Genomic DNA, 57,671 nt, shown 5'->3' with positions numbered 1-57,671 from the left:
CCGGGTCGACGCTCCCCGCCAGCATGAAGGGCAGCTGCTCGTAGAAGCGCCGGTGCTGCTCGGGCAGGTGGTCGCGCACGACGCGGCGGCCGATCTCGTCCATGCGCTGGGCCACGCCCAGGCGAGACTGCACGGCGACCTCGCCGGCATGGAAGGGCGCGCGGTCCATGGCCGGCCTCAGGCTGCGGCGCGCAGGCCGACCGCGCTCGTCGGAAACTGAACGAAGCCGGGCAGCGCCTCCACGCGCGCCAGCCATGCCCGCAGCGCGCCGTAGGGCGAAAGGTCGACATGGCCTTCCGGTGCGTTGGCGGTGTAGCTGTAGGCGGCGATGTCGGCCAGCGTCGGGCGCCCGCCCACCAGGAAGGGCCGCCGCGCGAGCTCGCCGTCCATCACCTTGAACAGGCCATGGGCGCGCGCGATGGCCTCGGTGGTGTCGGCCCCGGTGCGGAACAGCACCGCGACGCGCGCCGCCGCCGGGCCGTAGGCGATCAGGCTGGACGCCACCGACAGCCAGCCCTGCACCGCGGCGCGGCCGGCGGCGTCGCGCGGCAGCCAGGCGCCGTCCGCGTCGTATTTGCTGGCCAGGTAGACCAGGATGGCCGTGCTGTCCCAGACATGGTGCCCATCGTCGTCCAGCAGCGGCAGCTGGCCGAAGGGATGGCAGGCGAGGAACTCGGGCGTCTTGTGCTCGCGCGCGGCGAGGTCCACGTCGACGAGTTCGTGCGGCAGGCCCAGCAGCGAGAGCGCGAGCTCGGCGCGGTGGGCGTGTCCGGAGAGGCGGTGGCGGTACAAACGGAGGGTCATGGCGGCTCCTTGCTGAAGACGCAGTCACTGTGCCGGCCGGCTCGCCGCCGGGAAACGGCGTGCCCGGCAAGTCATTCTTTCCGGGCGCGGCGGGAATCCATCTCAACCCGCACCCAGGCCGGCGCTCAGGTGGTCGCCGAAGGCCTTGACCTTGCCCGACTGCCGCCGCTGCGGCGGGCTGACGAGCTGGATGGGCAGCGAGCGCCCCAGCCACCGCGGCATGGCCAGCTCCACCTCGCCCGAGGCCAGCTCGCGGTCGAACAGCCAGGTCGGTGCATACGCCAGGCCCATGCCTGACAACACCGCCTCGCGCACCGCCTCGCCGCTGTTGGTGCGCAGCCGCCCGCCCACGCGCACGCTCACCAGGCTGCCGGCGGCCACACCCGTCTCCGGGCCGGCCTCGAAGGTCCAGATCGGCCCCGTGCGCAGCTCGCTGTAGACCAGGCATTCGTGTTGCGCCAGATCGGCCGGTTCGCGCGGCGCCTCCACGCCCCGGGCCTCGAAATAGCCCCGGCAGGCCACGACGGCGCGGTGCGTGGTGCCGACGCGGCGGGCGACGAAGCTGGAGTCCGGCTGCTCGCCGATGCGCACGGCCAGGTCGATGCCCTGCTCGATGAGGTCGATGAAGCCATCGTCCAGCCGCAGGTCGACCTTCACGCCCGGGTGGGCTGCCAGGAAGCTGCGCACCAGCGGCATCAGCTTCATGCGGCCGAAGGTCACCGAGGCGGCGACCCGCAGCCAGCCCTGGAGCCGGTGCTCGCCCTCGCGCAGCTCGCCCTCGGCCTCGGCCACCTCCGCCACCAGGCGCCGCGCCTGCTCGACGTAGCGCCCGCCCGCCTCGGTCAGCTTCAAGGCCCGCGTGCTGCGCGCCAGCAGCTGGGCGCCGAGGGCCTTTTCGAGCGCCGCCACCTGCTTGCTGACGGCGCTCTGGGTGCTGCCCAGCTCGCGCGCCGCCGCCGAGAAGCTGCCCAGCTCCACGACCCGCACCAGGGTCTGCATCGCCTGCAATCGGTCCATCGCCATCCCATCCAGTCTCCACGGGAATAAATGTTAGGCAACCAGCCCGGCTTCCGGAGAAGGGCGGCGGCAATCACAGTGAGGCCACTCAACTTATCGGAGCTTCCGCCATGACCTCTCCCGTCGTCCTCGTCACCGGCGCCCTCGCCGGCATCGGCCGCGCCACCGCCCTCGCCTTCGCCCGCCGCGGCGCCACCGTCGTCGCCAGCGGCCGGCGCGATGCCGACGGCCAGGCCCTGGCCGCCGAACTCAAGGCCGCGGGCGCGGCCGAGGCCGCCTTCATCCGCGCCGACGTGCGCGACGAGGCCGAGGTGCGCGCCCTCGTCGAGCAGACCGTGACGCGCTTCGGCCGCCTGGACGTGGCCGTGAACAACGCCGGCGTCGAGGGCACCACCGGACCGATCACCGAACAGAGCGCCGAGAACTACGCGGCCATCTTCGACACCAACGTGCGCGGCGTGCTGTTCTCGCTCAAGCACGAGATGCGCGCCATGCTGGCCCAGGGCAGCGGCGCCATCGTCAACCTGTCCTCGGTCGCCGGCCTGGTCGGCTTCGCGGGCGCCTCGGTCTACGCGGCCAGCAAGCATGCCGTCGAGGGCCTGACCAAGAGCGCAGCCCTGGAAGGCGCCGCGGCGGGCGTGCGCGTCAATGCCGTCGCCCCCGGCCCGGTGCAGACCGAGATGATGGAGCGCTTCACCGGCGGCAACGCCGATGCCAAGGCTGCGCTGATCGCCGCCATGCCGGCCAAGCGAGCGGCCAGCCCCGAGGAGATCGCCAAGGCCATCGTCTTCCTGGCCGGCGACGGGGCGGGCTACGTGACGGGCCAGTCGCTCGGCATCGACGGTGGTTTCACGGCCGGGTGAACGCGGCCGTCGGCCGGTACTTTCGCCATCCGCTGCCGCCCTGCCTAGCATGCCGCCCGCGCCCCGGACAGGGGGCAGACAGGGAACATGATGACGAAGACGAAGAAGCTGGGGTGGCGGTGCTTGGCCGCCCTCGGAATGGCAGTGGGCCTGGCCGCGCTGGCGGCCTGCGGCGGAGGCGGCGGCTCCGGCGGCGGGACGGGCGGAGGCGATCCGCCTGCGCTGCAACTGGCCGTCACGGGCGAGGCCGTCGTGAAGGTGCGCAGCCAGGGCAGCCGCTGGGTCGCCCTGACCGAGAAGGCCCGCACATTGGAGATCCCGACCCAGCCCGAGCGGCGCCTCTGGGTCTCGCTGGCCGACGGCCGCGGGCGTGGCGCGGACTACCTCCCGCCGGCCGGCTGGTCGCTGCTGGACTTTGCCCTGCACCCCTCCGGCGAGATCAGCCTCGTCCTTGCCAGCAACCGCGAGCTGCGGCTGCTGCGCCTGTCGGCCACAGGCCAGCCGCTGCGCGACCAGGCCTTCACCGACGCGCAGGTCGCCGCCGACCCCTTCGTCGGCGACCCGGTGAGCGCGCGTGATCCGAGCTCGCTGCTGCCCTACTACACCCGCGACGCGGCCCGCCTGGCCGCCGTCGGTGAAGACCTGGCCCTGGCCTCGCGCTCCGGCTACCACGCCGTGCTGGTGCACCGCCTTGCCTACGCGGCGGGCAGCGGTTTCACGAAGCAATGGCGGCGCGTCGTCGAGCCGGGCGTCTTCATCGGCGCGCGCTTCCTGACTTCAGGCAGCTTCGACCCCTTCAAGAGCATGGACTTGCAGTGGCGGGTCGCGTTGGATGCCGATGCCCAGGGCCGCATCGCCGTGGCCGTGACGCTGGGCGACACCGACCTCGTCGAAGGCCACAGCCAGCACTTCGGCGAAGCCATCGACCCGCGCATCGCCAACGGCCTGCTGCTGACCCAGTTCGACGGCGGCGGCCAGCGCCTCGGAACGGCCGTCGTCGACACCCAGCAGCGCTCCGAGCTGCACGCGCTGCGCTGGGTCGGCGACCGCGTGGCCGCGGCCGGCCGCGTGCGCAGCCGCCAGACGGCCGATGGCTGGGACGCCTTCGTCGCCCTGGTGCCCGCCGGGGCCACCGCACCGTCGGCCTACCGCGTGCTCGACTTCGAGGCCGGCGACGTCATCTTCGACGTGGCCGCGCGGGCCGATGGCAGCCTGCTGGCCAGTGGCAGCGCCGGCTACACGCAGAACCCGACCGGCGCGAGCATCTCGGAAGAGGCCAAGCCCCTGCTGGCTCGGCTGGCGGCCGACGGCCAGCTTCAGCAGCGCCTCGACGTCGCGCCGGCGGCCCGGCACAACCAGCTCCGCGCCCTGGCCCCGCGGCCGGACGGCAGCTGGCTCATCGCCGGCATGGAGAACGGCCCGGGCACCCACTCGGCCGATGCCAACCCTGCGGCGCTGACGGCCGACGGCTACCTGCGGGAGCGCCGCTTCTGACGCCACCGTCCAGCGGCGTCTAGCCGTGCGCCGCGCCGAGGTAGGTCTCGATGACCCGCGGGTCGGCCGCGAGCTGGTCGGCTGGCCCGCTGAGGCCGAACTCGCCGGTCTCCAGCACATGGCCGTGGTCGGCCACGCGCAGGGCGGCGCGGGCGTTCTGCTCGACGAGCAGGATGCTGACGCCCGTGGCGCGCAGGTCCTCGACGATGGCGAAGATCTCCCGCACGATCAGCGGCGCCAGGCCCAGGCTGGGTTCGTCCAGCATCAGCAGCCTGGGCCGGCCCATCAGCGCCCGGCCCAGCGCCAGCATCTGCCGTTCGCCGCCCGAGAGGGTGCCGGCGGCCTGGCTGCGGCGCTCCTTGAGCCGCGGGAAGCGGGCGTAGACGTCGTCCAGCCCCGCGCGCCACTGGCGCTCGCCCAGCTTCTTGGGCCGCCAGCCGCCCAGCAGCAGGTTGTCCTCGACGCTCATGGTGCCGAAGAGCTCGCGCTTCTCGGGCACCAGGGCCAGGCCGGCCATGACGCGTTCTTCGAGCGTCAGCCGGGCGATGTCCTCGCCGGCGAAGCGCAGGCTGCCGCTGCGCGACGGGATCAGGCCCATCAACGCGCCCAGCAGCGTGCTCTTGCCCGCGCCGTTGGGGCCGATGACGGTGACGACGCTGCGCTCCGCGGCGGTGAAGCTCAGCCCGTGCAGCACCTCGGCGCGGCCGTAGCCGGCATGCAGGTCGACCACCTCCAGCAGCGCCGTCATGCCTCGGCTCCCAGGTAGGCCGCGCGCACCGCGGGGCTGGCCTGCACTTCGGCGGGTGTGCCCTCCATCAGGTGGCGGCCGAACTCCATGACGACGATGCGGTCGGTCAGCTTCATGACGAAGTCCATGTCGTGCTCCACCAGCAGCAGCGACAGGCCCTCGGCCTTGAGCTGCCTCAGCACCTCGGCCAGCGCCTGCTTCTCCTTGTGGCGCAGGCCGGCGGCAGGCTCGTCCAGCAGCAGCAGCGAGGGGTCGCTGGCCAGGGCGCGGGCGATCTCGACGAGGCGCTGCGGGCCGAGGGCCAGGTTGCCCGCCAGCTCGTGCGCCTGCTCGGCCAGGCCGATGCGGCGCAGCTGGCGCAGCGCCTCGGCCCGCGCCTGGGCCTCCTCGGCCTTGTCCAGGCGCAGCATGGCGCGAACGGTGCCGCTGCGCGTGCGCAGATAGGTGCCCAGGGCGACGTTGTCGAGCACCGTCATCTCCGGCACCAGCTTGACGTGCTGGAAGGTGCGCGACAGGCCGGCGCGCGCGATCTCGCGGCTGCCGCGGCCGTCTACGCGCTGGCCCAGCAGCTCCACCTCGCCGCTGGTCAGCGGCAACACGCCGGAGACGAGGTTGAAGGTGGTGCTCTTGCCGGCGCCATTGGGGCCGATGAGGCCGACGATGTCGCCGGCGCGGATCTCGAAGCTGATGTCGTTGACGGCGATGAGGCCGCCGAAGGCCTTGCGGATGGTGCGCACGGCCAGCAGCGGCGCGCCGGGCTGCGGATGCTCACGCGAGGCCAGCGGCGGCGCGGCTTCGTCCACGGACCGGGCGGCGCGTGCCGGCAGCCAGCGCGACAGGATGCGCGACGCCAGCGGCCACAGGCCGTCCGGCGCGAAGCGCAGCACCAGCACCAGCACGACCCCGAAGACGATGATCTCGTAGTTGCCCGAACCGCCGAAGAGGACGGGCAGCCAGACCTTGAGCTGGTCTTCGGCCAGCTTGACGAGGGCCGCGCCGGCAAAGGCGCCGCCGACCGTGCCGATGCCGCCCAGCACCGCCATGAAGAGGTATTCGATGCCGAACTTGATGCCGAAGGGCGACGGGTTGACGCTGCGCTGCATGTGGGCGTAGAGCCAGCCCGACACCGCGGCCAGCAGCGCGGCGATGACGAACATGACGAGCTTGTGGCGGAAGGTGGAGGCGCCCATGGCCTCGGGCATGGTGGAGCCGCCGCCGCGGTTGGTGTTGAGGGCGCGCATGATGCGCCCCGGCCGGGAGTCCAGCAGCCGCGTCACTGCCAGCGCCGCGAGCAGCGCGGCCAGCCAGATCAGCAGGTAGATGCGCCGCTCGCTCTGGAAGCTGAAGTCGCCCAGGGTCAGGGCCGGCAGGCCGAGCAGCCCGTCGTACTTGCCCAGCGACTCGAGGTTGCCGACGAGGTAGTACAGCGCCAGGCACCAGCAGATGGTGGCCAGCGGCAGGTAGTGGCCCGACATGCGCAGCGTCAGGGCCCCGATGACCAGGGCCAGCACCAGGGTGATGGCCAGGCCTGCGGCCAGCCCGAGCCAGGGCGACAGGCCCATCACCGTGGTCAGGTAACCCGTGGCGTAAGCCCCGACGCCGGCGAAGGCCGCCTGGCCGAACGACGTGAGGCCGCCGACGCCGGTCAGCAGCACCAGGCCCAGCACGACCAGCGAGAACAGGCCGATGTAGTTGAGCTGGGTGATCCAGAAGTCGGGCACGGGCGCGAAGGGGAACAACAGGATCAGTGCCGTGGCGACTGCTGCAACGGCGGGACGCTTGATGACACTCATGACGAGGCGACGACTTTGAACACAGCCACAGAGGCACAGAGACACAGAGACAGCGGGTTCACAGCGCAATCCTTTTCACACCATGCCGCAACTGCGCATGGTTGAAGTTGATCAGCAGGCCAGACCGAAGCTTCAGCAGCCGCAGATAGGTCAGCACCTGCGCGGTGTGCACGGGAGCCAGACACTCCACCGCCTTGAGTTCCACGACGAGTTCTCGGTCGACGACGAGATCGACCCGGTAGCTGGAACCAAGTGGCTGCCCCTTGTAGGTCATCGGCACTTCCAGTTGCCGCTCGACGGCCAGGCCACGGGATTTCAGCTCGATGTCCATCGCCGCTTCGTACGCGCTCTCGAACAGCCCCGGCCCCAATTCCTTGTGAACTTCGATGGCAGCCGCGATTACCGCGTCACTGACCCGATACCTCTGTGCCTCTGTGCCTCTGTGGCTGTGTTCTGCGGATGCCAATCAGTGCTCCTCGTGGTGCGGGTCCACGAAGGACCGCCACAGCAGCACCGGCAGGATGACCGTGAAGACGATGACCTCCTTGAAGGCGCTGGCCCAGAACGAGCCGAAGCTCTCGATGAGGCCCACGCCGACGGCGCCGGCCAGGGCCATGGGGAAGCTGGCCAGGCCACCGAACACCGCGGCCACGAAGCCCTTGAGGCCGATGAGGAAGCCGGTGTCGTAGTAGATGGTGGTCGATGGCGAGATCAGCAGGCCCGACAGCGCGCCGATGAAGGCTGCCATCGTGAAGCTCAGGGCCCCCGCCGCGTCCCCCGAGATGCCCATGAGCCGGGCGCCCGTGCGGTTGACCGAGGTGGCCCGCAGCGCCTTGCCGGTCAGCGTGCGCTCGAAGAACACCGCCATGGCCACGAGCAACGCGACGGAGGCGCCGAAGATGATCAACGTCTGCCCGGTCAGCGACAGTGGGCCGAGGTCGAAACGCGCATCCCAGAAGGCCGGCGTGCGATAGCCCTCGGCGCCGAAGAAGACCAGGCCGACGCCGGTCAGCGCGAAGTGCACCCCCACCGAGACGATGAGCAGGGTCAGCACGCTGGCCGACGACAGGGCGCGGTAGGCCAGGCGGTAGAGCAGCGGGCCCATGGCCGTGACCACCGCCAGTGTCAGCGCGACCTGCACGAGCAGCGAGGGCTGCTGGGGCGCCAGCCAGTGCGTGAGCCCCGAGGCCGCGAGCGGGAACCCCAGCGTCGCAAGCAGCCGCTGCGCCAGCCGTGCCGCATGCCAATGCTCACGCAGGCCCTGGGCCAGGTCCAGCACCGCCGCCGCCACCGCCATCATCAGCAGCAGCCACACCGTGCCCGGCACCTTGCCCGCCTGCAGCGAGGCCAGCGTCAGCGCGCCGAAGGCGACGAACTCGCCCTGGGGAATGAAGATGACGCGGGTGACCGAGAAGACCAGGACCAGGGCCAGGGCGACGAGGGCGTAGATGGCCCCGTTGGTCAGGCCGTCGAGACCGAGGATGGCGGCAATCGTGAGATCCATGGCGGCGCGCAGTGAAAGGCGCGCCCATGGTATCGGCGATACATCGACCGAACGGTCGGGAATTCACCCAGGAAAAAGGCGCCCACGCAGGGGCGCCTTTCCTGGCGGAGAAGCCAGGCTCAACTGTTCTTGTTGTCGACGATGAGCTGGTTGTTGACCTGCTTGACGCCATCCACCGCCGAGGCCAGCGTGCTCGCGCGCTCGCGGGACTGGCTGTCGGGCGCCTTGCCGGTCAGCGTGACCTGGCCTTCGCGCGTGTCCACGTTGATCTGCGTGGCCTTGAGCTTGTCGTCCGCCACCAGGGCGGCGTTGACCTTGGCGGTAATGGCCATGTCCGTGGACACGCGGGCCGTCGTGTCGGCGGCGCGCGAGGCCGACATCTCGGCATCGTTCATGGCCTGCTGGGCGTCCTTCTTGGTGTCGCGGGCGGCCTGCTTGGCGTCGGCGACGGCGTTGTCCAGCTTCTGGCCGGCGGTCAGTTCATCGTCATGCTGCCTGCCGCAGGCGGTCAGCGCCGTGGCCACGGCCAGGGCGGCCAGCAGAGGCAGTCGGGGGGCGAGGGTCGGCTGTTTCATAGGGCGTCCTTTCCAATCGATGAGGCCGTGCAGCGGCCGGTGTCTCCACTTTCGGCGCCGGCCGGGGCGGGCGGCTTAAGCCCAGGCGCCAATCGCCTGTCGGACCGGACCGACAGGGCGCCGCCCGTGCAGGCCGACCGGTTCCGTCCTACACGCGCGCCCGCGGGCGTCCCACGCGGGCCCGCGAAGGCGGCCACCAGCATCGCGGCATGAAACGCGTGGTCCTCCTTACCGGTGCCATCGTGCTGGGCAGCCTCGCCGTGGTGGCGGCGCTCGACTTCGCCGGCTGGCCCGGGCTGGCGCCATGGCTGGCCGCGCGCAGCGGCTTCGGCCTGGCGGTGGACGATGGCTCGCGCCTGCATCTGCTGTTCAGGCCCCGGCTGGAGGCGCCCCGCCTCACCGTGCAGGCGCCCCAGGGCCAGCCGCTGGCCGAGGCCCGGGCCGTGCGGCTGGACTGGCATTGGGGCGACATCTGGGACTGGCGCCACGGCGCGCCGCTGCGGCTGCGCCTGGTGCAGGCAGACACGCTCTGGCTGAACTGGCTGCGCGACGCCGCCGGCCGCACGCCCTGGCCGCTGCAGCCCGCCGGCGGCCAACACCAGCCGACGCCCGTGCCGCAGATCGACCACCTCGTCATCCGCCAGGGCAGTGCCCATCTGGATGACGCCCCGCTGCAGCTGGCCGGCGACGCCCGCTTCGCCACCCAGGCCGACGGCCACTGGCAGGCCGAACTCAAGGGCCGGCTGCGCGGCCAGGTGCTGGCCCTCGATGCCCAGGCCAGCGCCGGCCTGGCCCTGCTCTCGCCGCCCGAGGGCGGCGCGCCGCCGGTGCAGTTGCACGTCGAACTCAGCCAGGGCCCGCAGCACCTGTCCTTCCAGGGCACGGCGGCCTCGCTGCTGGACGCGCGGGCGCTGGACGGCCAGCTGCAGGTGCGGGGCAGTTCGCTGGCCGCCGTCGGCCGCCCCTTCGGCGTCACCCTGCCCCACACGCCACCCTTCGACCTGGCCGGTCGGCTGCGCCACGCCTCGGGCGTGTGGCAGCTGGACGACGTGCGCGCCCGCATCGGCCGCAGCCGCCTCGGCGGCGACTTCGCCTTCGACACCCGGCCGGCGCGCGCCAACCTCAGCGGCGTGCTGCGCGGCGGCCCGCTGCGCCTGGCCGACCTCGGCCCGGTCGTGGGCACCGACACGCCCCCCAGCCGCCCCGGCCGGCTCCTGCCCGACCGGCCCATCGACATCCCCTCGCTCAATGCCATGGACGCCCACGTCGGCATCGCGCTGAGCCAGCTCGACCTCGGCGCGGCCAGCCTGGCGCCGCTGTCGCCCGTCAATGCCAGCCTGGTGCTGGAAGGCGGCGTGCTCAACCTCACCCACATCAACGCCGGCATCGCCGGCGGCGAGGTGGCTGGCGACGTGAAGCTGGACGCCCGCGCCGCGCCGCCCTTGTGGCAGGCGCGCCTGGGCGTCGCCGGCATGGCCATCGAGCAGTGGTTCAAACCCCAGGTGCGCGGCCTCGCCGCCAGCCCGCTGACCGGCCGGCTGCGTGCCGACCTCGACGTGCAGGGCCGCGGCCGCAGCACCGCCGAGCTGCTCGGTCACCTCGACGGTCCCGTGCGGCTGCGGGTGGAGAACGGCAGCCTGTCGCATCTGCTGACCGAGGCCATGGGCCTGGACGTGGCCCAGGGCCTGGGCATGCTCATCAAGGGCGACGACAACCTCAAGCTCAACTGCGCGCGGCTGGACGGCCGCTTCGTCCAAGGCGTGCTGCGCCCGCGCACCGCCCTGCTCGACAACCGCGACAGCCGCATCGACCTCGATGGCCGCGTCAACCTCGCCGACGAGAGCCTGGACCTGCGCCTCGTCGCCAAGCCCAAGGACTTCTCGCCGCTGACGCTGCGCGCGCCGGTGCGGCTGCAGGGCACGCTGGCCGACCCGCGCTTCGCCCTGGAAGGCAGGCGCCTGGCTGGGCGCGGCATCGCCGCGCTGGCCCTCGGGGCGCTGACGCCCCCGGCCGCACTGCTGGCCTTCGTCGACCCCGGCGAGGACCTGCCGCCGGTGGATTGCAGCCTGCCACCCCGCGGCCCCGACGAGGCCAAGCGCTAACCGCGCCAGTCAGCGGCGCCTGTGGGGTTGGTCGTGGATGGCGTCGAGGAACTCGCTGAACGTCTCGGCGCAAGGGCCTTCGGGGCAGAGGAAGAGGCCCTCCGCCTCGGCCGGCACGTCCGCCGGGAAGCCCAGGGCGCTGAGCGAGTTCACCGCGTCGCCGCACAGGGCCACCGTGCGACCGCAGCGCCAGGCCATCTTCAGCAGGGCTTGCAGCCGGGCGCAGCCGGTGGGCGCCGCCCAGACGTCGGAATTCAGCACGACGAGGCCGTCGGCCCAGTCCGCCGCCGGCGGCGGCTCGCCGAACTCGTCGTCCAGGCGCCAGCGCAGCACGTCGGCGCCGCTGGCCGCCAGCTGCGCGAGCTGCTCCTGGTGGCGCTCCAGCACCTCGGAGGTGCCGACCACGCAGATCAACATGTCAGCGGCCGGCCGCTGGGCGGGGGCCGCCCCGGGCAGGCATTCCGTCGCGTTCATGGCGCGTCTCCGCACGAGCTGGGGGCTGGCTCGACTCTCACCCCGTCGCTGCCAGCCGCTTGTGAGCAGCCGGCGCGACACGGCGTAGGACGACGCCCATGCGACGGCGCGGCGGCCTGCTGCCAAGACTGGACGCCGCCTGGCCGACACTTCCGCCCCGCACCTGCTACCCACGTCCGCCCATGCCTGACGCCACGTCCACACTGACTCCCGCCGCACCGCCGCCGCCCGGCTTCACGCACTACCAGCGCTTCGCGACGGGCCTGCTCACGCTGCTGCAGTTCGCCGTCATCCTCGACTTCATGATCATGTCGCCGCTGGGCGCGATGATCATGCCGGCCCTGGACATGACGGCCCGGCAGTTCGGCCTCGTCGTCTCGGCCTACGCCTTCAGCGCCGGCGTCTCCGGCCTGCTCACCGCAGGCTTCGCCGACCGCTTCGACCGCAAGAAGCTGCTGCTCTTCTTCTACGCCGGCTTCCTGCTCGGCACGCTCTGGTGCGGCCTGGCGGGCAGCTTCGAGTCGCTGCTGGCGGCGCGCATCGTGACGGGGCTGTTCGGCGGCGTCATCGGCTCCATCGTCATGGCCATCACGGCCGACCTCTTCGAGCCCGCGCTGCGCGGGCGCGTCATGGGCCTGCTGCAGGGCGGCTTCGCGGCCAGCCAGGTGCTGGGTCTGCCCTTCGGCCTCTTCCTGGCCACGCACTGGAACTGGCACGGGCCCTTCCTGGCGCTGGCGGGCTTCGGCGTCGTCGGCGGCCTGCTGATCGCCTGGCGCATGAAGCCGGTGGACGCCCACCTCGCCCTGCCCCGCGACCGCAATGCCTTCTGGCACCTGCTGCACACCGTCGCCAACCGCCGCCACCTGCTGGCCTTCGCCATCACGGCGCTGCTGACCACCGGCGGCTTCATGATCATGCCCTTCGCCAGCGCCTTCTCGGTCCGCAACGTCGGCATCGACCTGGAGCACCTGCCCATCGTCTACCTCGTCACCGGCATCAGCACCCTCTTCGTCGCGCCGCTGGTGGGGCGGCTGAGCGACCGTTTCGGGCCGCTGCCGGTCTTCTACACCGGCAGCGCCATCACCATCGCCATGGTGTCCATCTACACCCGGCTCGGCCCCTCGTCGCTGCTGACCCTGGTGGTCATCAACGTCGTGCTGTTCGCCGGCATCTTCTCGCGCATGGTGCCCTGGCAGGCGCTGGTGGCCGGCATCCCGGCGGCGGAGCAGCGCGGTGCCTTCAACGCCATCAACTCGGCCTTGCAGCAGCTCGCCGGCGGCGTGGCCTCGCTGGTGGCGGGCCACCTCGTGCGCATCGGCGCCGACGGCCGCATCGAGCACTTCCCGTGGGTGGGCAACGTGCTCATCGGCACGACCCTCATCGTCGCGGCGCTGATCTGGCAGCTGCGCGGCAGCGCTGTCCGGCCCGCGCGACGACCCGCCTAGCCCTAACTCATCCACGCGTTGCCCCCGGAGAGCCGCTGCGCTATCGTGCAGCGACCAAGCTCACGCGGGGAGGGAGGATGCGCAAGACCACGAGCCGGTCCGGCTGCGCTCCGGCGTTCGCGCTGGCCGCCCTGCTCTGCGGCCGGCCCGCGGCGGCCCAGCCCAACCTCGTGGACCTCAGCCTCGAGGAGCTGGGCAACGTCACCATCACCTCCGCCTCGCGCCGCGAGCAGCGCCTGGCCGATGCCCCGGCCTCGCTCTTCGTCATCACGGCCGACGACATCCGCCGCAGCGGCGCCACGCGGCTGCCCGAGGCGCTGCGCCTGGCGCCCAACCTGCACGTGGCCGAGGCCTACACCGGCGGCTATGCGATCAGCGCGCGCGGCTTCAACGGCAACTCGGCCAACAAGCTCCTCGTCCTCATCGACGGGCGCTCGGTCTACACGCCGCTGTTCGCCGGCGTGTTCTGGGACGTGCAGGACCTGGCTCTGGAGGACGTCGAGCGCATCGAGGTCACGAGCGGCCCGGGCAGCACGCTGTGGGGCGTCAACGCCGTCAACGGCGTCATCAACATCATCACGCGCAGCGCCGCCGACACGCAGGGCGGCCTGGCCTCGCTGTCGGCCGGCAGCCATGAACGCGGCGCCGTGCTGCGCCACGGCCTGGCCCTGGACGGCGGCGGCGCGCTGCGCCTCTTCGTCAAGCGCACCGACCAAGGCGCCACCGAGACGGCCGCCGGCCAGCGGGTGGACGACGCCGGCCACCTGCTCAGCGGCGGCTTCCGGGCCGACTGGGGGCGGCCGGGCGAGCGCTTCACGTTGCTGGGCCAGGCCTACCGCGGCAACCACGGGCAGCCTGAGCCGGGCAGCATCGCCGTCGGCGGCGTCAAGTTCGCGCTGGACACCATCACGCTGTCCGGCGCCAGCCTGCTGGCCCGGTGGGAGCGCCCGCTCGGCCCCGGCGGGCTGAGCGTGCAGGCCTATGTCGACCGCACGGTGAGGCGGGTGCCCCCGACCTTCGACGAAGGCCTCACCATCGCCGACCTGGAGCTGCAGTACAGCCTCAAGCCCGCCCCCGCGCACACGCTGGTGATGGGCGCCGACCTGCGCCGCTCGCGCGACCGCGTGGGCCACGGTGCGCCGCAGTTCGCCTTCCTGCCCGAGCGGCTGAACCAGGCCTGGACCAGCCTGTTCGCCCAGGACGAGATCGCCTTGGGCCGCGACTTGCATCTCACCGTCGGCGCGCGTGTCGAACGCAACGACTACACGGGCTCGGAGTTCCTGCCCAACCTGCGCCTGGCCTGGAAGCCGGCACGCAACCACCTCTGGTGGGCCTCGGCCGCCCGCACCGTGCGGGCGCCCTCGCGCCTGGACCGCGACGCCTACATTCCGGCCCAGCCGCCCTACCTGCTCGACGGCGGCCCGGGCTTCCGCGCGGAGACCGCCGACGTGCTGGAGCTGGGCTACCGCGGCCAGCCGCTGCCCGCACTGACGCTGTCGGCCACCGCCTTCCACGGCGACTACGACCACCTCCGCACCCAGGAACTGGCCTCGAGCGGCACCTCGGTCTATTTCGGCAACGGCATGCGGGGCCGCGTCAGCGGCGCCGAGGCCTGGGGCAGCCTGCAGCTGGCCCCGGGCGCCCGCCTGCATGCCGGCGTCACGCTGCTGCGCCCGCACCTGGCCTTGCGGCCCGGCAGCATCGACACCGCCAACTCCGTCGCCGCCGCCGAGGGCGCCATGCCGCGGCAGACCTGGCAGCTGCGCGGGGCCTTCAACCTGCCCGGCGATGCGGAGCTCGACCTGATGCTGCGCCACGTCGGCGCCCTGTCCGCGCCCACCGTGCCGGCCTACACGGCGGCGGACCTGCGCCTGGCCGCGCCGCTCGGCACGACGGCCGAGATCGCGCTGGCCGGCCGCAATCTCTTCGACCGCGGCCATGGCGAGTTCACGCCCGAGGCGACACGCACCGAACTTGGCCGCCAACTGATGCTGCAGCTGCGCCTGCGCTACCGCTGATGGCCGCCGCCGCCTTCCTCGACCGCCGCGGGCTGCTGCTCGCGGCCCTGGCCGTGGCGTTCGGCGCCCGGGCTGGCGAGGACGAGGCCGTCGAGTACCAGGTCAAGGCCGCGTTCGTGTGCAAGTTCGGCAACTATGTGGAGTGGCCGCGGGAGGCACTGGGCGGGCCGGGCGAGCCCTTGCGCATCGGCGTGATGGGCCCGGACGCCGTGGTGGCCGAGTTCCGCCACACCGCGCAGGTCGCCTCGGCGGCCGGCCGGCCGGTGGAGGTGCAGAGGCTCACGCAGCCCGAGCTGCCCGAGGGCCTGCACGCCGTCTTCGTGGCGCGGGCCATGGCCCACCAGGCCGCCGCCGTGCTGGCGGCGGCACGCGGCCGGCCCATCCTCACCGTGACCGAGCTCGACGCCGGCGACGCGGCCGGCATGATCAATTTCGTCGTCGTCGACGACAAGGTGCGCTTTGACATCTTGTTGCCCGCGGCCCTGCAAAGCGGGCTCAAGATCAGCGTGCGCCTGCTCGGCGTGGCGCGGCGGGTGGAAGGCAGGTCCTAGCCATGTTCAGACTCTCCCTCCAACGCAGGCTGCTGGGCGTCACCCTGCTGACGACCCTGGCGGCCCTGCTCGTCGCGCTCGGCGCGATGGTCGCCTACGACCTGCACGCCTATCACAAGGGCTGGGTGAGCGACCTCCGGGCCCAAGCCGAGCTGCTCGGCCGCTCGACGGCGCCGGCCCTCGAGTTCGACGATACCCACGTGGCCAGCGAGAACCTCGCGCTGCTGCGCCTGCAGTCCAAGATCCGCATGGCCGCCATCTACGGGCCGCAGGGCGACATGTTCGCCTCCTACGCGGCGCCGGGGGTGGAGGCCCGCCCGCCGGCCAGCGCCGGGCCGGCGGGCGTGAGCCACGTCGACCGCGACCTGCTCATCGTGCAGCCCATCATGCAGGGCGGGCGGGAGATCGGCCGGGTCTACCTGCGCGCCGAGTACGCCCTCTACGACCGCGTGCTCAGCTACCTCGGCATCGCGGCCGTCGTGACGCTGGCGGCGCTGGGCGTGGCGCTGCTGCTGTCGGCGCGGCTGCAGCGCGCCGTGGTGCAACCCGTCCTGGCCATGAGCGAGGTGGCGCGCGACGTGATGCAGCGCCAGGACTACTCGCGGCGCGCGGTCAAGGCCACCGACGACGAGGTCGGCGTGCTGGCCGATTCATTCAACGGCATGCTCGGCGAGATCGAGCGCCGCAGCCACGAGGTGCTGCGCCTGAACCAGGAGCTGGAGGCCCGGGTGCAGGAGCGAACGGCCCAGTTGCAGGCCTCCAACGAGGACCTCAAGCGCGCCACCGAGGTGGCCGAGAAGGCCAACCGCGCGAAGTCGGAGTTCCTGTCCAGCATGAGCCACGAGCTGCGCACGCCGCTGAACGCCATCATCGGCTTCGGCCAGCTGCTGGGCGGCGAACTGGGCGAGGCCAGGCCCGAGCGGCGGCGCGAGTTCGTCGACCACATCGTCGGCGCGGGCAAGCACCTGCTGACCCTCATCAACGAGATCCTGCACCTCGCCCGCATCGAGAGCGGCCACGTCGAGCTGTCGCTGGAGCCCGTGCTGCTGGACGAACTGCTGGCCGAATGCCGCCAGATGATGGAGCCCATGGCGGCCCAGCGGGGCATCGCCCTCGCCTTCGAGACGGGCTGCGGGCAGGCGGTGCGGGCCGATCGCATGCGGCTCAAGCAGGTGCTACTCAACCTCGTCAGCAATGCCATCAAGTACAACCGCCCCGAGGGCTCGGTGCGCGTGAGCTGCGGCCCCGAAGGAGAGGGCCTGGCGCGCATCACCGTGCAGGACACCGGCCTGGGCCTCAGGCCCGAGCAGGTCGAGGGCCTCTTCCAGCCCTTCAACCGCCTCGGCCAGGAGGCCGGGCCCGAACAGGGCACGGGCATCGGCCTGGTCGTCACCCAGCGCCTGGTGGAGCTGATGGGCGGGCGCATCGGCGTGCAGAGCACGCCCGGCGCCGGCAGCCTGTTCTGGGTCGAGCTGCAGGCCAGCGAGCCCCTGCCCCTGCCCGCCCTCGAGGCGCGCTCGGCCAGCCCGGCCGCGGCGGTCGCGCCGGAAGGCGGCCAGGGGCGGGCGCCGGCGACGGTGCTCTACGTGGAGGACAACCCCGCCAGCCTGAGGCTGGTGGAGGAGCTGCTCAGGACCCGCCCCGACCTGAGGCTGCTGTCCGCCGGCGACGGCCGCAGCGGGGTGGAGATGGCGCGCGAGCAGCAGCCCGACGTCATCCTGATGGACAACAACATGCCCGCCATGAGCGGCCGCGAGGCCCAGGCCATCCTCAAGCGCGACCCGCGCACGGCCCATATCCCCGTGATCGCGCTGACCGCCAACGCCATGCCCGACGCCGCCGCCTCGGGCCTGGCCGCGGGCTTCTACCGCTACCTGACCAAGCCCCTGGACCCGGGCCAGCTGATGGAGGCGCTGGACAGCGCGCTGGACGCCGTTCGCTCGCGGCGCCCGGGATGAGGCTCAGCCCCGGGCCAGCACCTGGACGGCGGCGGCATCCAGGGCGCCGCCGTAGATGCGGAAGTCCTGCAGCCGGCCCTTGAAGAAAGGGTCCTGGCCGTACTGCGCCCGGCCCAGCCAGTTCTGCGTCGTCGCGCCGAGCTGGTAGGGCGCCAGGTCCATGGTGGCGATGGATGCGGCCGCGACGCCGTCGACGTAGAGGGTGCAGGTGCGATCGCGCAGCGTGACGGCCAGATGCACCCAGCGGCCCTGGGCCAGCGCGCCGGTCGAGACGGTCTGCTCGCCGAAGTAGCTGGTGTTGGTCACGCTGACCCGCATCGTGTCGCGGCTCAGCAGCAGGGCCAGGTAGGTGATGTCGCTGGAGCCGAGATCGAAGACACGGGCGTTGCCGCTGCCCACGCCGCTCCACCAGACCCAGACCGACAGGCTCACGTCGCCAACGCCGTGGAGCAGGCCGGCCGGCATTTCGAGATGACCCGTGGCCCCGTCCAGCGCCAGCGCCTGGCGGCCGGCCTGCCGGCCGCTGTCCCAGGAGGCTCCGCCCTTGAGCACGGCGTTCAGGCCGTGCCCGCTGGCGTCCTGGGCGACCGTGCCCTGGCCCTCGTCGAGGGGCAGGCTGAGCAGCAGCGGCACGTCGAGATCGGCCGCCGCCGCGGCCGACACCGCCAGCGTCGCGCCCGCGCCGTCGAGCGCCCTGACCTGGTATTGCCACTGCCCGCGGGCGGCGGAGGCGTCCGTCCAGGTGCACACCTCGCCCGCCTGGACCTGGCCCAGCACGGTGGCGGTGGCCGAGCCCGACGGCATGCGCTCGACGGCATAGGCAGCGGCCTCGGCCGTGCCCCACCACGACAGCTGCACCGCGCCGCCGCGCACGATGGCCTGCAGGCCGCTGGGCGGCACGCGAGTGGCCTCGGCATCACGCGAGTAGGTCAGCGTGCCGAAGCTCAGGTCGTCGCCGAGCCAGGTGTTGCCTTCGGGCCGGAGCTGCGCGGCCAGCGCCCCGACCCAGGGCGCCGCCAGGCCCCGGCGCTTGGCGTAGTGGTTGTAGATGGCTTCCCAGCACGGCCGGTAGTTGGGCCGGCCCGAATCGGACACGACGGTCATCGTGCCCTGGCGGTTGCTGTAGGTGTAGAAGGGCTGTGCGTAGAAGTTGCCGGCGGCGTCGCGCAGGTTGGACTGGGCCACGTACTCGGCACCGGCCAGCAGGCGGTTGTCGTCGAGGCCGTAGAGGTCGTCGCCCTGGTTCCAGGCCATCTCGCACAGGCAGGCCGCCATGCTGATGCTCAGCGTCGAGTGCCCCTGGTCACGGCCGCTTTCCTGCCACTGCCCGAGGTGGCCGGGATGGCGGGCGTAGACCATGTGCTGCAGCGCGCCGTTGCCCCGGCCGTGATTGAAGTAGCCCAGCGCCTCGTCGTAGATGTCGCGGCGGTCGCAGAACACGCCGAAGGACAGCATGCCGGCCAGCGTCAGCAGGTCCCAGGAGGCCCAGTAGTTGGTGATGTTGGAGCCGTTGTGGTCCTTCAGGAAGCTGCTGGTCAGCGGGTAGAACACGGCGAGCAGCCAGCGCTGGCAGGCCGCCACGTCGGCCGCGGCCCAGCCAGCGTAGGTGCGCAGGATCTCGGCCGCGTTGGCCCACTGGTAGCCATAGATGCCGGCGGCGATGAAGCGGTCGGCGTTGCCGGTCAGCGTCGTCATCGTCGACACCCAGGCGTTGACGTAGGTCACCGCCAGGTCGGCGTAGGCCGTGTCGCCGGAGACCTTCCAGCGCAGCGCGAGCTGGTAGGCGCGCTGCACGTCCTCGACCATGGTGCGGAAGTTCTCGCCATCGCCGCCTCGCACGACGGTGGCCAGCGGCTGCGGCACGCCCCCCAGCCGCGCCCGGCTGCTGGACGTCAGCGCCCGGTAGCCGCTGACCCAGGGCTCGCGCCTGGCGGCGATCTGGCTCCGCATGCGGGCGAAGTCGGCTTCGGTGTGGAGCAGGCCGGGATGGGTGAAGGCCTTGGCCTTCGGGGCGCTGCCGGCCACCGCATCGGCCGGGGCCGAGGCGCCGCCCGCGCCCGCCGCCACATCGCCCGGCGCCCCCGCACCGCCGCCGCTGCAGCCGGCCAGGCCCAGGGCCGAGCCGCCGGTCAGCAGGGCGCGCTGCAGCCACTGCCGGCGGGTCGCGTCGGGCATGAGGAAGGCGTCAAGGTCGAAATCCGTCATGTGGGGCAGCCAGAAGAAAGCGGACGCGCATTCTGTTGCCACACCCGGCGACAGGCGGGGTACGGTTTCATCCTGTGACGGCTGGCGTGGCATCCACGCCAAGGCAGGCCTCCGGCGACGCCCGGCGTCTACGGCCGGGGCTCGTCCCGGCGGCGCTGCGCCACCTCGCGCAGGCAGGCCAGCATCAGCTCGGCGCCGGGCGAGAGCTGGTGGCCGCGGCGGGTGACGATGCCGTAGGCGTCCATGCGCAGGCCGAGGTCGAAATCCAGCACGGTCAGCAGGCCGGTGTCCAGATAGGGCTGCACCAGCTCCTGCGGCAGCGCCACCACCATGTCGGACTGGCACAGCAGGCTGGTCACCACGGGCAGGGACAGGGTCTCGACGGCCTGCTGGGGCTGGTCCAGGCCGGCCGTCAGGAACAAGGCCGTCAGGCGGTCGCGCAGGATGCTGCCGCCCGGCGGAAGGATCCAGCTCTGGCGGGCCAGCTCGGCCAGGCTGAGGTCGCCGCGTCCGGCGAGCGGATGGCCGGCGCGCACGATGAGGCTGTGGGGCTCGTCGGTCAGCGGCTCGAAGCTGAGCTGGGCGGCCGACTCGCTGTCGAGCACGCGGCCGATGACGAGGTCGAGCCCGCCGCCGCGCAGTTGCTCGGTCAGCAGCTTGCTGGTGTCGACGGTGATCGACACGTGCACCCGCGGCTGGCGGGCCTTGAGCGCAACGACGGCCGCCGGCAGCAGCGTCGCCGAGGGCGTCAGCACCGAGCCGACGGCCACACGCCCGCTCAGGCCCGACAGCAGCTCCATCACCTCCTGGTGGCCGGCGTCCAGCTCGGCCAGGGCCGCGCCGGCACGGCGGATCATGACCTCTCCATACCAGGTGGGCGCGACGCCGCGCGGCAGCCGCTCGAAGAGCTTGACCCCGAGGGCATGCTCCAGGTCGGCCAGCAGCTTGGAGGCCGCCGGCTGGGTCAGGTGGGCGGCCTGGGCCGCATGCAGGATGGAGCCATGGCGGCCCAGCTCCACCAGCAGCACCAATTGGCGGGTCTTGAGGTGCGAACGGACGAAACGGTCGGTGCGCGGATCGGGCATGCGTGGGCCGGTGGCGGGTCCTACTCGTGGAAAAGCTGGGAGCGTCCGCCGTCGATGAGGATGTCGGTCGCGTTGATGAAGCGGGCTTCGTCGCTGGCCAGGAAGAGGGCCGTGTAGGCCACCTCTTCCGGTTCGCCGATGCGCTTGCAGGGTAGCAGCTCGACCTGGCGGCGCGCCTCCTCGGGCGTGGCGGCGTCGAGCCAGGCCTGGATGCGCTCGGTCAGGATCAGCCCCGGCGAGATGGAGTTGACCCGCACGCCGCGGGCCGCGTACTGGATGCCCAGGGCCTTGCTCATGCCGATGAGGGCATGCTTGGCCACGGGGTAGGGAAAGGCGTCGGGCACGATGCGGTGGCCATGCACCGAGGCGATGTTGACGATGCTGCCTCCACCGCGGGCCAGCATGCCCGGCAGCACGGCGCGGCTGCAGTGCAGCGCACCCTCGAGGTCGACGGCCAGGCAGCGCCGCCATTGCTCGGCCGTCATGGCCAGCGGCTCGGCGAAGACGTTCATGCCGGCGTTGTTGACGAGCACGTCGATGGGGCCGAAGCGCGCCGCGCCGCGCTCCACCATGGCGCGCACGGCGGCCTCGTCGGCCACGTCGGCGGCGATGAAGAGGGCGCGGTCCGGGCCGAGTTCGGCCACCAGGGCCTCGCCGAGGCCGGCTTCGGCCGGCAGCCCGTTGAGGACGACCCGCGCCCCTTCGGCGGCGAAGAGCCGGGCGACGGCCTTGCCGATTCCCAGGGTCGAGCCGGTCACCAGGGCGACCTTGCCCTGGAGCCGGCCGCCGGCCGACGAGGCCTGGGATGCGCTCATTCGAGGAGTTCGAAGCGGGCCGAGAGGCGGATGTCGTCCGAGGCGGCGCCCACCATGAGGTCGAATTCGCCGGGCTCGGCCACCCACTGCAGCTTGTCGTTGAAGAAGGAGAGCTTGTCGCGGTCGACCTGGAAGCTGACCGTGCGGACCTCGCCTGGCGCCAGGTGCACGCGCTGGAAGTCCTTGAGCTCCTTCACCGGCCTCACCACCGAGGCCACGCGGTCGCGCAGGTAGAGCTGCACCACCTCGTCGCCGGCGCGCTCGCCGGTGTTGCGCACGTCCAGGCTCACCGTCAGCGTGTCGCGGGCGCCCAGCCGCGTGGTGCTCAGGCGCAGGCCGGCGTAGGCGAAGCTCGTGTAGCTCAGGCCATGGCCGAAGGCGAAGCGCGGCGCGTTGGGCGAGTCGATGTAGCCGCTCTTGAACTCCTCCTGCTTGCCGTCGGTGGCGGGCCGGCCGGTGTTGAAGTGGTTGTAGTAGACGGGGATCTGCCCGACGCTGCGCGGGAAGCTGATGGGCAGGCGAGCCGAGGGGTTGTGGTCGCCGTAGAGCACGTCGGCGATGGCGTGGCCGGCCTCGCTGCCCAGCCACCAGGTGTAGGCGACGTTGGGCACGTGATCGGCGATCCAGTCGAACACCATCGGCCGGCCGGCGCTCAGCAGCACCACCAGCGGCTTGCCCGTGGCGTGCAGGGCCTTCACGAGATCCTCCTGCACGCCGGGCAGGCCGATGTCGCTGCGGCTCTTGGCCTCGGCGCTCCAGTCCCAGCTCTCGCCGACGCTGACGACCACCACGTCGGCCTGGCGTGCCACGCGCACGGCCTCGGCGAAGCCGCTGCGGTCGCTGCCCATCATGTCGGCACCCTTGGCATAGAGCAGCCGCGTGCCGTTGGCCTTGGCGCGCTCGGCCAGGCCCTGCCACTGCGAAACGGTTTCGCGGTCGGCGTCATGGCCGGGCACCGACACCGACCAGCCGCCGCGGTTGCCGCGCGCCGGCTTGACCATGGGGCCGATGAAGGCGATGGTCTTGAGGCGGGGCGAGAGCGGCAGCGTCCTGCCGTCGCTCTTGAGCAGCACGATGCTCTTGGCCGCCATCTCGCGGGCGGCCTGGCGGAACTCCGGCCGGCCCACGGTGGAGCGCTCGCGGGCGGCGTCGGCAAAGCGGTCGGCATCGTCGAAGAGGCCGAGCTCGAACTTCTTGCGCAGCACCCGGCGGACGGCGTCGTCCAGCGTCGCCATCGGCACGCGGCCCTCCTTCACCAGCTCGGCCAGGTGCTTGCCGTAGACCTGGCTTTCCATGTCCATGTCCGAGCCGGCGAGGATGGAAGCCTCGGCGGCGGCCTTGTCGTCCTTGACGTAGCCGTGCGTCACCATCTCGCCCATGGAGCCCCAGTCGGAGACCACGAAGCCGGTGAAGCCCCACTGGCCCTTGAGGATGTCGCGCTGCAGGTGGCGGTTGCCGGTGGCGGGCACGCCGTTGAGGTCGTTGAAGGAGTTCATGAAGGTCGCGGCGCCGGCCTCGGCCGCGGCCTTGAACGGCGGCAGATAGGTCTCGAACAGCTGCCGCTCGCTCATGTCCACCGAGTTGTAGTCGCGCCCGCCCACGGCCGCACCGTAGGCGGCGAAGTGCTTGACGCAGGCCATGACGGCGTCCAGCTCACCGAGGCCGCGACCCTGGAAGCCGCGCACCCGCGCGGCGGCGATGCGCGAGCCGAGGTAGGGGTCCTCGCCGGCGCCTTCCATGACCCGGCCCCAGCGCGGGTCGCGGGCGATGTCCACCATGGGCGCGAAGGTCCAGTGGATGCCGGCGGAGGCCGCCTCGGTGGCGGCCACGCGGGCGGAGCGCTCGATGGCCGGCAGGTCCCAGCTGGCGGCCTCGGCCAGCGGGATGGGGAAGGTGGTGGCGTAGCCGTGGATGACGTCCTGGCCGAAGAGCAGCGGGATCTTCAGGCGCGACTGGCGGGCCAGGGCCTGGTACTGCCGCGTGGAGTTGACGCCCACGACGTTGAGCATGGCGCCGATGCGCCCGGCGCGGATCTCGGTGGCGTGGTCGCCCTTGAAGGTGACGGGCCCGGTGGCCAGGGTCTCGCCGGACAGGATGTTGAGCTGGCCGACCTTCTCCTCCAGCGTCATCTGCGCCATCAGCGCGTCGAGGCGGCGCTCGATGTCGGCGGTTTCGGCCCGCGCCATGCCGGCGGTGAAGGACAGCAGGATGGGCAGCAGGGTCCTGAAAAGGGGACGGAGTGTCATGGTCGCCTCGAAAGGGTGGAAGGGTGGAACCGATTCCACATTCTCAGGCCTGCAGGCCCGCCGTGGTCAGGCACGGCGTTCGCCCCGCGACTTGAGCTGGTCCAGCAGCACGGCGGCCAGCAGGATGAGGCCGCGCACGAGGTACTGGTAGAAGGCGTCGACGTTGAGCAGGTTCATGACGTTCTCGACCGTGCCCATGATGAGCACGCCGATGACGACGCCGAAGATGCGCGCCTTGCCGCCCTGCAGAGACACGCCGCCCAGCACACAGGCGGAGATGACGTCGAGTTCGAAGCCGGTGGCGGCATTGGGCTGGCCGCTGGTGATGCGCGCCGACAGGATCAGCCCCGCCAGGGCCGTGACGACGCCCTGCAGCAGGAAGATCCACACGCGCAGCCGCTCCACGCGCACGCCGGCCAGCCGAGCGGCCTCGGGGTTGCCGCCGATGGCCAGGGTGTTGCGGCCGAAGACCGTGTGGTTGAGCAGCACGCCGAAGGCGACGAAGCAGGTCGCGGCCGTCCATACCGGCCGCGGCAGGCCCAGCCAGGCGGTGTCGCCGAAGCTGATGAAGGTCTCATCGGCGATGCCCACCGCCTGGCCCTGCGAAGCGATGAAGGCCAGGCCGCGCACCATCAGCATGGTGGCCAGCGTGGCGATCAGCGCGTTGACGCGCAGATAGGCGATCAGCACGCCATTGCCCGCGCCGATCAGCGCGCCGGCCAGCAGCCCGGCGCCCACAGCCAGGCCCACGCTGCCGGTGCGCTCCAGCACCATGGCCCCCAGCACGCCGGCGAAGGCGATGGTGGAGCCGACGCTGAGGTCGAAGTCGCGCGAGGCCAGGCAGAACATCATGGTGCAGGCCACCATGCCGATCTGCGCGACCGACAGCAGCAGGCCGATGACGTTGGCCGTCGAGAAGAAGTTCTCGACGGTGAAGGCCAGCACGACGAAGAGCAGGCCATAGCCCAGCGTCATGCTGTGCTCCTTGAGCAGGGCGCGGGCGGCGGAATTCATGGCGGGGCGGGGCGTGAGAGTCGTGGTGTTCATGTCAGTTGTCCATTTCCGCAGTCGCGATGCATGAAACCTGCAGCGACCTGCGGCAAGAGAACACAGCCACAGAGGCACAGAGCCACAGAGAGGACTTCATCCCGCTGCCTCTGTGACTCTGTGCCTCTGTGGCTTTGTTTGGTTTTCAATTCAATGCACATGCGCAGGAGGCGCTCGGTCCGGAAGGGCCAGCGCGAGCGCGGCGGTCTCGCTGGCGGCACCGCGCGGCAGCTCGCCGCTGATGCGGCCGTCGCGCATAACGATGAGTCGGTCGGCGATGCCGAGCACCTCGGGCAGCTCGCTGGAGACGACGATGACGCAGCAGCCCGAAGCCGCCACGTCGTGGATGATCTTGTAGATCTCGTTCTTGGCGCCGACGTCGATGCCGCGGGTGGGCTCGTCGAGGATGAGCACCTTGAGCCCCGGCTCGGCCAGCCAGCGCGCGAGGATGACCTTCTGCTGGTTGCCGCCGGACAGCAGGCGGATCTCCTGCTCGCGGCCCGGCGTCTTGATGCGCAACTTGCGGATGAACTCGTCGGCGCGCTCGGCCTCCTGGCGGTGGCGCAGGAAGACGCCGCCGAGCAGGCCGTGGCGGCGGCAGCTGATGTTGATGTTCTCTGCCACTGAGGCATGAGCCAGGATGCCCTGCTCCTTGCGATCCTCCGGGCAGAGCACGATGCCGGCCGCGATGGCTGCCGCCGGGCCGCCGCCGGGCACGGGCTGGCCGTCCAGCAGCACCTCGCCGCCGCGGCGGGCGTCGGCGCCGTAGAGCAGGCGCATCAGCTCGCTGCGGCCGGCGCCCACCAGGCCGAAGAAGCCCAGCACCTCGCCAGCCCTGACGCCGAAACTCAGCGGCACCGGCAGGCGCTCGCTGTGCAGGCCGCGGGCTTCGAGCCGGATGGGGCCCTGGGGGCGGCTGTGGTAGTCGTAGATGTCCTGCAGCTCGCGCCCGACCATGTCGGCGATGAGGCGCTCGCGCTTGACCTCGGCCATCACCTCGTGCGTGACGATCTTGCGGCCGTCGCGGAAGATGGTGCAGGCGTCGCACAGCGCGTACAGCTCTTCGAGGCGGTGCGAGATGTAGATGAGCGTGCGGCCCTCGGCGCGCAGCCGCTTGACCAGGCGGAAGAGGATCTCCGTCTCGCGGTGGGAGAGGCTGCTGGTGGGCTCGTCGAAGGCGATGACCTTGGCGTCCTGCATGACGGCCTTGCAGATCTCCACCATCTGGCGCTGGGCGATGGACAGGTCGGCCAGGCGCGCGGCAGGGTCGAGGTCGACGCCGATGGCGGCCAGCTGCTCCGCGACGCGGCGGCGCGCGGCGCGGTGGTCGACCAGCCCCAGGCGCGTCGGCAGCCGGCCCAGCAGCACGTTCTCGGCCACGGTCAGCTCGGGCACGTACTGCAACTCCTGGTGGATGATGGCCACGCCGGCGGCGATGGCATCGCCCGCCGAGTGGAAATGGCGCTCCTGCCCGTCGATGACCAGCCGGCCGCCGTCGGGGCGGTACTGGCCGCCGAGGATCTTCAGCAGCGTGCTCTTGCCCGCGCCGTTCTCGCCGAGCAGGCCCATCACCTGCCCGGGCCGCGCCTCGAAGCTCACGCCGTTCAGCGCCTTCACGCCGGGGAAGGTCTTGGTGATGTTGTCGAACTGCAGGGAGGACATGTCAGTTGACCTCGCAACACTGCAAAACACAGCCACAGAGACACAGAGGCACAGAGAAAGTGGTCGAGATCGCAGAGGACTCTCTGTGTCTCTGTGCCTCTGTGGCCGTGTTCCTGGGCGGTCGAAGTACAAGCCGCTTCATCTCACAGCCCCATCTGCCGCCGGATCTCGACGAGGTTCTGCCGGGTCATCAGCACGCCGCTGGTCAGCGTCAAGGGCGGCGGCGCCTTGCCCTGGGTGGCCCATTCGTAGACGGCCACGACCGTCTCGTAGCCGTGGCGCTTGGGGCTGATCAGCACGGTGCCGAAGAAGGCCGTGGGCGTGGGCTTGGTGAATTCGTTGAGCGCCGTCTGGCTGCCACCGATGCCGACGGCCAGCATGGCGTCGTGCTTGATGCCGCGGCCCTCGGCGGCGCGCACGGCGCCCAGGGCCGCTTCGTCGTTGAGGCCGAAGGCGACCCAGTGCTTGAACCTGGCGTTCTTGGTGAAGGCGATGTTGGCCGCGTTGAAGGCACTCTCGGTGTCGGTCTTGGCCTGGGGGGCGTCGACGACGTTGCCGGCAGGCAGGCCGGCGGCCTTGAGCGCATCGACGGCGCCCGTGGTGCGGTCGCGGGCGGTGGGCAGCTGGTCGAAAGCCACGCGCAGCGCGCCGACCTCGTCGAGCTTCCAGCCCCGCGCCTTCGCCTCGGCAGCCAGGGCCTGGCCGACCTGCTTGCCGATCTCGTAGCCCGAGATGCCCATGTGGGGGATGTCGGCGATGGGCTTGCCGGCGCCGTCGACGAGCTGGTCGTCCACCGACATGACCTTGAGGTTGTGGCGCTTGGCCGCGCGGTTCACGGCCACGCCGAGCTTCACGTCGGGCGCGCAGATGACGAAGCCGGCGGCCTTCTGCGCCGCCAGGTTGTCGATGGCGGCCATCATCTTCTCGCCGTTGGGGATGCCGATCTTCACGAGGGTGAAGCCCTTGTCCTTGGCGGCCTGCTCGGCGAAGCGCCATTCGTCCTGGAACCAAGGCTCCTCGGCCTGCTTGACCAGGAAGCCGATCTTGACCGGCTCGGCGGCGTGCAGGGCCAGCGGGGCGGCCAGCAGGGCGAGGGCGAGGGCGGCGCAGAGGCGTCGTTGCTTGTTCATCGGGGTCTCCTTCTATCGGTCTTGATCGTCGAACAGGGTGTCGGGCACGCCCAGGGCCTGCGGCAGGCGCAGGCCGAAGAGGCTGCCCGACAGCGGTTGCGCGGCCAGGGCCTCGCGGTCCAGCTCGGCGCGGGCGGTGGTCAGCATGAGTCGGTCCAGGCCCTCGCCGCCGAGGGCGGGGCAGGTGGCGTGGGCGGCCGGGGCGGTCATCGCGCCCATGAGCCGGCCGTCGGGGTCGTAGCGCGCCACGCGGCCGGCGCCCCATTGCGCATTCCACAGGCAGCCCTCGGCGTCGATGACGGAGCCGTCCGGCCAGGCGTCGGGGCGGTCCATCTCGGTGAAGGGGCGGATGCGGTCGACCTGGGCCGTCTCGGCGTCGTAGTCGCACTGCAGGATGCGCCGGGTGGGCGTGTCGCAGAAGTACAGGGTGCGGCCGTCGAGGCTGAAGCAGATGCTGTTCGCGATGGCCACCGCCGGCAGGGCCAGGCGGCGCAGGCCGTGCCGCAGCGAGTACTGGTAGAAGCTGGCGATGGTCGACCTGGGCCGGCGCTCCACGGCCTCGTTCATCGTGCCGAAGACGAAGTAGCCGCGCCGGTCGGTGCGGCCGTCGTTGATGCGCGTGCGCGGCTCGGCGGCGTCGACGGGGGCCACGGTCCGCAGCTGGGCCAGCTCCGGCCCGTCACCCGGCGCGGCCATGGCCAGGCGCTTGGCCAGGCCGAGCAGCAGGCGGCCCGAGCGGCAATGGGCGAAGCAGCCGAGGCGGTCGGGCAGGCGCCAGGACGCCGGCGCCGTCTCGCCGGGCCGCCAGGCGTGCAGCATGGCCGCCTCGATGTCGGTCCACCACCAGCGGCCGTCGTGCCACAGCAGGCCCTCGCCGAGGGTGGCGTTGCACGGCAGGGCGAGGTCGAGGGCGGTGTCGGCCATCATCGACGCCCCCAGGCGATGGCGACGCGGCGCAGGGGCAGCAGGCGCGCACCGCGCAGCTCGGCGACCTGCGTCTGGCCCTCGGCGAAGGCCGGCCGGTGCGCGGCGTCGATGTAGATGGGCGCGTCGGCCTGCAGCGGCAACACGCTCAGGCTCAGCGTCTGGCCGGGCGCGAGATCGAACTGCCGGAGGCCGACCTGCCAGCGCTGGCCGTTGTAGTACCAGTCGTCCAGCATCCTGGAACCGGCGAAGAGGCGGCCGATGTCGCCGACGAAGTCCAGCTCCAGCAGCACGTCCTCGGCCCGGGGCGCCAGCGGCCTGGGCAGCTGCAGCGACCAGGTCGCCGCGCTGCCGAAGGCCTCGGGGGCGGGCTGCAGCGCGGCGCCGGCGGGGCCGCCCTTGAGCACGGGCGGCGCCTTGCCCGCCGGCCGTGCGGCCGTGACCCGCAGGCTGGGTTCGCTGGCGTCGGCCTTGAACTCCAGGCGCTGCAAGGCGCCGTCCTGGCGCGTCAGCAGCCCGGCGGCGCGCGGCTTGGGCAGGGGCGGGAACACGGCTGCGCGCAGCGGCTGCGTGGCCAGCCCGCGCAACTGCAGCTTGCCGTCGGCCACCCAGGCCTGCTGCTCGCTGAAGACGAGGCGGCGCTGGCCCGCCACGTCCAGGACCTGCAAGCGCGCCAGTTCCTCGGTCGACAGCAGCAGCACGTTGACCGGGCGCCCCTTGGACTTGCCGATGGCCAGCATCTGCGCGCCCTCGGACGACATCGTCCTGACGCCGTCCGCCAGCGCGAACTCGGCCGCGATGCCGGGCGTGGGCGCGAAGACATGCACGATGCCCAGCGCGCCCGCATCCAGCCGGGCCACGGGCTGGGCGGTGGCGTAGCGCAGTGGCACGCCGTCGAGGTCGAGGTTCAGGGGCCAGACGAAATAGGCGCCGCTGGGGATGTCCACCGGCTGGCTCGGCAGGGTGACCGTGCCGCCGGGCAGCGCGACCTCGAAGCGCACGCCGGCCTGCACGGGCATGGCGTGCTGGCGCACGTGGTTGTTGAAGAAGAGGAAGCCGCGGTCGCCCGATGCACGGACCGACCAGCGCGGCATCTGCAGGTCGGCGGGCGAGGCCGGCACCTGCTCGGGCCGGCGCACCGTCATGGCGGCGAGCGGGCCGCCGTAGTCGTGCAGCAGGTAGTGGAAGGGGCGCAGCCGGGTCAGCACCTCGCGCTGCTGGCCGTCGGGGCCGAGGGGTGCCTGGAAGTCGTAGCTGATGCGCGGCGTGTCGTTGTAGCCGCCGCTCAGGGAGCTTTCCTCCAGGCCCCGGCCGGCCGCCCCCACCGGGTTGCGGCCACCGTGGAACATGTAATAGCCCAGCAGGTTGACGCCCGAGCCGAGCTGCACCGGCAGCATCGACGCGACGTCGTCGGGCGACACCCGCGTGCGGCGCCGGTACATGGCCGGCAGGCCGGCGCCGTACTCCGCGCCGAGGAAAGGCACCTTGTCCTTGTCGGTCTCGGCGGTGCCGGCCCCGCGGGCCCGGGTCTGCGCGCCGAGGTCGCCGCTGACGCGGGTGTCGAAGCGGAAGGCGTAGGTCTCCTTGGGCGCCAGCTCGGTCGTGCTCGTCGCCCAGGGCTCGTCGGGGTAGCCGCCGAAGACGGGCGTGACCTCGCCCGACGGGTAGGCGGCCCCGTCCCAGCCGGTGACGGTGTAGAGCGGCACGTCCAGGCCGGCCTTGAGCGCCAGCGCCTTCAAGGCGCGGATGTGGTCCTCGCCCCGGCCCGGGCCGCGGAGGTTGTATTCGTTCTCGATCTGCACGCCGATGACGGGGCCGCCGTCCTTCCACAGCAGGCCCTTGAGCTGGGCGCCGATCCCGGCGTAGAGGCGCTCGACGTGGGCCATGTACTCGGCGTCGTTGCTGCGCGTGGGCATGGCGTCGACGACCCAGTCGGGGATGCCGCCGTGGCGCGACTCGCCGTGCGCCCAGGGGCCCAGGCGCACCACCACCTGCAGTCCCGCGGCCTGGGCCAGCTGCACGAAGCGACGCAGGTCGCGGTTGCCCTTCCAGTCGATGGCGCCGGGCCGCTCCTGGTGGTGGTTCCAGAACACATAGCTCGCGACGATGTCGATGCCGGCGGCCTTCATCAGCCGCAGCTCGGTGTCCCACTGCGAGGCGGGGGCACGGCTGTAGTGGTACTCGCCCATGACGGGCAGCCAGGGCTGGCCGTCGCGCAGCAGGTACCGGCTGTTGACCGCCAGCGTGTGGCCCTGGGGCGTGCGCGTGGTGCCGAGCTTGAGGTAGCCGGTCTGCGGCGCCGGCACCGGCGCCCGGGCATCCAGCTTCAGCAGCGTGTCCGCTCCCGCGGCAGCGCCGAGGGCCGTCAGCAGCAGCGCCGCGCCGAGCGGGAGGATGCGGGCCATGGGCGGTCCTTCGGCCTCGGCGTTCCCGTCAGAGCGCGCCCCAGGCCTGCACGAAGGCGCGAGCCCGCCGGCCCACGTCATCGGCCGCCATGCCGGGGCTGTACAGCGCCGAGCCCAGGCCGAAGCCGGCCGCCCCGGCCTGGCGGTAGACGGCCATGGTCTCGGGCGTGATGCCGCCGACCGGCAGCAGCCGCAGCTCGCGCGGCAACACGGCGCGCATGGCCTTGAGCACCGTGGGCGTGACAAGTTCGGCCGGGAAGAGCTTGAGGGCGTCGGCGCCGGCCTGCACGGCGGCAAAGGCCTCGGTCGGCGTGGCCGCGCCAGGGATGCAGGCCAGGCCCCGCTGCTTGGCGGCCCGGATGACGGCCGTGTCGGCATGCGGCATGACGATGAGGCGCCCGCCCGCGGCCTCGACCTCGGCCACCGCCTCGGTGCTGAGCACGGTGCCGGCGCCGATCAGGGCGTCGGCCGGCATGCGGCGCGCGAGGCGGCCGATGGACTCCGTCGCCTGCGGCGAGTTCAGCGGCACCTCGATGACGCGGAAGCCCTCGGCGTACAGGGCGTCGGCGATGGCCTCGACCTCGTCGGGCCTGACGCCGCGCAGGATGGCGACGAGGGGGAGCTGCTGGAGTGCGGAGGCGAGCATGGTCAGATCAGTTTCATGGTTTGGGCCAGCCGCCACAGGCCTGCGGGCGCGGTGTTGTCCAGCAGCAGCGGCGCCGGCTGGCCGAAGCGGGCGAGGGCCTGGGCATAGCGTGCGCACAGGGCCGGGTCGCCGACCAGGGCCAGTCGCTGCGGGGCACGCTTCAGCTCGCCGGCGATCTCGTGGCCGATCAGCAGGCCGGAGAGGTAGTCGGGCAGTTGCTCGGGCGCGAGCTGCTTGAAGAGGCCCAGGGTGCGCACGGCGAAGAGCTGGTGGGCCAGGCCGCCGTCTTCACGCGCGGCATCCACGCCTTGCACGAAGGCCTCGGGCGAAGCCGGCGAGCTGCCGTCGGCAGGCATCAGCCGGGCCAGCACCGAATGCTGGCGCAGCAGCGCGAAGAGCTCACCGGTCATGTGGGTGGCGAAGCCGGTCACCCGCCCGGCCGCCACGCGTGCCCATTTGGAATGTGTGCCCGGCAGCACCAGGCAGGCGTCGCCGGCCAGTTCGGGATGCAGGGCGAGGGCGCCGAAGATCTGCGTTTCCTCGCCGCGCATGACGTCGGGCGTGGCGATGTCGTCGACGAGGCCGGGAATGATGTACAGCCGCTCATGGACCTGCGGCGCCCTGGCGGCGAGTTCGGTGGCATCAGCGGGGCAGGCGACGTAGGGCGCCTCGCGCCAGCCGTGCTGGCTGCCCACCATGCCGCAGGCCAGCAGCGGCAGCGCCGGCTGGGCCGTGCGCCAGTCGCCCACCAGCGTAGCCAACGCTTGCTCGAAGGCCTCGGTGCCGGACAGCGTCGACGCGCCCGCGTCGGACTGGCGTGACAACAGCACCTCGCCGCCAGCGCCGAGCAGGAAGGCGCGCAGCCGCGTGCTGCCCCAGTCCAGAGCAATGAGTTGTGGATCAGCCATGTCAGCGGTCGAAGGCATGGGGTTGCGGGCCGAGCGACGGGCCGTCCCTAGCCGGCCCGCAGGCGATGTGCTCGCGGCTCAACGCCGCGAGCATCGCCGTCCCCTCGGGGGACCGACTGGGCTCGCCGGCGTTCAGCCGGTGCGGGACCAGGCGAGGGGCACCCATCACCATTCGGCAACGCTGCCATCGACGTGGCGCCAGACCGGGTTGCGCCAGTCCGGCGCCGTCTTGCTGGCCTCGATGACACGCTCTTCGTCGATCTCGACGCCCAGGCCCGGCTTGCGCAGCGGGTTGATGAAGCCGTCGGCGATGTGGAAGTCCTCGGGGTTGCTGACGAAGTCCAGCAGCTCCGCACCCTGGTTGTAGTGGATGCCCATGCTCTGCTCCTGCAGCACGGCGTTGTGGGACACGAAGTCCACCGCCAGGCAGGCCGCCAGCGCCACCGGGCCGAGGGGGCAGTGGGGCGCGAAGGCCACGTCGTGGGCCTCGGCCATGGACGCGATCTTGAAGCACTCTGTGATGCCGCCGGCATGCGAGAGGTCGGGCTGCACGATGGCGATGCCGCCGGCCGCGAAGACGCGCTTGAAATCGAAGCGCGAAAACATGCGCTCGCCAGCCGCCAGCGGGATGCTGGTGTGCTCGGCCAGGCGGGGGTACTGCTCGGCCTGCTCGGCCAGCACGGGCTCCTCCACGAACAGCGGGCGGTAGGGCTCCAGGGCCTTCAGCAGCGGCTTGGCCATGGGCGCGGCCACGCGGCCGTGGAAGTCGATGCCGAACTCGATCTCGTGGCCGAAGGCCTCGCGGATCTCGGCGATGCGGGCCACGGCCTCGTCGACCTTGCGGGCGCTGTCGACGATGGCCAGCTCCTCGGTGCCATTCATCTTGAAGGTGTCGAAGCCGCCCTCGCGCAGGCGCTTGATGTCGCGGATGACGTCGGCCGGGCGGTCGCCGCCGACCCATGAATAGACCTTCATCCTGTCGCGCACCAGGCCACCCAGCAGTTCGTGGACCGGCTGGCCCATGACCTTGCCCTTGATGTCCCACAGGGCCTGGTCGATGCCGGCGATGGCGCTCATCAGGATGGGGCCGCCGCGGTAGAAGCCGGCGCGGTACATGACCTGCCAGAGGTCGTTGATGCGGGACGGGTCCTGGCCCACGAGGTAGTCGGCCAGTTCGTGCACGGCCGCCTCCACGGTACGGGCCCGGCCCTCGATGACCGGTTCTCCCCAGCCGACGACGCCTTCGTCGGTCTCGATCTTCAGGAACATCCAGCGCGGGGGGACGCGGTAGGTCGTCAGCTTGGTGATTCGCATGGGCTAGGCCGCTTCGGTGAACGGAATCCAGCTTAGGCGCCGGCGCTAGTCGTGAAATATGGATTTTTTCGCTTTTTCTATATCGATTCGGGATATCTCCGGCGGAGAGCGCCGAGTTACAGCATCGTGCCATGCGAGCGATGCATAGGGTTTACCCTTGCTGACTCGGTACTAACCCTTAGAATGAAGTCGTTGCAATCAAGACGAAAGAGAAAGAAATGGAACTGCTTCTGATCACCCTCGCCGTGTCCGCCATCGCCCTGCTGGGCCAGCTCGGCGACACCATCACCTTCGGCGACAACACCGCCATTTCCGCCTGAGGCGCGACGCCTCACGCAGCCGCCGCCCGGCGGCTCAGGGGTGGAGGTCGGCCCGGATCTCGTCCACCAGGCGGTGGATGTCCGCGAAATCGAAGGGCTTGAGCAGGGCGCGCACGTGCGGCCCGAAGTCGGCCAGCCGGTTGCCCATCGGGTAGCCCGACGAGAACACCACCCAGGCCTCGGGTGAACGCCGCAGCACGGCGCGCGCCAGGTCGATGCCCGACATGCCTGGCAGGCTGACGTCGGTGATGACGACGTCCACCTCGCCCGGCGCATAGCAGGCCAGCGCGTCTTCCGCCGTCGCGAAGGCGCGGATTTCCAGCCCCTCCTCCTCCAGCATCCAAGCCGTCTGCTCGCGCAGGTCCTCGTTGTCCTCGACGAAGAGGGCGCGCAGGGCGACGGCATCCTTGCGCCCGCCTTGGACGGGCGGCGTGCCCGCCGCCTCGGCAGCCGGCGCCGGCGCGAGCCGGTGCGCCCCGAGCTGAGCCACGGCGCGCACCAGCAACATCGGCGACACCGGCTTTTGCAGACAGCGCTGGTAGCCCGCGCCCAGGGCCGCATCGCGGTCCTCGTTGCGGACGAAGGCCGTCACGGCGGCGGCCGGCAGCACCTCCGCCGTCAGCCCGAGTTCCCCGCGCACCCGGCGGATCAGGTCGTAGCCGTCCATGCCCGGCATGCCCAGGTCGCTGAGCAGCAGGTCGAAGCGACGCTCCCGCAGCAGCTCCAGCGCCGCCTCGGCCGATCCGGCCGTGGTGACCAGCGCGTCATGCTCGGTCAGCAGGCGCGCGTGCACCTCCAGCACGTCGGCATGGTCGTCCACCACCAGCACACGCAGCCCGGCGATGGAGGCCTCGCCGCCCTCGATGTCGCCCTCCATCCAGCCCGAGCTGCCGAAGCGCAGCGGCGAGTGGCTGGCCCGCGGAAAGCGCACGATGAAGGCGGCCCCCTGCCCCGGCCCGGCGCTCCTGGCCGACACCTCGCCGCCGTGCAGCTCGGCCAGGTTCTTGACGATGGACAGGCCCAGGCCCAGGCCGCCATGCAGGCGCGCGTCGGCACCGTCGGCCTGGCTGAAGCGGTCGAAGAGCCGCGGCATGAACTCGGCGGCGATTCCCTGGCCGGTATCGCTGACGACGAGTTCCACGGACTCCGCCTGCACCGCGGTCGCCAGCGTCACGCGCCCCCCGGCGGGCGTGAACTTCATCGCGTTGGTGAGCAGGTTCATGACGATCTGCATCAGCCGGCTGGGGTCGCCGAACATCTCGGCCGGCTCGGCCGCGGCGCGCAGCTCCACCTCGAGCTGGCGCGAATGCGCGGTCGGCCGCGCCGTCTCGGCCGCGGCGGCGGCGATCTCGCCGAGGTCGACGCGCTGCATGTCGATGCGCAGCTTGCCGGCGACGATGCGGCTCATCTCCAGCAGGTCCGAGACCAGGAAGGACTGGGCCTGGGCATTGCGGGCGATGGCCTGGATGCCGCGCTGCAGGGTCAGCGGCTCGATGCCGGGCTGGGCCAGCACGTTGGCCCAGCCGATGATGGCCGCCAGCGGCGTTCGCAGCTCGTGGCTCACCGCGGCGACGAACTGCTCCTTGGCGTGGGCCGCGTGCTCGGAGGCGCTGCGGGCCGCCTGCTCGGCCGCCAGCAGCTGTTCGCGGCGCAGCTGCAGCTCGCGCCGGTCCGTCACGTCGTGGAAGTAGACCGACAGGCCCTCCTCCGACGGATAGCAGTGGCATTGCAGCCAGCGCTCGCCGACGCCCGAGGCGGTACCGTCGAAGAAGGCCTCGAAGGACACGGCCTCGTGGCCGCCGACGGCCCGCTGGAAGCCGGCCTCGAACTCCGAGCTGCGAAAGACCTCGCGCCGGTGCCGGCCGACCAGCTCGTTCGCATGCCGCCCCAGCAGCAGGGCGCCTTGTTCGTTGGCATAGCCGATGTGCCCGTCGGGCTCGATGAGGAGCAGGCCGTCGGTGATGCTGCTCAGCGTGGCCTGGAGCTTGCGGTCGGCCTGCAGCAGGGCCTCGGTGCGCTCGACGACGCGCCGCTCCAGCGTCTCGTTGAGTTCGCGCAGCCTCTCCTCGGCGCGGCGGCGCTCCTCCACCTCGGCCAGCAGGGCGGTGTTGGCGCGCTGGATCTCGCGCGTCTTGCGGTGCAGCTCGGCGAACACCGCCACCTTGGAGCGCAGGATGGTCGGGTTCACCGGCTTGTTCAGGTAGTCGACGGCGCCGGTGCCGTAGCCCTGCAGGCGGTGCTGGTCCTGATCGAAGTAGGCGGTCAGGAAGATGATGGGCAGGTGGGCGGTCTTCTTGCGCTCCTTGATCATCTGCGCCAGCTCCAGGCCGTTCATGTCGGGCAGCTGGATGTCCAGCACCATGACGGCGAACTCGTCGGCCATCAGCGCGCGCAGCGCCTGGTCGGCGGACAGGGCGCGCACGACGCGGTAGCCCGGGTCGTCGAGCACCGTCTCCAGCACCAGCAGGTTGGCGGGCTCGTCGTCGACGATGAGCACGTTGATGCGCTGGCCGTCGTCCACGGCGGTGTCGGGGCGTGCGGCGAGGCGGGGGGAAGTGGTCACGGTCATCAGCGGTGCAGCCACACGCGCATCAGCGACAGCAGCTGGGCGGTGTTGACCGGCTTGGAGATGTAGTCGCTGGCGCCCGCCTCCAGGCATTTCTCGCGGTCGCCCTTCATGGCCTTGGCCGTGAGGGCCAGCATGGGCAGGTTGCGGAACTCCGGATGGGCGCGGATCTCGCGCATGGTCTCGTAGCCGTCCATGTCCGGCATCATGATGTCCATCAGCACGAGGTCGAGGTCAGGCGTCTTGCGCACGATCTCGATGGCCGCGCGCCCGCTGGTGGCTGTGAGCACCTGCATGTCCTGGTTCTCCAGCAGCGTCGTCAGGGCGAAGATGTTGCGCGCATCGTCGTCCACCACCAGCACCTGGCGGCCACGCAGCATCTCGGCGGCGCCGTGCAGGCGCTGCAGGATGTCCTGCTTGTCCTGCGGCAGCTCGGTGATGACGCGGTGCAGGAAGAGGGCCGTCTCGTCCAGCAGCCGCTCGGGGCTCTGCACGTCCTTGAGCACCACGCTCTTGGCCAGGCTGCGCAGCTGCCTGCGCTCCGCCTCGGACAGGTCCTTGCCGGTGTAGACGACCACCGGCACGGCGGCGAGCGAGGGGTCGGCCTGCAGCTGCTGCAGCAGCCCGAAGCCGTTGACGTCGGGCAGGCGCAGGTCGAGCACGACGCAGTCGAAGGCCTGCTCGCGCAACATCCTCAGCGCCTCGGCGCCGGTGCCCACGGCCACCAGCTCGATGTCGTCGTGCCCGAGCAGCTCGACGATGGCGCCGCGCTCGATCTCGTTGTCTTCCACCACCAGCAGGCGCCGCGTGCGCGGCTCGGTGAAGTCGCGGATGCGATCCAGCGCCGCCTCCATGCCCTCGCTGGTGGACGACTTGACGAGATAGGAGAAGGCGCCATGGGCCAGGCCGTGGGTGCGGTCCTCCTCGGCGACGCTGAAGATCTGCACGGGGATGTGGCGCGTCAGCGGGTCGAGCTTGAGCTGGTTGAGCACGGTCCAGCCCAGCATGTCGGGCAGGAAGATGTCCAGCGAGATGGCGGTGGGACGGAAGCGCCGCGCCAGCTCCAGGCCGAGCGCGCCCTTGAGCGCCACCAGGCCCTTGAAGCCGCGGTCGCGCGCCAGCCCCAGCACGATGCGGGCGTACTGCGGGTCGTCCTCGATGATGAGCAGCACCGGCTCGCCTTCGACGATGCTGTCGCGGTCGTCGGCCACCTGGGTCTCGCGCACGAGCGGCACGCCCGGGCGCAGTTGCAGGGCGGGGTCGGGCTCGCTCGGCGGCCGCGCCGTGCGGGCGCTGTCGGAACCGGTGAAGTGCAGCGGCAGGAAGAGGGTGAAGGTGCTGCCCTCGCCGTGGCGGCTGATGAGCTTGATCTCGCCGCCCAGCAGCGTCGCCAGCTCGCGGCTGATGGCCAGGCCCAGGCCCGTGCCGCCGTACTTGCGCGAGGTGCCCGCGTCGGCCTGCTGGAAGGCCTCGAAGATGAGGCGCTGCTTGTCCGGCGCCACGCCGATGCCGGTGTCCTCCACGGCGAAGGCCAGCACCTGCGGCGCCGTCGACAGCACCGGGTGGTCGGCGCTCCAGCCTTCGCGGGCCAGGCTGACGCGCAGCTCCACATGGCCCTGCGAGGTGAACTTCACCGCGTTGGACAACAGGTTCTTCAGGATCTGCTGCAGGCGCTTGGCGTCGCTCTCCATGCTGCGCGGCAGGTCGTCGGCGAAGAGGATGCGCAGCGGCAGGTTCTTGGCCTCGGCGACGTGGCTGAAGTTGCGGTCGATGCTGTCGCGCAGCGTCGCGAACGGGATCTCCTCGATCTCCACCGTCACCGTGCCGGACTCGATCTTGGACAGGTCCAGGATGTCGTTGATGAGGTGCAGCAGGTCCGAGCCCGAGGAGTTGATGTTGCGGGCGAACTCGACCTGCTTGCCGCTGAGGTTGCCGTCGCTGTTGCCGGCCAGTTGCTGGCTGAGGATGAGGATGGAGTTCAGCGGCGTGCGCAGCTCGTGGCTCATGTTGGCCAGGAACTCGGACTTGTACTTGGAGGTCAGAGCCAGCTCGGCTGCCTTCTCCTCCAGCGCGTGGCGGGCCTGCTCGACCTCGGCGTTCTTGCGCTCGACCTCGGCGTTCTGCTCGGCCAGCAGCCGCGCCTTGGTGCCGAGCTGCTCGTTGGTCTCCTGCAGCTCGGTCTGGCGGGACTGCAGCTCCACCGTCAGCTGCTGCGACTGCGCGAGCAGGGCCTCGGTGCGCATGGTCGCCTCGATGGTGTTGAACACCGCGCCGATGCTCTGCGTCAGCAGCTCCAGGAAGGCCAGCGACCCGCTGCTGAAGGGCTGCAGCGTGGCCAGCTCGATGACCGCCTTGGTCTGGCCCTCGAACAGCACCGGCAGCACGACGACGCTGACGCGCTGGGCGCGGCCGAGGCTGCTGGAGATGGCGACGAAATCGGCGGCGATGTCGGCCAGCAGGATGCTGCGCTTTTCGAGCGCGCACTGGCCCACCAGGCCTTCGCCCAGCTCGATGGTGGGCATGAGCTGCACCGTGCCCGACTGGGCGTAGCTGGCCAGCAGGCGCAGCTGCAGGTGCTCGTCGCCTTGGGCGCCGGCCAGGTGGTAGATGGTGCCCTGGTGGGCCTGCACCAGCGGCGCCAGCTCGGCCAGAAGCATGCGGCTGACGGTCTGCAGCTCGCGCTGGCCCTGCAGCATGCCGGTGAACTTGGCGAGGTTGGTCTTGAGCCAGTCCTGCTCGCGGTTGCGCTCCGTGGTCTCCCGCAGGTTGGAGATCATGGTGTTGATGTTGTCCTTGAGCTCGGACACCTCGCCCTTGGCGTCCACCTGGATGGCGCGCGTCAGGTCGCCCTTGGTCACGGCGGTGGCCACCTCGGCGATGGCGCGCACCTGGGTCGTCAGGTTGGCGGCCAGCAGGTTGACGTTGCCGGTCAGGTCCTTCCACGTTCCGGCTGCGCCCGGCACGTGGGCCTGGCCGCCCAGGCGCCCGTCCACGCCGACCTCGCGGGCCACGTTGGTCACCTGCTCGGCGAAGGTCGCCAGGGTGTCGGTCATGTTGTTGATGGTGTCGGCCAGGGCCGCCATCTCGCCCTTGGCCTGGACGGTCAGGCGCTGGCTCAGGTTGCCGTTGGCCACGGCGGTCACGACCTTGACGATGCCGCGCACCTGTTCGGTCAGGTTGTAGGCCATGAAGTTGACGTTGTCGGTCAGGTCTTTCCAGGTGCCGCCCACGCCGGCCACCTCGGCCTGGCCGCCGAGCTTGCCTTCGGTGCCCACCTCGCGGGCCACGCGCGTGACCTCGCCGGCGAAGGCGTTGAGCTGGTCCACCATGGTGTTGATGGTGTTCTTCAGCTCCAGGATCTCGCCCTTCACGTCCACGGTGATCTTGCGGTTGAGGTCGCCGCGGGCCACCGCCGTCGTCACCTCGGCGATGTTGCGCACCTGGGCCGTCAGGTTGGCGCCCATGGTGTTGACGGAATCGGTCAGGTCCTTCCAGGTGCCGGCCACGCCCGGCACCACGGCCTGCACGCCCAGCCGCCCTTCGGTGCCCACCTCGCGGGCCACGCGCGTCACCTCGGACGCGAAGGCGCGCAGCTGGTCGACCATGGTGTTGATGGTCTCCTTGAGCTGCAGGATCTCGCCGCGCACGTCGACCGTGATCTTCTTTGAGAGGTCGCCGTTGGCCACCGCGATGGTCACCTCGGCGATGTTGCGCACCTGGTTGGTCAGGTTGCTCGCCATGGAGTTGACGTTGTCGGTCAGGTCCTTCCACGTGCCGGCCACGCCGGGCACCTGGGCCTGGCCGCCGAGCTTGCCCTCGGTGCCCACCTCGCGCGCCACGCGGCTCACCTCGGAGGCGAAGGCGCCGAGCTGCTCGACCATGGTGTTCATGGTCTGCTTGAGCTGCAGGATCTCGCCCTGCACGTCCACGGTGATCTTGCGGCTCAGGTCGCCGCGGGCGATGGCGGTGGCCACGTCGGCGATGTTGCGCACCTGGTTGGTCAGGTTGGACGCCATGGAATTGACGTTGTCGGTCAGGTCCTTCCACACGCCGGCCACGCCCGGCACGGCGGCCTGGCCGCCGAGCTTGCCTTCGGTGCCCACCTCGCGGGCCACGCGCGTCACCTCGGACGCGAAGGCGCGCAGCTGGTCGACCATGGTGTTGATGGTCTCCTTGAGCTGCAGGATCTCGCCGCGCACGTCCACGGTGATCTTCTTGGACAGGTCGCCGTTGGCCACGGCGATGGTCACGTCGGCGATGTTGCGCACCTGGCCCGTCAGGTTGGAGGCCATGGAGTTGACGTTGTCCGTCAGGTCCTTCCACGTGCCGGCCACGCCGGGCACCTGGGCCTGGCCGCCGAGCTTGCCCTCGGTGCCCACCTCGCGCGCCACGCGGGTCACCTCGCCGGCGAAGGCGTTGAGCTGGTCCACCATGGTGTTGATGGTGTCCTTGAGCTCCAGGATCTCGCCGCGCACGTCGACCGTGATCTTCTTGGACAGGTCGCCGTTGGCCACGGCCGTGGTCACCTCGGCGATGTTGCGCACCTGGCCCGTTAGGTTGGTGGCCATGGCGTTGACCGAGTCGGTCAAGTCCTTCCAGGTGCCGCCCACGCCGGGCACGACGGCCTGGCCGCCGAGCTTGCCGTCGGTGCCCACCTCGCGGGCCACGCGGGTCACCTCGGAGGCGAAGCCGTTGAGCTGGTCGACCATGGTGTTGAGCGTGTTCTTCAGCGCCAGGATCTCGCCCTTGACCTCCACGGTGATCTTGGACGAGAGGTCGCCCCGGGCGATGGCGGTGGCCACGTCGGCGATGTTGCGCACCTGGCCCGTCAGGTTGGAGGCCATGAAGTTGACGTTGTCCGTCAGGTCCTTCCACACGCCCGCCACGCCGGGCACGGCGGCCTGGCCGCCGAGCTTGCCCTCGGTGCCCACCTCGCGCGCCACGCGGCTGACCTCGGAGGCGAAGCCGTTGAGCTGGTCCACCATGGTGTTCAGGGTGTTCTTCAGCTCCAGGATCTCGCCCTTCACGTCCACCGTGATCTTCTTGGACAGGTCGCCATTGGCCACGGCCGTGGCCACGTCGGCGATGTTGCGCACCTGGCCCGTCAGATTGGAAGCCATGGAGTTGACGTTGTCGGTCAGGTCCTTCCACGTGCCGGCCACCCCGGGCACCTGGGCCTGGCCGCCGAGCTTGCCGTCCGTGCCCACCTCGCGCGCCACGCGGCTGACCTCGCCGGCGAAGCCGTTGAGCTGGTCCACCATGGTGTTGATGGTGTTCTTCAGCTCCAGGATCTCGCCGCGCACGTCCACGGTGATCTTCTTGGACAGGTCGCCGTTGGCCACGGCCGTGGTCACCTCGGCGATGTTGCGCACCTGGGCCGTCAGGTTGGTGGCCATGGCGTTGACCGAGTCGGTCAGGTCCTTCCAGATGCCGGCCACGCCGCGGCCCTGGGCCTGGCCGCCGAGCTTGCCGTCGGTGCCCACCTCGCGCGCCACGCGGGTCACTTCGGAGGCGAAGCCGCCGAGCTGGTCCACCATGGTGTTGATGGTGTTCTTCAGCTCCAGGATCTCGCCGCGCACGTCCACGGTGATCTTCTTGGAGAGGTCGCCGTTGGCCACCGCCGTCGTCACCTCGGCGATGTTGCGCACCTGGCCCGTCAGGTTGGAGGCCATGAAGTTGACGTTGTCCGTCAGGTCCTTCCACGTGCCCGCCACGCCGGGCACCTGGGCCTGGCCGCCGAGCTTGCCGTCCGTGCCCACCTCGCGCGCCACGCGGCTGACCTCGCCGGCGAAGCCGTTCAACTGGTCCACCATGGTGTTCATGGTGTTCTTCAGCGCCAGGATCTCGCCCTTGACCTCCACGGTGATCTTCTTGGAGAGGTCGCCGTTGGCCACGGCCGTGGCCACGTCGGCGATGTTGCGCACCTGGTTGGTCAGGTTGCTCGCCATCGAGTTGACGTTGTCCGTCAGGTCCTTCCAGGTGCCGGCCACGCCCGGCACCTGGGCCTGGCCACCGAGTTTGCCTTCGGTGCCCACCTCGCGGGCCACGCGGGTCACTTCGGACGAGAAGCTGTTGAGCTGGTCGACCATGGTGTTGATGGTTTCCTTCAGCTCCAGGATCTCGCCCTTCACGTCGACGGTGATCTTGCGGCTGAGGTCGCCCCGCGCGACGGCGGTCGTCACCGTGGCGATGTTGCGCACCTGGGCCGTCAGGTTGGTGGCCATGGCGTTGACCGAGTCGGTCAGGTCCTTCCAGGTGCCGGCCACGCCGGGCACCACGGCCTGGCCGCCCAGGCGCCCGTCGGTGCCCACCTCGCGCGCCACGCGGGTCACTTCGGAGGCGAAGGAGCGCAGCTGGTCCACCATGGTGTTGGTGGCTTCCTTGAGCTGCAGGATCTCGCCGCGCACGTCCACGGTGATCTTCTTGGACAGGTCGCCGTTGGCCACGGCGATGGTCACGTCGGCGATGTTGCGCACCTGGGCCGTCAGGTTGCCGGCCATCTGGTTCACGGAGTCCGTCAGGTCCTTCCACACGCCGGACACGCCCTTCACCTGGGCCTGGCCGCCGAGCTTGCCCTCCGTGCCGACCTCCCGCGCCACGCGGGTCACTTCACTCGTGAAGACCGACAGCTGCTCGATCATGGTGTTCACCAGCCGCGCCGAGCGCAGGAACTCGCCCTTGAGCTCGCGGCCGTCCACCATCAGCTCCATCGACTGGCTGAGGTCGCCCTTGGCCACGGCGCCGATGGTGCGGGCGATCTCGGCGGTCGGCCGCACCAGGTCGTCTAGCAGGGTGTTGATGGACTCGACCTTGACCGCCCAGCCGCCGAGCGATCCGGGCAGCGACATGCGGTGCTTGAGCCGGCCTTCCTTGCCCACCGTCGCGCTCAGCCGCGCCACCTCGGCGGCGATGCGGGCCTCCTGCGCGGTGATCTGGTTGAAGGCGGCAGCGATCTGGCCGTCGACGTCGCTCCAGTCGGTGGGCAGCCGGACGGTGAAGTCGCCGTCGCGGAAGGCCACCAGCGCCGCCAGGATCTGGCGCGAGCGGGCAAGGCCGGGCTCCGTGACAGGCTGCGGCGAGGCCGGTGCGGCGGCGCCTGCCGGGGCTGCGGTGACTGCCATGGGGGCTGCGGTGGCCCGTGTCCTGCGAGTTCGCGGCGCGGTCGTGGAGCTCATGGTGCGCTCAGTCCTGGTGACGGAGTTGGAACCCGGCGCACCAGCACTAACTGCTTAGGCATGCGGTGCGCTGGAGCGGCGGCCGACTCTATCAGGGAGCCTCGTGCCTGGAGGCCGGCCGGCGGGGGCCGCCCGCCCCTCGGCCGCACGGCAATTTTTCTCGCTTCCCGGCCTTGTTGCCAATTGCTACGGATGCCGGACGCCAAGCCTCGATAACGCACGCGCGCCGCGCCGGGCGGGCCGGTAGTCTCGCCTTCAACCTAATCCACCCGTTCACCGCACCGCCCCACACCATGGACAGCGCCAGCAACTCACCCAGCCCCCGCCTGCGCCAGAAGCTCCTCATCGCAGCCGCCACCGCGCTGGTGCTGCTCGGCGCCCTCTTCCTGTCCCGGCTTCAGGAGCGCACCGCCAGCGAGATGCAGGCGCGCAAGAACGCCACCGCCCAGGTCTTCGAGCGCGCGCCCGAGCAGTGGCTGGCCCACCCGCGCGAGGCGTCGGAGTTCGAGCGCTCGGTGCGCGCCGGCGAGGTGGCGGCCGTCGGCGTCAGCGGTCCCGTCGTGCTCTATACCGACCGCGCCGGCCACCAGCTCAGCACGCGGCTGATCGATTGCGGCTTCAACTGCAAGAACGAGTTGGGCTCGCACCTGGGCGAACTCAGCCTCGCCCAGGGCTTCGCCCTCACCGACATCGACGTCGACCCGCGCACCGCCGGCCAACGCCTCATCCAGTCGCTGGACCATGCCATGGGCGTGATGGCGCCGCTGCTGGCCTTCGTCGGCGTGGCCGGCCTGCTGATCTGGTTCCAGATGCGCGGCACCCTGGGCGCGCGCACCCGGCTGGCGGAAAAGCCCCGCACCCGCTTCGACGACGTCATCGGTGCCGACGAGGCCAAGAAGGCCCTGCGCCGCGTCGCCGCCTTCATGAAGGACCCCAGGCAGTACGTCGCCGTCGGTGCCCGCGCGCCGCGCGGCGTGCTGCTGGACGGCCCTCCGGGCACCGGCAAGACCCTGCTGACCAAGGCCCTGGCCGGCGAATGCGGCGCCAGCTTCATCAGCGTGGACGGCTCCCATTTCAGCTCCATGTTCTACGGCGCCGGCATCAACAAGGTGCGCGAGCTGTTCAAGAAGGCCCGCGAGGCGGCGCCCTGCATCATCTTCATCGACGAGATCGACGGCATCGGCCGGCGCAGCAGCGGCAAGGAGGCGCCCGGCGGCGGCGAGCAGGAGCAGAACCGCATCATCAACCGCCTGCTCGTGGAGATGGACGGCTTCTCGTCGCTGGACAACGTCGTCGTCATCGGCGCCACCAACCACGTCGACAACGTCGACGAGGCCATGCGCCGCCCCGGCCGCTTCGACCTCGTGGTGCGCACCAGCCTGCCCACCGCGCCCGAGCGCGAGCAGCTCTTCGGCCTCTACCTCGGCCAGGTCAAGGCCACCGAGGGCATGGACCTGCCCTCCATCGCCCGCACCGCGGTCGGCATGTCGCCGGCCGACATCGCCAACTGCGTCAACCGCGCCGCGGCCTATGCCGCCGAGGCTGGTGAGACCCGGGTCAGCCAGGAGCGCGTCTACCAGTCCCTCGAGACCCACCAGCTCGGCGGCGAGGTGTCCAACACCAAGAGCGTCATCACGCCCGAGACGCTGCGCCGCATCGCCTTTCACGAGTCCGGCCACGCCCTGGTGGCCCATGTGCTGGATGCCGGCAGCGTCGAGCGCGTCAGCATCGAGCCGCGCGGCCCGGCCCTGGGCGTGACCTACGTGACCCGCCCGAACGAGGAGCCGCTCTACGGCGAACGCGAGCTGCGCTCCCGCCTGGCCATGATGCTGGCCGGCCGCGAGGCCGAGCTGATCGCCTTCGGCAACGCCTCGTCCGGCGCGGCCGACGACCTCAAGCGCGCCTCCGAACTCGCCACCAACATGATCGGGTCGCTCGGCTTCGGCAAGACCTTCGGCCTGCTCAGCATGGCCGGCGTGCCGCGCGAGCTGATCGGCCCCGATGTGCAGAAGTCCCTGCTCGACGAGTCGCGCCAGTTGCTCGAAGCCGCCCAGGCCGAGTGCCGCCGCGTGCTGGAGGACAAGCGCGAGCGCCTCGAGGCGCTGGCCGAACTGCTGCTGGGGCAGGAGACGGTGAGCGGCGCGCCGCTCAAGGACGTGCTCAGCGGCGAAGCCCTCGCAACGGCCTGAGCCGGACCGCCAGGCTCCGCCCGGTCAGGGCGTCAGCGTCGGCGCGAAGGGATGGGCCCTCATGAACCGCCCGAGCTCCGGCAGCCGCTGTTCGGCCTCGGCGCGAAGCTCGTCGTGCGAGAACCCCGCCAGCGACCGCAGCCACATCCAGCCCATCTGAGCCCGGATCAGCAGCTGCTCGCCGGCGAGCCAGGTGCGTGAGTCCGCCGCGTCGATGCCCTTGGCCACCCATTCCATGCCGCGCTCGGCGTCCTGCTCGGCCCAGCGGCGCACCGCCTCGAGATAGTCGGCCTCGCAGGCCTTGCCCAGGGCGCCGGCCGGCGTCTGCTGGAAGACCACCTGTCCCGGTCGGCCGACGGGAGCCGGCTCGGGCGGCGCCGCCTCGCTGCCGGCCTGGTCGGTCGGCGTGCCGGCATCGGCCCGCAAGGCGGGAGAGACCTTGTAGCGGCCGAGCATGTAGCGTTCATCCTCGCTGGCCTGGTCGACGAATTCCTGGCTCGTGACCGGCGTGGTACGGGGTGTCGCGAAATACCAGAAGAGCCGGTTGCGACCGCCCAGTCCGATCTTGCCGGCCGGCCCGACGGCGCCGTTGCCGCCCGGTGCGCCAGGCGGCGCGCCGTTGGCGACCAGTTCCGGCACCTGCCGCGGCACGGCCGACGCCCAGCGCACGGTCACGGTCCCGCCGTGGCCGCCTCGCCCGCCGCGACCACCCTGGCCGGCATTGCCGCCCTTCTTCGCATCGCCGCCGCGCTCGCCATAGGCGATCTGCACGCCCTGCACGTCGCGGCCGCCGCCCATCACCGGGCTGGTCTCTTCGTGCAGCAGCGCCGCGCCGTAGGGGCCGGCGGGCGCGGCGGGCCAGACCTGGGTGAAGGAGCCGTCCTGCCCGTCCTTGCCGCGGCGCGGTTCATAGCCATTGCCGCCGTGCTGGCCGCGCCCGCCCGGCGAGCCGTTGGCCAGCACCGTGAGCCGGCCGCTGATGCGGTCCACGTTCAGGCTCAGCCCGCCCCCGTCGTGGCCGTCACCACCGGCCTCGCCGGGCTGGCCGTCCGGCTGGTCGGGGGTGCCGCGCAAGGCCGGCGGCGCCGAGCGCGACTCGTGGTTGGGTAGGGCCGGCGCGCCGCTGAGGTCGAGCACGCCGTCCTCGCCCTCCACCTCGCGCGCCCAGATGACCAACTTTCGGCCCGGCAGGCAGACCTTGCCGCAGACCTGCACCGTGTCGGCGTGGATCAACACCTCGAGGGCGCCGTCGAAGGGATCGGTGCCGCCCTCCAGGCGCACGATGGGCATGCTGACCCGCATCGGCCCCGGGGCCGCGCCGTTCGCTGTTTCGGCCATGCCGTTCTCCTTGGCGCCGCTAGACGGGGCGCAAAGCCAATGGGTTGGGCTCCGGCACGGTGCCGGCCTTGACCGGCGCCGGCTTGCGCGGCGGGTGGGCGTGCATGCAGCTGCCCCTGAACTGGACCGTCACGTCGGTCACCGTGGCGAGATCCAGGCCCGCGTTGCTCTCCTGCGGGACCGCGAACTCCCAGGTCGTGAAGGGCGTCGGCTCGGCGAAGAGGGCCTTGTCGTCGACCTGCTTTTCCTTGGTCCCATGCGTGATGTGGGCCCGGTGGCCGTCGCCGCCCGCCTCGCCCTTGGGCACGTAGGCGAAGCTGCGGTCCAGCGGGGCGGTGACGAACTCGAAGTGCGTCCCGCGCATGAAGTCGTGATAAAGCCCCGAGGTGGCGATGTCGATCGTGATCTCGCGGTCCACGAGATGGGGCGCCTGCAGCCAGACGCGGATTTCCGAAATGCGCACGCGATCGAACTGGGGCAGCTGGTCCGGGTCGAGGGTCAACGTCAACTTGCGCTCCTGCTGCAGGCGCTGCAAGGCGCGGGCCGATTCGCCGGACGACCGCGAACTCAGCCGCCAGGGCTCGGGCCACCAGTCGGTCGGCGGCGTCTTGAAGGACTCCAGCGCCCCCACCATGTCGGTCGCCGCCATGGCCACCAGCTGGTTCAACGTGGCCGCTGACATGTCTGCCGTCGCCTCGCGCGCCGGCTCGGCCAGCGCGTGGTAGCGGTAGGCGTCGCCGAGCTTGGACAGCGACTGCAACAGCGCGAGCTTGAGCTGGTCATGCATGCGCTCGTAGAACATGCGGCTCTGCAGGTCCGGCCGGGCATCCCCCAGCGCGGCCCGGCGCTTCTCCAGCGTCTTGCGGTCGGCTTCGTCGCGCTCGCACTCCCACTCGCGCTGCTGAAGCACCGCCAGGCAGTGGGTCCACTGGGTCCCGCATCCGAGGGCATCGCGCGCCCGGATGGCGAGGGACTGCATGGCGGCCAGATAGTCCTCGGCGCCGTTGACTTCCAGCTTGATTGCGGGACCCAGCGTCGCCTCCACCGTGACCCGGTAGACCTCCCAGTCGGCCGCCGTCGGCACGGGTTCGGCCGGGTCCTTCTTGGCCCAGCCCTCGAACTTCCTGAGCTTGCCCAGGCCACCGACGTCCTTGGAGGTCAGCTCGTAGACCTTGTGGATCTTCTCGAAGAAGCCGGCGACCTTGTTGATCATCTCCACGGCCTTGTTGATCCGCGCGAGCAGGCTCTGCGCCTCCTCCACCTTCTTGGCCGCATCCAGTGCCTGGTTGGCACCTCCGCCGCTGCCGCTGCAGGCCGCCACCAGCCCGGCGATCAGCGAGACGCCGATGGCCACGCCGGCCAGGGCCAGTTCGGTCTTGATTTCCGTTCGCTTCTTCTCGATCCCGGCATCGAACGCGGCCTTGGCGCTGTCCACCGCCTTGCGCTGGCTCTCCAGGCTGTCGCGGCTCGTGTTCCAGGCTTCCAGGGCGGTGTCGCGCTCCGTCCTGGCCTGGTCGCGAAGCTTCCTGGACAGGGCGGACGTGTTCTCGTAGTGGGCCAACAGGTCGTCGGCGGCGGCGCGCCACGCGCCACGCTGCTCGTCGCGTTCGAAGAACCGCTGCGCCTGGGCTTCGACCAGCGCCAGGGCCTGCGCCTGCTCCTTCGCCAGCTCGTGATAGACCCCCCAGAGCAACAGCGGCACCGGATGGGCCCTGCGCAGGGGCTTGCTCAACCGCTCCGCCAGCACGGCAGCCTCGGCCGCGATCGCGGCGTCCCCGTCGGTACACAGCTGGGTGTCGTTCACCCACCGCGCCAGTTCCAGCGCGATGCTGCAGGACTCCGGCGCGCCCGGCACGTCCTTGGCGAACTGCAGCCGCTTGGCGGCACCCAGCTGGAACTGGGCCTGCAGACGGTCGCCGGGCACCAGTTCGTGCACCGGCCGGGGCGCCGTGACCTGGGCCTGGCCGCTCGCGTCCACCGTCCGGCGCACGCTCAGGTGGCCCGGCAGGTCCGCGCCGCCGAAGGCCTGCGGCAGGCCGAGGAAGGTGATGCGCCACAGCACCTCGGGCCGCTCCAGGATGACCTGACTCGCGTACACGTCGAGGGACACGTCGCCCACGCCCTCCACGGGCAGCAACGCCAGCGAGCCGGCCGCGCCCACCTCGATGCGCCGGGCGTGGATGCGCAACGACTTCAGCGCCAGCTGCAAGGGGACGGCGATGCGCAGCACGTCCGCATGGATCTCCAGCGCGTCGGTGGCGTTGGCGCGGCGGCGCAGCAGCTCGGCCAGCGCCACCCCCTTGCCGCCCGGCTCGGCCAGGTCGACGAAGAGCCCGCGCAGGACGGTGGGCGACTCGCTCTTGAACTCCTCATCCTCCCCGAACGGCAAGACCGAGCGGGGCGGCAGGTGGATGAGCTTCCAGTCCGGGAAGGGTGCGGCGGGCGGGACGGCGGCCACCGGAGCGGCGGCGCTGACGACAGGGTCGGACGGCATGGGAAACCCCGCTTCTTCCGTTTGAGTGGAAGCATGGTGTCCCTGCAAGGCCCTCGAACATTGACGTAACTCAACAGCCGTTGAGCAACCGAAGGCGCCATCCCCAATCTGTCACCCGGGCCCGAGGCGGGCGCGGCGTCGGCTCCTGCGGCGGAGCCCGCGCGGGATCAGCGGCCGGCGGCCGGCGCCACCTCGCTGGACCAGCCCGGCTGGCGGGCCAGCTCCGCCGCCGTGGCGTCGTCGGCGGTCACGGCGTACTCGCGGCGGCTGCGCTCGACGAAGTAGGCCGAGCGATAGCGCTGCAGCAAGCCACCGAGGGCCTGCCGGGCCTGGCTGTCGGGTCCGTTGAAAGTGAGGGTCAGCGTGGTCATGGCGGCTTTCCTGTGAGGACCGGCGCAGCGAGGTGCACCGGCTTCTCCTGAACGCCAGCACTCCGACGGGGTTGACGCCATCGGCGCGCAGGAAGCTACCGCTTGTGACAGACGCCGCGCTCCGGCCCCACCGCCGGCCGCGCACCGCCAGCTTTGCAAACCGATTGGTAGCGCTCACAATGCCGACCTTTCCGCGCTGACCGCCACGCCCATGCCCCGTCCGAGCAGTTCCCACTCCACCGGCCTCGGCCTGCCCCACGACGCCGCCGAGGCCAGCCTCCTCGGCCGCCTGTGGCGCCCCGACCGCGGCGGGCCGGCCCTCGTGGCCGTGCGCGATGGCGAGGTCGTCGACGTGTCCGCCCATGCGCCGACGATGGCCGCGCTGCTGGACCACCCTGACCGCCTGCACATCGCCCGCAGCGCCCCCGGCCAGGCCCTCGGGCCGGCCCAGGCCCTGCTCGACGAGGCCCTCGCCGCGCCGCCCGAGGCCGGCCGGCCGCGTTGGCTGGCGCCCTGCGACCTGCAGGCCGTCAAGGCCTGCGGCGTGACCTTCGCGGTCAGCCTGCTGGAGCGCGTCATCGAGGCCGAGGCCGGCGGCGACGCGGCGCGGGCCCACGCCTTGCGCGAACGCCTGCGCGAGACCCTCGGCGGCGACCTGTCCGCCATCCGTCCGGGCTCGGCCGCGGCGCAGCGCCTCAAGGCCGACTTCGTCGCGCGCGGCGCGTGGTCGCCCTACCTCGAAGTGGGCCTGGGGCCGGACGCCGAGGTCTTCACCAAGGCCCAGCCCATGTCGGCGGTGGGCTTCGGCGCGGCGGTCGGCCTGCATCCCGATTCGCAGTGGAACAACCCCGAGCCCGAGGTCGTGCTGGCCGTGAACGGCCGCGGCGAGGTCGTCGGCGCGACGCTGGGCAACGACGTCAACCTGCGCGACATCGAAGGCCGCAGCGCCCTGCTGCTGGGCAAGGCCAAGGACAACAACGGCTCCTGCGCCATCGGCCCCTTCATCCGGCTCTTCGACGACCGCTTCGCGCTGGACACGGTGCGCCAGGCCGAGGTCAGCCTGCGCATCGAAGGCGCCGAGGACGGCTTCGTGCTGCACGGCGTGAGCCGCATGGAGGAGATCAGCCGCGACCCGCTGGAGCTGGTCGCCCAGGCCTGCGGCCCGCACCACCAGTACCCCGACGGCTTCATGCTCTTCCTCGGCACGATGTTCTCGCCCATCCAGGACCGCGGCGCAGCCGGCGCCGGCTTCACCCACCGCCTCGGCGACGTCGTCACCATCGCCAGCCCGGCGCTGGGCGCCCTCGTCAACACCGTGCAGCGCAGCGACGCCATCCCGCCCTGGACCTACGGCGTCGGCGCCCTGCTCGCCCACCTGCAGGGCCGCGCCCGATGAGCCGCCGCCTGCGCTCACAGGACTGGTTCGACAACCCGGCCCACGTCGACATGACGGCGCTCTACCTGGAGCGCTTCATGAACTACGGCCTCACGCCCGAGGAGCTGCGCTCGGGCCGGCCCATCATCGGCATCGCCCAGAGCGGCAGCGACCTGAGCCCCTGCAACCGCATCCACCTCGACCTGGCCCGGCGCGTGCGCGACGGCATCCGCGATGCGGGCGGCATCGCGATGGAGTTCCCGCTGCATCCCGTCTTCGAGAACTGCCGCCGCCCCACCGCCGCCCTGGACCGCAACCTGGCCTACCTCGGCCTGGTCGAGGTCCTGCACGGCTATCCGCTCGACGGCGTGGTTCTGACCACCGGCTGCGACAAGACGACGCCGGCCCAGGTCATGGCGGCGTCCACCGTCGACCTGCCCGCCATCGTGCTGTCCGGGGGCCCGATGCTGGACGGCTGGTTCGAGGGCCGGCTGGTCGGCTCGGGCGCGGCCATCTGGGAAGGCCGGCGGCGCCTGGCGGCCGGCGAGATCGACGAAGAGACCTTCATCCGCATCGCCGCCGCCTCGGCCCCGTCGGCCGGCCACTGCAACACCATGGGCACGGCCTCGACGATGAACGCGCTGGCGGAGTGCCTGGGCCTGTCGCTGACCGGCTGCGCTGCCATCCCGGCGCCCTACCGGGAGCGCGCCCAAATGGCCTACGAGACGGGGCGGCGCATCGTGGCGATGGCCAGGGAGGACCTGCGGCCGTCGCGCATCCTGGGGCGCGAGGCCTTCCTCGACGCCATCGTCGTCAATGCCGCCATCGGCGGCTCGACGAACGCCCAGCCTCACCTGACCGCGATGGCCCGGCATGCCGGCGTGGAGCTGACCGCGGCGGACTGGACCGAGGTCGGCCAGCGCGTGCCGCTGCTGCTGGACATGCAGCCGGCCGGCCGCTTCCTCGGCGAGCGCTTCCACCGCGCCGGCGGCGTGCCGGCCGTGATGTGGGAGCTGCAGCAGGCCGGCCTGCTGCGCACCGACCGGCCCACCGTCACCGGCCGCACGATGGCGGCCAACCTGCAGGGGCGGCAGACGCAGGACCGCGAGGTCATCCGCCCCGTGGACGCGCCGCTGAAGGAGGACGCCGGCTTCGTCGTGCTCTCCGGCAACCTCTTCGACTTCGCCATCATGAAGGCCAGCGTCGTCTCGGCCGCCTTCCGCGAGCGCTACCTCAAGGACGGCGCCTTCGAGGCCCGCGCCATCGTCTTCGACGGCGCCGAGGACTATCACGCCCGCATCAACGACCCGGCCCTGGGCATCGACGAGGGCTGCATCCTCGTCATGCGCGGCGCGGGGCCGGTGGGCTGGCCAGGCTCGGCCGAGGTGGTCAACATGCAGCCGCCTGACGCCCTGATCCGCCGGGGCATCACCAGCCTGCCGACGCTGGGCGACGGCCGGCAGTCCGGCACCTCGGACAGCCCCTCCATCGTCCACGCCTCGCCGGAGAGCGCGGTGGGCGGCGGCCTGGCCTGGCTGCGCACGGGCGACGTCGTCCGCGTCGACCTCAGGGCCGGGCGCTGTGACGCACTGCTCGGCGACGCAGAGCTGGCCCGCCGCCGCGCCGAGCCGCTGCCGCCCGTGCCCGCCAGCCAGACGCCCTGGCAGGCCCTCTACCGCTCGACCGTGGGGCCGCTGTCCACCGGCGCCTGCCTGGAACTGGCCGTGCCCTACCGCGGCGTGGTGGACACGCCGCCGCGGCACAACCACTGAGGCCCGCCCGGGCGCAGTGGTTATCCTGCCGCCCCATGTACGCGCCCTTCTTCGGCTTGAAACAAGCGCCGTTCTCGATCGCGCCGGACCCGCACTACCTCTTCATGAGCGAGCGCCACCGCGAGGCGCTGGCCCATCTGCTCTACGGGCTGGACGGCGGCGGCGGCTTCGTGCTGCTCACCGGCGAGATCGGCGCCGGCAAGACCACCGTCTGCCGCTGCTTCCTGGAGCAGATCCCGGCCAACTGCAACGTCGCCTACATCTTCAACCCCAAGCTCACCGTCCCTGAGCTGCTGCAGGCGATCTGCGACGAGTTCGACGTGCCCGTGCCGGCCGGCGCGCAGACGGTGAAGGACTACGTCGACCCGCTCAACGCCTTCCTGCTGGCCCAGCATGCGGCCGGCCGCAACAACGTCCTCATCATCGACGAGGCGCAGAACCTCTCGGCCGACGTGCTGGAGCAACTGCGCCTGCTGACCAACCTCGAGACGGCCGAGCGCAAGCTGCTGCAGGTGGTGCTGATCGGCCAGCCCGAGCTGCGCGACATGCTGGCGCGGCCCGAGCTGGAGCAACTGGCGCAGCGCGTGATCGCGCGCTTCCACCTCGGCGCGCTGTCGGAGGACGAGACGGCGCAGTACATCCGCCACCGGCTGACGGTGGCCGGGCTCACCGGCGCCCTGCCCTTCGACAGCAAGACGCTGCGCCTCATCCACCAGCTCACCCGCGGCGTGCCGCGCCGCATCAACCTGCTCTGCGACCGCGCCCTGCTGGGGGCCTACGCGGGCGGGCAGGCCCAGGTCACGCCGGCCATCGTGCGCCAGGCCGCGGCCGAGGTCTTCGACGAGCGCCCCGCCGCAGCCACGGCCCGGCACCAGCGGTCGCGCCTGGCCCTGGGCATGGCGGTGCTGGGCGCCGCCCTGGCCGGCGCGGGGCTGACGTGGCAGCTGCAGCAGTCCTCTCAATCCGTACAGGCCGGCCGCGCGGGTCGCTCCGGCGCGATGGGCATGGCCCAGCCGGCCTCGGCCGCCTCCGCGGCGGCCTCTGCGTCCGCCGCGGCACGGGCCGCGTCGGCGGTAACGCCGCCGGCCTCGGCCGCCAGCAGTGCCGCGCCGACACCCGAGCCCCTGCGCCTGGCCGACTGGGCGCCCCAGGATGGCGAGGCCTGGGCCGGCCTGGCCGGGCGTTGGGGCCTGCCGCTGCCGCCCCAGGCCGACCCCTGCACCGTGGCCGCCGAGCACGGCCTGCAGTGCTACCGCAGCGCCAGCGGCAGCCTGTCGCTGATCCGCCTCATCGATCGCCCCGTGCTGCTGACGCTGCAGCGCCCCGGCCGGCCGCCGGCCCTGGCCGCGCTCGTGGGCCTGCAGGGCCAGGACGCCACCTTGTGGGTGGATGGCCGGCCCCGCCGTGTCGCGCTGGCCGAACTGGCCGGTGCGTGGCGTGGCGAGTTCCTCACCTTGTGGCGCGTGCCGCCCGGCTATGCCCGCCGGGCCGAAGACGGCCGGCCGCTGCGCGAATGGCTGGCGGCCCGGCTGGCAGTATCGGCGGCCGATCCGTCGGCCAGCGCCGCCAGCACGGCCGCGTCGGCGCCGCCGCCCTGGCCGGAGCTGGCCCGCCAGGTGCAGGCCTTCCAGGCCGGCCAGGGCCTGCAGCCGGACGGCCGCGTCGGCCCCATCACGCTGATGCAGATCAACCGGGCCGCCGGCGTGGCCGAGCCGCGCCTGGACCCGGCCCGCTGAACACAGGAACCCACGACCCAACCGCCATGTCCTACATCCTCGACGCCCTGCGACGGGCCGAAGCCGACCGCGAACGCGAGCGCGGCCAGGTGCCGGGCCTGCACACGCAGCCCCTGCCCGGCGGCGCAACGTCCGCGGCGCGCGGCGGACGGCGCTGGCTGCCCTGGGCCGGCGGCGGCCTGCTGCTGCTGGCCGGCATCGGCGCGGGCAGTTGGTGGGCCAGCGGCCCGTCCGAACCGGCCGCACCGGCGGCACCTGCCGTGTCTCCCACGCCTGCACCGATGGCCACGGCGGCTGCGCCCAGCCCGGCCGCTCCAGCCTCCGTCGCTGCGCCCGTGACGGCGCCGGTCACCGCCCTGCCAGCCACGCCGGTGCCCCAGCCGGCGGCCTCCGGCTCGCCCTACCTGCCGCCCATGCCGCCGCCTGAAGCCGCGGCCAGGACACGCGAGCCGCGCTCCGGCGGCGAGGCCACGGCGGCAGCGCCAGCGCCCGCTCCGGCGCCCGATCCCGCGCCCGAGGCGCGCATCCCGACACTGTCCGAACTGCCCGAGGCCACCCGCCGGGAGCTGCCCAGGCTGGCCATCGGCGGCTCGGTCTATTCCGACGACCCGGCCAGCCGGCTGGTGATCGTCAATGGCGAGGTGCTGCACGAAGGCGCCCGGCTGGGCTCCGACCTGGTGCTGGAGCAGATCCGCCCGCGCGAACTGGTGCTGCGCTTCAAGGGCCAGCGCTACCGGCAGCCGGTCTAGCCGCCCCAGGCGCGCACCAGCATCAGCACGGACACCGTCCCGGCCAGCAGGCCGAAGGCCTGCTGCAGCCGCACGCCGCTCCAGCGTGAACTGAACTGCCGCCCGGCCAGCAAGGCCAGCACGGCACCGGCGGCGAAGGGCGCCGCGACGGCCCAGTCCAGGGAACCCTGGGTGGCCGCCCCGAGCACGCCGCCCACCGACACCAGGGCGATGACGGCCATGGAGGTGGCGACGACGCCGCGAGCGGGCACATTGCTGATCTCCGACAGCATGGGAACGATGACGAAGCCGCCGCCAACGCCGAGCAGGCCGCTGAGCAGGCCGGAGAGAGCGCCGGTCAGGCCGAGCATGGCCGTGCACGGGGCCCGCCAGGTGAGGCGGCCGGTGGTGGGGTTCATCGCACAGACCGGCAGGCGGCGCGACGGCGGGGCCACGGGGCTGGGGGCCCGCCGGCCCTGGCGCAGGTTGCGCCAGGCCACCCAGGCCAGCACCAGGGCGAACAGCGCCATCACCGGCCCGTTGGGAATGAGCTGCGACAGCCGCACGCCGAGCGGAGCGACGGCCATGCCGGTCAGCCCGATCATCAAGGCAGCGCGGTAGCGCACGATGCCCTCGCGCAGGGCCAGCAGCGCGCCCAGCGCCGCGGCCAGGCCCACGGCCAGCAGGCCGATGGGCGCGGCCTCGGCCATGCGCAGGTGCAGGCCGAACACCAGCAGGGGCACGGCGAGGATGCCGCCGCCAGCGCCGGTGAGGGCCAGCACCACGCCGACCGCCGCCCCCATCAGCAGGCTCAGCCCGGCGATGTCCAGGGTCATCCCACCATCTCGGGTTCGGCCAGCCACTCGCGGCCCTTGAGCATGCCTTCCCAGTACAGCGGCGGCAGGATGCGCTCCTTGAGGTACCAGGCCAGCCGCGACGGCCGCTTGCCGTCGATGAACCAGCTCGGGAAGCTGGGCGCCAGCTTGCCGCCATAGCCGAACTCGGCGAGCACGATCTTGCCGCGCTCCACGGTCAGCGGGCAGGAGCCATAGCCGTCGTAGCGCGCCTCGCCCTTGGCGGCCCCGCGCGCGGCGAGCAGGTTGTGCGCGACGACGGGCGCCTGCTTGCGGGCGGCGGCGGCCGTCTTGGCGTTGGTGGTGTTGGCAACGTCGCCGAGGCCGAAGATGTTGGCGAAGACCTTGTGGCGCAGCGTCGCCGGGTCGACGTCCAGCCAGCCGGCGGCATCGGCCAGCGGGCTCACGCGGATGAAGTCCGGCGCCTTCTGCGGCGGCACGACGTGGATCATGTCGAACTCGCGCACCACCTGGGTCTTGCTGCCGTCGGCCTGGGCCTGGGCGAAGGTGGCCTTGCGCGCCTGGCCGTCGATGGCCGTGAGCGTCTGGCCGAAGTTGAGGTGGATGCCATAGGCCTGCACGTAGGCCATCAGGGCGGGCACGTAGTCGGCCACGCCGAAGAGCACGGCGCCGGCGTTGCAGAACTGGATGTCCACGTCGCGCAGCACGCCCGCGCGGCGCCACTGGTCGGCCGAGAGATACATGGCCTTCTGCGGCGCACCAGCACACTTGATGGGCATGGGCGGCTGGGTGAAGACTGCACGGCCGCCACGCAGGCTCTGCACGAGCTGCCAGGTGTAGGGCGCGAGGTCGTAGCGGTAGTTGGAGGTCACGCCGTTGCGGCCCAGCGTCTCGACCAGGCCCTCGACGCCATGCCAGTCCAGCTTGAGGCCGGGGCAGACGACGAGCTGCCGGTACTTGACGACACGGCAGCCGTCGAGGATGACGGCATCGCGCTCGGGCTCGAAGGCGGCCACGGCGGCCTTGAGCCAGTGCACGCCGCGGGGCAGCACCGAGGCC

40 protein-coding genes (2 of these 40 cut by a window edge) are annotated in these 57,671 nt (G+C 71.7%); 12 read left to right on the top strand and 28 right to left on the bottom strand.

Features of this window, described 5'->3' with window-relative positions; all coding sequences use genetic code 11:
• From LXT12_RS08615 to LXT12_RS08605, 3 genes are all read right to left on the bottom strand, one after another.
• On the bottom strand, nucleotides 1-169 hold the 5' portion of the coding sequence (locus tag LXT12_RS08615; protein ID WP_233391153.1) for a pyridoxamine 5'-phosphate oxidase family protein. The gene continues 761 nt to the left of window position 1, outside the view; 169 of the gene's 930 nt are visible here — the first part of the coding sequence; it begins with the start codon at nucleotides 167-169; the stop codon falls past the left edge of the window.
• Nucleotides 170-177: 8 nt separating this feature from the next.
• A complete protein-coding gene (locus tag LXT12_RS08610) occupies nucleotides 178-804 on the bottom strand; it encodes a glutathione S-transferase family protein (RefSeq protein ID WP_233391152.1) in 627 nt (208 codons plus the stop codon).
• Between the two features lie 102 nt (nucleotides 805-906).
• The gene (locus LXT12_RS08605) at nucleotides 907-1,821 is read right to left on the bottom strand and encodes a LysR family transcriptional regulator (protein ID WP_233391151.1); all 915 of its coding nucleotides are present in this window, start codon (nucleotides 1,819-1,821) and stop codon (nucleotides 907-909) included.
• Between the two features lie 110 nt (nucleotides 1,822-1,931).
• Here LXT12_RS08605 and LXT12_RS08600 point away from each other — a divergent pair, with 110 nt between their 5' ends.
• Together LXT12_RS08600 and LXT12_RS08595 are read left to right on the top strand one after the other, a co-directional pair.
• Entirely contained in the window at nucleotides 1,932-2,684 is a 753-nt protein-coding gene (locus LXT12_RS08600) for a glucose 1-dehydrogenase (protein WP_233391149.1), read from the top strand.
• Nucleotides 2,685-2,771: 87 nt separating this feature from the next.
• Nucleotides 2,772-4,178, top strand: a complete 1,407-nt coding sequence (locus tag LXT12_RS08595) for a hypothetical protein (protein ID WP_233391147.1) — start codon at nucleotides 2,772-2,774, stop codon at nucleotides 4,176-4,178.
• Nucleotides 4,179-4,197: 19 nt separating this feature from the next.
• Here LXT12_RS08595 and LXT12_RS08590 read toward each other — a convergent pair whose 3' ends face one another.
• The 5 genes from LXT12_RS08590 to LXT12_RS08570 form a co-directional block, all read right to left on the bottom strand.
• Entirely contained in the window at nucleotides 4,198-4,926 is a 729-nt protein-coding gene (locus tag LXT12_RS08590) for an ABC transporter ATP-binding protein (RefSeq protein WP_233391146.1), read from the bottom strand.
• Nucleotides 4,923-6,719, bottom strand: a complete 1,797-nt coding sequence (locus LXT12_RS08585) for a branched-chain amino acid ABC transporter ATP-binding protein/permease (RefSeq protein ID WP_233391145.1) — start codon at nucleotides 6,717-6,719, stop codon at nucleotides 4,923-4,925. The genes LXT12_RS08590 and LXT12_RS08585 overlap by 4 nt, the downstream gene beginning before the upstream one ends.
• A 58-nt stretch (nucleotides 6,720-6,777) precedes the next feature.
• On the bottom strand, nucleotides 6,778-7,185 hold the full coding sequence (locus LXT12_RS08580) for a GxxExxY protein (protein WP_233391144.1): 408 nt from the start codon (nucleotides 7,183-7,185) through the stop codon (nucleotides 6,778-6,780).
• On the bottom strand, nucleotides 7,186-8,223 hold the full coding sequence (locus LXT12_RS08575) for a branched-chain amino acid ABC transporter permease (RefSeq protein WP_233391142.1): 1,038 nt from the start codon (nucleotides 8,221-8,223) through the stop codon (nucleotides 7,186-7,188).
• Between the two features lie 119 nt (nucleotides 8,224-8,342).
• Nucleotides 8,343-8,798 (bottom strand): BON domain-containing protein, encoded by a 456-nt coding sequence (locus LXT12_RS08570; RefSeq protein WP_233391140.1) that lies wholly within the window; start codon nucleotides 8,796-8,798, stop codon nucleotides 8,343-8,345.
• 209 nt (nucleotides 8,799-9,007) lie between these two features.
• Between LXT12_RS08570 and LXT12_RS08565 the strand changes: the two genes are divergently transcribed.
• Nucleotides 9,008-10,900, top strand: a complete 1,893-nt coding sequence (locus LXT12_RS08565) for an AsmA family protein (RefSeq protein ID WP_233391138.1) — start codon at nucleotides 9,008-9,010, stop codon at nucleotides 10,898-10,900.
• Between the two features lie 9 nt (nucleotides 10,901-10,909).
• Here the strand turns inward: LXT12_RS08565 and LXT12_RS08560 are convergent, their stop codons facing one another.
• Nucleotides 10,910-11,374, bottom strand: coding sequence for a hypothetical protein (locus LXT12_RS08560; protein WP_233391137.1), 465 nt, complete (start codon nucleotides 11,372-11,374; stop codon nucleotides 10,910-10,912).
• Nucleotides 11,375-11,556: 182 nt separating this feature from the next.
• On the opposite strand from LXT12_RS08560, the gene LXT12_RS08555 reads away from it, so the two are divergent.
• The 4 genes from LXT12_RS08555 (at nucleotide 11,557) to LXT12_RS08540 (ending at nucleotide 17,346) form a co-directional block, all read left to right on the top strand.
• A complete protein-coding gene (locus LXT12_RS08555; RefSeq protein WP_233391136.1) occupies nucleotides 11,557-12,819 on the top strand; it encodes an MFS transporter in 1,263 nt (420 codons plus the stop codon).
• Nucleotides 12,820-12,896: 77 nt separating this feature from the next.
• Nucleotides 12,897-14,837 carry a TOL_0244 family TonB-dependent receptor gene (locus tag LXT12_RS08550; RefSeq protein WP_233391134.1) on the top strand — a complete coding sequence of 647 codons (1,941 nt, stop codon included), beginning with the start codon at nucleotides 12,897-12,899 and terminating at the stop codon, nucleotides 14,835-14,837.
• Nucleotides 14,837-15,388, top strand: a complete 552-nt coding sequence (locus tag LXT12_RS08545) for a TOL_0243 family YfiR-like periplasmic protein (RefSeq protein ID WP_233391132.1) — start codon at nucleotides 14,837-14,839, stop codon at nucleotides 15,386-15,388. The genes LXT12_RS08550 and LXT12_RS08545 overlap by 1 nt, the downstream gene beginning before the upstream one ends.
• Before the next feature lie 2 nt (nucleotides 15,389-15,390).
• Nucleotides 15,391-17,346, top strand: coding sequence for a sensor histidine kinase, YfiR-like protein-associated (locus LXT12_RS08540; RefSeq protein ID WP_233391130.1), 1,956 nt, complete (start codon nucleotides 15,391-15,393; stop codon nucleotides 17,344-17,346).
• A gap of 3 nt (nucleotides 17,347-17,349) precedes the next feature.
• Here LXT12_RS08540 and LXT12_RS08535 read toward each other — a convergent pair whose 3' ends face one another.
• The 14 genes from LXT12_RS08535 to LXT12_RS08470 form a co-directional block, all read right to left on the bottom strand.
• Complete coding sequence (locus tag LXT12_RS08535; RefSeq protein ID WP_233391129.1) at nucleotides 17,350-19,551, bottom strand: LamG-like jellyroll fold domain-containing protein; 2,202 nt, start codon at nucleotides 19,549-19,551, stop codon at nucleotides 17,350-17,352.
• Between the two features lie 128 nt (nucleotides 19,552-19,679).
• Nucleotides 19,680-20,636 (bottom strand): LysR family transcriptional regulator, encoded by a 957-nt coding sequence (locus LXT12_RS08530; RefSeq protein WP_233391128.1) that lies wholly within the window; start codon nucleotides 20,634-20,636, stop codon nucleotides 19,680-19,682.
• A 20-nt stretch (nucleotides 20,637-20,656) separates the two neighbouring features.
• Nucleotides 20,657-21,451, bottom strand: a complete 795-nt coding sequence (locus LXT12_RS08525; protein WP_233391127.1) for an SDR family oxidoreductase — start codon at nucleotides 21,449-21,451, stop codon at nucleotides 20,657-20,659.
• The gene (locus tag LXT12_RS08520; protein WP_233391126.1) at nucleotides 21,448-23,697 is read right to left on the bottom strand and encodes a glycoside hydrolase family 3 N-terminal domain-containing protein; all 2,250 of its coding nucleotides are present in this window, start codon (nucleotides 23,695-23,697) and stop codon (nucleotides 21,448-21,450) included. The genes LXT12_RS08525 and LXT12_RS08520 overlap by 4 nt, the downstream gene beginning before the upstream one ends.
• A 66-nt stretch (nucleotides 23,698-23,763) precedes the next feature.
• A complete protein-coding gene (gene araH, locus LXT12_RS08515) occupies nucleotides 23,764-24,744 on the bottom strand; it encodes an L-arabinose ABC transporter permease AraH (protein ID WP_255763526.1) in 981 nt (326 codons plus the stop codon).
• Nucleotides 24,745-24,894: 150 nt separating this feature from the next.
• Nucleotides 24,895-26,406, bottom strand: coding sequence for an L-arabinose ABC transporter ATP-binding protein AraG (gene araG, locus LXT12_RS08510; protein WP_233391125.1), 1,512 nt, complete (start codon nucleotides 26,404-26,406; stop codon nucleotides 24,895-24,897).
• A gap of 143 nt (nucleotides 26,407-26,549) precedes the next feature.
• The gene (locus LXT12_RS08505) at nucleotides 26,550-27,536 is read right to left on the bottom strand and encodes an arabinose ABC transporter substrate-binding protein (RefSeq protein WP_233391123.1); all 987 of its coding nucleotides are present in this window, start codon (nucleotides 27,534-27,536) and stop codon (nucleotides 26,550-26,552) included.
• A gap of 12 nt (nucleotides 27,537-27,548) precedes the next feature.
• Nucleotides 27,549-28,463 carry an SMP-30/gluconolactonase/LRE family protein gene (locus LXT12_RS08500; RefSeq protein ID WP_233391122.1) on the bottom strand — a complete coding sequence of 305 codons (915 nt, stop codon included), beginning with the start codon at nucleotides 28,461-28,463 and terminating at the stop codon, nucleotides 27,549-27,551.
• Nucleotides 28,460-30,865, bottom strand: coding sequence for a beta-galactosidase (locus LXT12_RS08495; protein ID WP_233391120.1), 2,406 nt, complete (start codon nucleotides 30,863-30,865; stop codon nucleotides 28,460-28,462). Before LXT12_RS08495 ends, LXT12_RS08500 begins: the two co-directional genes overlap by 4 nt.
• A 28-nt stretch (nucleotides 30,866-30,893) precedes the next feature.
• Nucleotides 30,894-31,511 carry a 2-dehydro-3-deoxy-6-phosphogalactonate aldolase gene (locus LXT12_RS08490; protein WP_233391118.1) on the bottom strand — a complete coding sequence of 206 codons (618 nt, stop codon included), beginning with the start codon at nucleotides 31,509-31,511 and terminating at the stop codon, nucleotides 30,894-30,896.
• Between the two features lie 2 nt (nucleotides 31,512-31,513).
• Complete coding sequence (locus tag LXT12_RS08485; protein ID WP_233391117.1) at nucleotides 31,514-32,419, bottom strand: 2-dehydro-3-deoxygalactonokinase; 906 nt, start codon at nucleotides 32,417-32,419, stop codon at nucleotides 31,514-31,516.
• A gap of 165 nt (nucleotides 32,420-32,584) precedes the next feature.
• Nucleotides 32,585-33,733, bottom strand: a complete 1,149-nt coding sequence (gene dgoD / locus LXT12_RS08480; RefSeq protein WP_233391116.1) for a galactonate dehydratase — start codon at nucleotides 33,731-33,733, stop codon at nucleotides 32,585-32,587.
• A gap of 354 nt (nucleotides 33,734-34,087) precedes the next feature.
• The gene (locus tag LXT12_RS08475; RefSeq protein WP_233391115.1) at nucleotides 34,088-36,616 is read right to left on the bottom strand and encodes a response regulator; all 2,529 of its coding nucleotides are present in this window, start codon (nucleotides 36,614-36,616) and stop codon (nucleotides 34,088-34,090) included.
• A 5-nt stretch (nucleotides 36,617-36,621) separates the two neighbouring features.
• Nucleotides 36,622-43,740, bottom strand: a complete 7,119-nt coding sequence (locus LXT12_RS08470) for a HAMP domain-containing protein (protein WP_233391114.1) — start codon at nucleotides 43,738-43,740, stop codon at nucleotides 36,622-36,624.
• A 347-nt stretch (nucleotides 43,741-44,087) separates the two neighbouring features.
• Here LXT12_RS08470 and LXT12_RS08465 point away from each other — a divergent pair, with 347 nt between their 5' ends.
• Nucleotides 44,088-45,983 (top strand): AAA family ATPase, encoded by a 1,896-nt coding sequence (locus tag LXT12_RS08465; RefSeq protein WP_233391113.1) that lies wholly within the window; start codon nucleotides 44,088-44,090, stop codon nucleotides 45,981-45,983.
• A 24-nt stretch (nucleotides 45,984-46,007) separates the two neighbouring features.
• Here LXT12_RS08465 and LXT12_RS08460 read toward each other — a convergent pair whose 3' ends face one another.
• From LXT12_RS08460 to LXT12_RS08450, 3 genes are all read right to left on the bottom strand, one after another.
• Entirely contained in the window at nucleotides 46,008-47,321 is a 1,314-nt protein-coding gene (locus LXT12_RS08460; RefSeq protein ID WP_233391112.1) for a hypothetical protein, read from the bottom strand.
• A 19-nt stretch (nucleotides 47,322-47,340) separates the two neighbouring features.
• Nucleotides 47,341-49,815, bottom strand: a complete 2,475-nt coding sequence (locus tag LXT12_RS08455; protein ID WP_233391110.1) for an amidohydrolase family protein — start codon at nucleotides 49,813-49,815, stop codon at nucleotides 47,341-47,343.
• Nucleotides 49,816-49,982: 167 nt separating this feature from the next.
• A complete protein-coding gene (locus tag LXT12_RS08450) occupies nucleotides 49,983-50,186 on the bottom strand; it encodes a hypothetical protein (RefSeq protein ID WP_233391108.1) in 204 nt (67 codons plus the stop codon).
• Nucleotides 50,187-50,397: 211 nt separating this feature from the next.
• Between LXT12_RS08450 and LXT12_RS08445 the strand changes: the two genes are divergently transcribed.
• Genes LXT12_RS08445 through LXT12_RS08430 form a run of 4 tightly spaced genes read left to right on the top strand, consistent with a single transcriptional unit; the run spans nucleotide 50,398 to nucleotide 55,818 of the window.
• Nucleotides 50,398-51,582, top strand: a complete 1,185-nt coding sequence (locus LXT12_RS08445) for a fumarylacetoacetate hydrolase family protein (RefSeq protein ID WP_233391107.1) — start codon at nucleotides 50,398-50,400, stop codon at nucleotides 51,580-51,582.
• Entirely contained in the window at nucleotides 51,579-53,333 is a 1,755-nt protein-coding gene (locus LXT12_RS08440) for an IlvD/Edd family dehydratase (RefSeq protein ID WP_233391106.1), read from the top strand. Before LXT12_RS08445 ends, LXT12_RS08440 begins: the two co-directional genes overlap by 4 nt.
• Before the next feature lie 35 nt (nucleotides 53,334-53,368).
• Nucleotides 53,369-55,069, top strand: coding sequence for an ExeA family protein (locus LXT12_RS08435; protein ID WP_233391105.1), 1,701 nt, complete (start codon nucleotides 53,369-53,371; stop codon nucleotides 55,067-55,069).
• 26 nt (nucleotides 55,070-55,095) lie between these two features.
• Complete coding sequence (locus LXT12_RS08430; RefSeq protein WP_233391104.1) at nucleotides 55,096-55,818, top strand: general secretion pathway protein GspB; 723 nt, start codon at nucleotides 55,096-55,098, stop codon at nucleotides 55,816-55,818.
• On the opposite strand, the gene LXT12_RS08425 is transcribed toward LXT12_RS08430, so the two are convergent.
• Entirely contained in the window at nucleotides 55,815-56,633 is an 819-nt protein-coding gene (locus LXT12_RS08425; protein ID WP_233391102.1) for a sulfite exporter TauE/SafE family protein, read from the bottom strand. The genes LXT12_RS08430 and LXT12_RS08425 overlap by 4 nt on opposite strands.
• A protein-coding gene (locus LXT12_RS08420) for a bifunctional protein tyrosine phosphatase family protein/NAD(P)/FAD-dependent oxidoreductase (protein ID WP_233391100.1) crosses the window boundary here: on the bottom strand, nucleotides 56,630-57,671 show its 3' portion. Its footprint extends 626 nt past the window's final position; 1,042 of the gene's 1,668 nt are visible here — the last part of the coding sequence; its start codon lies beyond the right edge, outside the window — the gene reads right to left on this strand; its stop codon occupies nucleotides 56,630-56,632. The genes LXT12_RS08425 and LXT12_RS08420 overlap by 4 nt, the downstream gene beginning before the upstream one ends.

Source organism: Pelomonas caseinilytica (assembly GCF_021353235.1).
GTDB classification, from domain to species: domain Bacteria; phylum Pseudomonadota; class Gammaproteobacteria; order Burkholderiales; family Burkholderiaceae_C; genus Pelomonas; species Pelomonas caseinilytica.
This window is presented reverse-complemented; position numbering and strand designations above follow the sequence as displayed.

What these genes read in the sequence shown, in the direction of transcription:
- LXT12_RS08610 (WP_233391152.1), bottom strand. Translation starts at nt 804, where the DNA reads ATGACCCTCCGTTTGTACCGCCACCGCCTCTCCGGACACGCCCACCGC.
- LXT12_RS08605 (WP_233391151.1), bottom strand. Translation starts at nt 1,821, where the DNA reads ATGGACCGATTGCAGGCGATGCAGACCCTGGTGCGGGTCGTGGAGCTG.
- LXT12_RS08600 (WP_233391149.1), top strand. Translation starts at nt 1,932, where the DNA reads ATGACCTCTCCCGTCGTCCTCGTCACCGGCGCCCTCGCCGGCATCGGC.
- LXT12_RS08595 (WP_233391147.1), top strand. Translation starts at nt 2,772, where the DNA reads ATGATGACGAAGACGAAGAAGCTGGGGTGGCGGTGCTTGGCCGCCCTC.
- LXT12_RS08590 (WP_233391146.1), bottom strand. Translation starts at nt 4,926, where the DNA reads ATGACGGCGCTGCTGGAGGTGGTCGACCTGCATGCCGGCTACGGCCGC.
- LXT12_RS08585 (WP_233391145.1), bottom strand. Translation starts at nt 6,719, where the DNA reads ATGAGTGTCATCAAGCGTCCCGCCGTTGCAGCAGTCGCCACGGCACTG.
- LXT12_RS08575 (WP_233391142.1), bottom strand. Translation starts at nt 8,223, where the DNA reads ATGGATCTCACGATTGCCGCCATCCTCGGTCTCGACGGCCTGACCAAC.
- LXT12_RS08570 (WP_233391140.1), bottom strand. Translation starts at nt 8,798, where the DNA reads ATGAAACAGCCGACCCTCGCCCCCCGACTGCCTCTGCTGGCCGCCCTG.
- LXT12_RS08565 (WP_233391138.1), top strand. Translation starts at nt 9,008, where the DNA reads ATGAAACGCGTGGTCCTCCTTACCGGTGCCATCGTGCTGGGCAGCCTC.
- LXT12_RS08560 (WP_233391137.1), bottom strand. Translation starts at nt 11,374, where the DNA reads ATGAACGCGACGGAATGCCTGCCCGGGGCGGCCCCCGCCCAGCGGCCG.
- LXT12_RS08555 (WP_233391136.1), top strand. Translation starts at nt 11,557, where the DNA reads ATGCCTGACGCCACGTCCACACTGACTCCCGCCGCACCGCCGCCGCCC.
- LXT12_RS08550 (WP_233391134.1), top strand. Translation starts at nt 12,897, where the DNA reads ATGCGCAAGACCACGAGCCGGTCCGGCTGCGCTCCGGCGTTCGCGCTG.
- LXT12_RS08545 (WP_233391132.1), top strand. Translation starts at nt 14,837, where the DNA reads ATGGCCGCCGCCGCCTTCCTCGACCGCCGCGGGCTGCTGCTCGCGGCC.
- LXT12_RS08540 (WP_233391130.1), top strand. Translation starts at nt 15,391, where the DNA reads ATGTTCAGACTCTCCCTCCAACGCAGGCTGCTGGGCGTCACCCTGCTG.
- LXT12_RS08535 (WP_233391129.1), bottom strand. Translation starts at nt 19,551, where the DNA reads ATGACGGATTTCGACCTTGACGCCTTCCTCATGCCCGACGCGACCCGC.
- LXT12_RS08530 (WP_233391128.1), bottom strand. Translation starts at nt 20,636, where the DNA reads ATGCCCGATCCGCGCACCGACCGTTTCGTCCGTTCGCACCTCAAGACC.
- LXT12_RS08525 (WP_233391127.1), bottom strand. Translation starts at nt 21,451, where the DNA reads ATGAGCGCATCCCAGGCCTCGTCGGCCGGCGGCCGGCTCCAGGGCAAG.
- LXT12_RS08520 (WP_233391126.1), bottom strand. Translation starts at nt 23,697, where the DNA reads ATGACACTCCGTCCCCTTTTCAGGACCCTGCTGCCCATCCTGCTGTCC.
- araH (WP_255763526.1), bottom strand. Translation starts at nt 24,744, where the DNA reads ATGAACACCACGACTCTCACGCCCCGCCCCGCCATGAATTCCGCCGCC.
- araG (WP_233391125.1), bottom strand. Translation starts at nt 26,406, where the DNA reads ATGTCCTCCCTGCAGTTCGACAACATCACCAAGACCTTCCCCGGCGTG.
- LXT12_RS08505 (WP_233391123.1), bottom strand. Translation starts at nt 27,536, where the DNA reads ATGAACAAGCAACGACGCCTCTGCGCCGCCCTCGCCCTCGCCCTGCTG.
- LXT12_RS08500 (WP_233391122.1), bottom strand. Translation starts at nt 28,463, where the DNA reads ATGATGGCCGACACCGCCCTCGACCTCGCCCTGCCGTGCAACGCCACC.
- LXT12_RS08495 (WP_233391120.1), bottom strand. Translation starts at nt 30,865, where the DNA reads ATGGCCCGCATCCTCCCGCTCGGCGCGGCGCTGCTGCTGACGGCCCTC.
- LXT12_RS08490 (WP_233391118.1), bottom strand. Translation starts at nt 31,511, where the DNA reads ATGCTCGCCTCCGCACTCCAGCAGCTCCCCCTCGTCGCCATCCTGCGC.
- LXT12_RS08485 (WP_233391117.1), bottom strand. Translation starts at nt 32,419, where the DNA reads ATGGCTGATCCACAACTCATTGCTCTGGACTGGGGCAGCACGCGGCTG.
- dgoD (WP_233391116.1), bottom strand. Translation starts at nt 33,733, where the DNA reads ATGCGAATCACCAAGCTGACGACCTACCGCGTCCCCCCGCGCTGGATG.
- LXT12_RS08470 (WP_233391114.1), bottom strand. Translation starts at nt 43,740, where the DNA reads ATGGCAGTCACCGCAGCCCCGGCAGGCGCCGCCGCACCGGCCTCGCCG.
- LXT12_RS08465 (WP_233391113.1), top strand. Translation starts at nt 44,088, where the DNA reads ATGGACAGCGCCAGCAACTCACCCAGCCCCCGCCTGCGCCAGAAGCTC.
- LXT12_RS08460 (WP_233391112.1), bottom strand. Translation starts at nt 47,321, where the DNA reads ATGGCCGAAACAGCGAACGGCGCGGCCCCGGGGCCGATGCGGGTCAGC.
- LXT12_RS08455 (WP_233391110.1), bottom strand. Translation starts at nt 49,815, where the DNA reads ATGCCGTCCGACCCTGTCGTCAGCGCCGCCGCTCCGGTGGCCGCCGTC.
- LXT12_RS08450 (WP_233391108.1), bottom strand. Translation starts at nt 50,186, where the DNA reads ATGACCACGCTGACCCTCACTTTCAACGGACCCGACAGCCAGGCCCGG.
- LXT12_RS08445 (WP_233391107.1), top strand. Translation starts at nt 50,398, where the DNA reads ATGCCCCGTCCGAGCAGTTCCCACTCCACCGGCCTCGGCCTGCCCCAC.
- LXT12_RS08440 (WP_233391106.1), top strand. Translation starts at nt 51,579, where the DNA reads ATGAGCCGCCGCCTGCGCTCACAGGACTGGTTCGACAACCCGGCCCAC.
- LXT12_RS08435 (WP_233391105.1), top strand. Translation starts at nt 53,369, where the DNA reads ATGTACGCGCCCTTCTTCGGCTTGAAACAAGCGCCGTTCTCGATCGCG.
- LXT12_RS08430 (WP_233391104.1), top strand. Translation starts at nt 55,096, where the DNA reads ATGTCCTACATCCTCGACGCCCTGCGACGGGCCGAAGCCGACCGCGAA.
- LXT12_RS08425 (WP_233391102.1), bottom strand. Translation starts at nt 56,633, where the DNA reads ATGACCCTGGACATCGCCGGGCTGAGCCTGCTGATGGGGGCGGCGGTC.